The sequence below is a fragment of the Anaerostipes sp. Marseille-Q3525 genome (assembly GCF_018223505.1).
GTDB lineage: Bacteria > Bacillota > Clostridia > Lachnospirales > Lachnospiraceae > Anaerostipes > Anaerostipes amylophilus.
The window spans coordinates 1-57,671 of the sequence record NZ_JAGTTT010000012.1; the positions used below are offsets into that span (position 1 = coordinate 1).

56 protein-coding genes and 1 pseudogene are annotated in these 57,671 nt (G+C 37.8%); 54 read left to right on the forward strand and 3 right to left on the reverse strand.

What is annotated here, in order from left to right:
- Nucleotides 1-31: 31 nt before the first annotated feature.
- The gene (locus tag KE503_RS07175) at nucleotides 32-886 is read right to left on the reverse strand and encodes an AraC family transcriptional regulator (RefSeq protein WP_212384849.1); all 855 of its coding nucleotides are present in this window, start codon (nucleotides 884-886) and stop codon (nucleotides 32-34) included.
- A gap of 194 nt (nucleotides 887-1,080) precedes the next feature.
- On the opposite strand from KE503_RS07175, the gene KE503_RS07180 reads away from it, so the two are divergent.
- The 7 genes from KE503_RS07180 to KE503_RS07210 all read left to right on the forward strand — a co-directional run bounded on the left by KE503_RS07180 (nucleotide 1,081) and on the right by KE503_RS07210 (nucleotide 6,881).
- Entirely contained in the window at nucleotides 1,081-2,673 is a 1,593-nt protein-coding gene (locus tag KE503_RS07180; protein ID WP_212384850.1) for an acyl CoA:acetate/3-ketoacid CoA transferase, read from the forward strand.
- 46 nt (nucleotides 2,674-2,719) lie between these two features.
- The gene (locus KE503_RS07185; protein ID WP_117945008.1) at nucleotides 2,720-3,172 is read left to right on the forward strand and encodes a MaoC family dehydratase; all 453 of its coding nucleotides are present in this window, start codon (nucleotides 2,720-2,722) and stop codon (nucleotides 3,170-3,172) included.
- A 36-nt stretch (nucleotides 3,173-3,208) separates the two neighbouring features.
- On the forward strand, nucleotides 3,209-4,162 hold the full coding sequence (locus KE503_RS07190) for a ketopantoate reductase family protein (RefSeq protein ID WP_212384851.1): 954 nt from the start codon (nucleotides 3,209-3,211) through the stop codon (nucleotides 4,160-4,162).
- Nucleotides 4,163-4,174: 12 nt separating this feature from the next.
- Complete coding sequence (locus KE503_RS07195) at nucleotides 4,175-4,555, forward strand: VOC family protein (RefSeq protein ID WP_212384852.1); 381 nt, start codon at nucleotides 4,175-4,177, stop codon at nucleotides 4,553-4,555.
- A gap of 10 nt (nucleotides 4,556-4,565) precedes the next feature.
- Nucleotides 4,566-5,015 carry a type II 3-dehydroquinate dehydratase gene (gene aroQ / locus KE503_RS07200; RefSeq protein ID WP_212384853.1) on the forward strand — a complete coding sequence of 150 codons (450 nt, stop codon included), beginning with the start codon at nucleotides 4,566-4,568 and terminating at the stop codon, nucleotides 5,013-5,015.
- 39 nt (nucleotides 5,016-5,054) lie between these two features.
- Nucleotides 5,055-6,239, forward strand: coding sequence for an MFS transporter (locus KE503_RS07205; protein ID WP_212384854.1), 1,185 nt, complete (start codon nucleotides 5,055-5,057; stop codon nucleotides 6,237-6,239).
- Nucleotides 6,240-6,380: 141 nt separating this feature from the next.
- Nucleotides 6,381-6,881, forward strand: a complete 501-nt coding sequence (locus tag KE503_RS07210) for a YqeG family HAD IIIA-type phosphatase (protein WP_212384855.1) — start codon at nucleotides 6,381-6,383, stop codon at nucleotides 6,879-6,881.
- 87 nt (nucleotides 6,882-6,968) lie between these two features.
- Here the strand turns inward: KE503_RS07210 and KE503_RS07215 are convergent, their stop codons facing one another.
- On the reverse strand, nucleotides 6,969-8,957 hold the full coding sequence (locus KE503_RS07215) for an oxidoreductase (protein ID WP_212384856.1): 1,989 nt from the start codon (nucleotides 8,955-8,957) through the stop codon (nucleotides 6,969-6,971).
- A gap of 127 nt (nucleotides 8,958-9,084) precedes the next feature.
- On the opposite strand from KE503_RS07215, the gene KE503_RS07220 reads away from it, so the two are divergent.
- From KE503_RS07220 to KE503_RS07320, 21 genes are all read left to right on the forward strand, one after another.
- The gene (locus KE503_RS07220; protein ID WP_212384857.1) at nucleotides 9,085-9,972 is read left to right on the forward strand and encodes a LysR family transcriptional regulator; all 888 of its coding nucleotides are present in this window, start codon (nucleotides 9,085-9,087) and stop codon (nucleotides 9,970-9,972) included.
- Nucleotides 9,973-10,088: 116 nt separating this feature from the next.
- Nucleotides 10,089-10,871: a shikimate kinase gene (locus tag KE503_RS07225; RefSeq protein WP_212384858.1), complete on the forward strand. Its 783-nt coding sequence runs from the start codon at nucleotides 10,089-10,091 to the stop codon at nucleotides 10,869-10,871.
- A gap of 43 nt (nucleotides 10,872-10,914) precedes the next feature.
- The gene (locus KE503_RS07230; RefSeq protein ID WP_249183000.1) at nucleotides 10,915-12,099 is read left to right on the forward strand and encodes an iron-containing alcohol dehydrogenase; all 1,185 of its coding nucleotides are present in this window, start codon (nucleotides 10,915-10,917) and stop codon (nucleotides 12,097-12,099) included.
- 64 nt (nucleotides 12,100-12,163) lie between these two features.
- The gene (gene efp, locus KE503_RS07235; RefSeq protein WP_008391359.1) at nucleotides 12,164-12,721 is read left to right on the forward strand and encodes an elongation factor P; all 558 of its coding nucleotides are present in this window, start codon (nucleotides 12,164-12,166) and stop codon (nucleotides 12,719-12,721) included.
- A 7-nt stretch (nucleotides 12,722-12,728) separates the two neighbouring features.
- Nucleotides 12,729-13,592, forward strand: a complete 864-nt coding sequence (locus KE503_RS07240; protein WP_212384860.1) for a DMT family transporter — start codon at nucleotides 12,729-12,731, stop codon at nucleotides 13,590-13,592.
- A complete protein-coding gene (xth, locus tag KE503_RS07245; RefSeq protein WP_212384861.1) occupies nucleotides 13,593-14,345 on the forward strand; it encodes an exodeoxyribonuclease III in 753 nt (250 codons plus the stop codon).
- A gap of 91 nt (nucleotides 14,346-14,436) precedes the next feature.
- A complete protein-coding gene (locus KE503_RS07250) occupies nucleotides 14,437-15,105 on the forward strand; it encodes a hypothetical protein (RefSeq protein WP_022374830.1) in 669 nt (222 codons plus the stop codon).
- Nucleotides 15,106-15,127: 22 nt separating this feature from the next.
- Entirely contained in the window at nucleotides 15,128-16,009 is an 882-nt protein-coding gene (locus KE503_RS07255; protein WP_212384862.1) for a hypothetical protein, read from the forward strand.
- A gap of 220 nt (nucleotides 16,010-16,229) precedes the next feature.
- Nucleotides 16,230-17,273 (forward strand): sulfate ABC transporter substrate-binding protein, encoded by a 1,044-nt coding sequence (locus KE503_RS07260; RefSeq protein WP_283093050.1) that lies wholly within the window; start codon nucleotides 16,230-16,232, stop codon nucleotides 17,271-17,273.
- Nucleotides 17,274-17,283: 10 nt separating this feature from the next.
- Entirely contained in the window at nucleotides 17,284-18,156 is an 873-nt protein-coding gene (gene cysT / locus KE503_RS07265; RefSeq protein ID WP_055198319.1) for a sulfate ABC transporter permease subunit CysT, read from the forward strand.
- 11 nt (nucleotides 18,157-18,167) lie between these two features.
- Nucleotides 18,168-19,040: a sulfate ABC transporter permease gene (locus KE503_RS07270; RefSeq protein ID WP_212384863.1), complete on the forward strand. Its 873-nt coding sequence runs from the start codon at nucleotides 18,168-18,170 to the stop codon at nucleotides 19,038-19,040.
- Between the two features lies 1 nt (nucleotide 19,041).
- Nucleotides 19,042-20,103: an ABC transporter ATP-binding protein gene (locus KE503_RS07275; RefSeq protein ID WP_022374835.1), complete on the forward strand. Its 1,062-nt coding sequence runs from the start codon at nucleotides 19,042-19,044 to the stop codon at nucleotides 20,101-20,103.
- A gap of 24 nt (nucleotides 20,104-20,127) precedes the next feature.
- The gene (locus KE503_RS07280; RefSeq protein ID WP_212384864.1) at nucleotides 20,128-21,822 is read left to right on the forward strand and encodes an adenylyl-sulfate reductase subunit alpha; all 1,695 of its coding nucleotides are present in this window, start codon (nucleotides 20,128-20,130) and stop codon (nucleotides 21,820-21,822) included.
- Nucleotides 21,806-22,120, forward strand: a complete 315-nt coding sequence (locus tag KE503_RS07285; RefSeq protein WP_009264321.1) for a 4Fe-4S dicluster domain-containing protein — start codon at nucleotides 21,806-21,808, stop codon at nucleotides 22,118-22,120. Before KE503_RS07280 ends, KE503_RS07285 begins: the two co-directional genes overlap by 17 nt.
- Before the next feature lie 16 nt (nucleotides 22,121-22,136).
- Nucleotides 22,137-23,036 (forward strand): sulfate adenylyltransferase subunit CysD, encoded by a 900-nt coding sequence (cysD, locus tag KE503_RS07290; protein WP_022374837.1) that lies wholly within the window; start codon nucleotides 22,137-22,139, stop codon nucleotides 23,034-23,036.
- Between the two features lies 1 nt (nucleotide 23,037).
- Nucleotides 23,038-24,732, forward strand: coding sequence for a sulfate adenylyltransferase subunit 1 (locus tag KE503_RS07295; protein WP_212384880.1), 1,695 nt, complete (start codon nucleotides 23,038-23,040; stop codon nucleotides 24,730-24,732).
- Between the two features lie 584 nt (nucleotides 24,733-25,316).
- Entirely contained in the window at nucleotides 25,317-27,401 is a 2,085-nt protein-coding gene (locus tag KE503_RS07300; protein ID WP_212384865.1) for a BglG family transcription antiterminator, read from the forward strand.
- A 22-nt stretch (nucleotides 27,402-27,423) separates the two neighbouring features.
- Entirely contained in the window at nucleotides 27,424-29,301 is a 1,878-nt protein-coding gene (locus tag KE503_RS07305; protein WP_212384866.1) for a PTS mannitol transporter subunit IICBA, read from the forward strand.
- A 107-nt stretch (nucleotides 29,302-29,408) separates the two neighbouring features.
- Nucleotides 29,409-30,548 carry a mannitol-1-phosphate 5-dehydrogenase gene (locus KE503_RS07310; RefSeq protein WP_212384867.1) on the forward strand — a complete coding sequence of 380 codons (1,140 nt, stop codon included), beginning with the start codon at nucleotides 29,409-29,411 and terminating at the stop codon, nucleotides 30,546-30,548.
- Between the two features lie 161 nt (nucleotides 30,549-30,709).
- Entirely contained in the window at nucleotides 30,710-30,862 is a 153-nt protein-coding gene (locus KE503_RS07315; RefSeq protein ID WP_022374182.1) for a YezD family protein, read from the forward strand.
- 76 nt (nucleotides 30,863-30,938) lie between these two features.
- Entirely contained in the window at nucleotides 30,939-31,136 is a 198-nt protein-coding gene (locus tag KE503_RS07320; protein ID WP_212384868.1) for a hypothetical protein, read from the forward strand.
- 107 nt (nucleotides 31,137-31,243) lie between these two features.
- On the opposite strand, the gene KE503_RS07325 is transcribed toward KE503_RS07320, so the two are convergent.
- Nucleotides 31,244-32,986 (reverse strand): Rqc2 family fibronectin-binding protein, encoded by a 1,743-nt coding sequence (locus tag KE503_RS07325; RefSeq protein ID WP_022374180.1) that lies wholly within the window; start codon nucleotides 32,984-32,986, stop codon nucleotides 31,244-31,246.
- A 217-nt stretch (nucleotides 32,987-33,203) separates the two neighbouring features.
- On the opposite strand from KE503_RS07325, the gene KE503_RS07330 reads away from it, so the two are divergent.
- The 26 genes and pseudogenes from KE503_RS07330 to KE503_RS07450 all read left to right on the forward strand — a co-directional run bounded on the left by KE503_RS07330 (nucleotide 33,204) and on the right by KE503_RS07450 (nucleotide 57,619).
- Nucleotides 33,204-34,217, forward strand: coding sequence for a DUF7309 domain-containing protein (locus KE503_RS07330; RefSeq protein WP_249183001.1), 1,014 nt, complete (start codon nucleotides 33,204-33,206; stop codon nucleotides 34,215-34,217).
- Between the two features lie 140 nt (nucleotides 34,218-34,357).
- Nucleotides 34,358-35,539, forward strand: coding sequence for an ATP phosphoribosyltransferase regulatory subunit (gene hisZ / locus KE503_RS07335; protein ID WP_212384870.1), 1,182 nt, complete (start codon nucleotides 34,358-34,360; stop codon nucleotides 35,537-35,539).
- A gap of 37 nt (nucleotides 35,540-35,576) precedes the next feature.
- Nucleotides 35,577-36,224 (forward strand): ATP phosphoribosyltransferase, encoded by a 648-nt coding sequence (gene hisG, locus KE503_RS07340; RefSeq protein ID WP_008391334.1) that lies wholly within the window; start codon nucleotides 35,577-35,579, stop codon nucleotides 36,222-36,224.
- 16 nt (nucleotides 36,225-36,240) lie between these two features.
- Complete coding sequence (gene hisD, locus KE503_RS07345) at nucleotides 36,241-37,545, forward strand: histidinol dehydrogenase (RefSeq protein ID WP_009264306.1); 1,305 nt, start codon at nucleotides 36,241-36,243, stop codon at nucleotides 37,543-37,545.
- 4 nt (nucleotides 37,546-37,549) lie between these two features.
- Nucleotides 37,550-38,137 (forward strand): imidazoleglycerol-phosphate dehydratase HisB, encoded by a 588-nt coding sequence (gene hisB / locus KE503_RS07350; protein WP_055197867.1) that lies wholly within the window; start codon nucleotides 37,550-37,552, stop codon nucleotides 38,135-38,137.
- A 28-nt stretch (nucleotides 38,138-38,165) separates the two neighbouring features.
- Nucleotides 38,166-38,495: pseudogene (hisI, locus tag KE503_RS07355) on the forward strand (phosphoribosyl-AMP cyclohydrolase); the annotation flags it as partial.
- 87 nt (nucleotides 38,496-38,582) lie between these two features.
- Nucleotides 38,583-38,705 carry a hypothetical protein gene (locus KE503_RS14695; RefSeq protein WP_262568793.1) on the forward strand — a complete coding sequence of 41 codons (123 nt, stop codon included), beginning with the start codon at nucleotides 38,583-38,585 and terminating at the stop codon, nucleotides 38,703-38,705.
- Between the two features lie 122 nt (nucleotides 38,706-38,827).
- Nucleotides 38,828-41,467 (forward strand): alanine--tRNA ligase, encoded by a 2,640-nt coding sequence (alaS, locus tag KE503_RS07360; protein ID WP_081020103.1) that lies wholly within the window; start codon nucleotides 38,828-38,830, stop codon nucleotides 41,465-41,467.
- Between the two features lie 102 nt (nucleotides 41,468-41,569).
- The gene (rpsU, locus tag KE503_RS07365; RefSeq protein ID WP_015530429.1) at nucleotides 41,570-41,746 is read left to right on the forward strand and encodes a 30S ribosomal protein S21; all 177 of its coding nucleotides are present in this window, start codon (nucleotides 41,570-41,572) and stop codon (nucleotides 41,744-41,746) included.
- A gap of 100 nt (nucleotides 41,747-41,846) precedes the next feature.
- Nucleotides 41,847-42,113, forward strand: coding sequence for a YabP/YqfC family sporulation protein (locus tag KE503_RS07370; protein WP_022374099.1), 267 nt, complete (start codon nucleotides 41,847-41,849; stop codon nucleotides 42,111-42,113).
- A 24-nt stretch (nucleotides 42,114-42,137) separates the two neighbouring features.
- Nucleotides 42,138-43,373, forward strand: a complete 1,236-nt coding sequence (locus KE503_RS07375) for a sporulation protein YqfD (protein ID WP_212384871.1) — start codon at nucleotides 42,138-42,140, stop codon at nucleotides 43,371-43,373.
- Between the two features lie 117 nt (nucleotides 43,374-43,490).
- The gene (locus KE503_RS07380) at nucleotides 43,491-44,489 is read left to right on the forward strand and encodes a PhoH family protein (protein WP_022374097.1); all 999 of its coding nucleotides are present in this window, start codon (nucleotides 43,491-43,493) and stop codon (nucleotides 44,487-44,489) included.
- Between the two features lie 7 nt (nucleotides 44,490-44,496).
- Nucleotides 44,497-45,009 (forward strand): rRNA maturation RNase YbeY, encoded by a 513-nt coding sequence (gene ybeY / locus KE503_RS07385; RefSeq protein WP_022374096.1) that lies wholly within the window; start codon nucleotides 44,497-44,499, stop codon nucleotides 45,007-45,009.
- Nucleotides 45,006-46,652 (forward strand): putative polysaccharide biosynthesis protein, encoded by a 1,647-nt coding sequence (locus tag KE503_RS07390; protein ID WP_055197876.1) that lies wholly within the window; start codon nucleotides 45,006-45,008, stop codon nucleotides 46,650-46,652. Before ybeY ends, KE503_RS07390 begins: the two co-directional genes overlap by 4 nt.
- A gap of 94 nt (nucleotides 46,653-46,746) precedes the next feature.
- Nucleotides 46,747-47,112 carry a hypothetical protein gene (locus KE503_RS07395; protein ID WP_022374094.1) on the forward strand — a complete coding sequence of 122 codons (366 nt, stop codon included), beginning with the start codon at nucleotides 46,747-46,749 and terminating at the stop codon, nucleotides 47,110-47,112.
- Nucleotides 47,063-48,355 carry an NAD(P)/FAD-dependent oxidoreductase gene (locus KE503_RS07400; protein WP_249183002.1) on the forward strand — a complete coding sequence of 431 codons (1,293 nt, stop codon included), beginning with the start codon at nucleotides 47,063-47,065 and terminating at the stop codon, nucleotides 48,353-48,355. The genes KE503_RS07395 and KE503_RS07400 overlap by 50 nt, the downstream gene beginning before the upstream one ends.
- Nucleotides 48,352-49,929, forward strand: a complete 1,578-nt coding sequence (locus tag KE503_RS07405) for an NAD(P)/FAD-dependent oxidoreductase (protein WP_212384872.1) — start codon at nucleotides 48,352-48,354, stop codon at nucleotides 49,927-49,929. Before KE503_RS07400 ends, KE503_RS07405 begins: the two co-directional genes overlap by 4 nt.
- 25 nt (nucleotides 49,930-49,954) lie before the next feature.
- Complete coding sequence (gene proB, locus KE503_RS07410) at nucleotides 49,955-50,809, forward strand: glutamate 5-kinase (protein WP_022374091.1); 855 nt, start codon at nucleotides 49,955-49,957, stop codon at nucleotides 50,807-50,809.
- A 35-nt stretch (nucleotides 50,810-50,844) separates the two neighbouring features.
- The gene (locus tag KE503_RS07415; protein ID WP_008391314.1) at nucleotides 50,845-51,054 is read left to right on the forward strand and encodes a DUF896 domain-containing protein; all 210 of its coding nucleotides are present in this window, start codon (nucleotides 50,845-50,847) and stop codon (nucleotides 51,052-51,054) included.
- Between the two features lie 61 nt (nucleotides 51,055-51,115).
- Nucleotides 51,116-52,357 carry a glutamate-5-semialdehyde dehydrogenase gene (locus KE503_RS07420; protein ID WP_022374090.1) on the forward strand — a complete coding sequence of 414 codons (1,242 nt, stop codon included), beginning with the start codon at nucleotides 51,116-51,118 and terminating at the stop codon, nucleotides 52,355-52,357.
- Between the two features lie 222 nt (nucleotides 52,358-52,579).
- Entirely contained in the window at nucleotides 52,580-53,896 is a 1,317-nt protein-coding gene (gene rsxC, locus KE503_RS07425; RefSeq protein ID WP_055198108.1) for an electron transport complex subunit RsxC, read from the forward strand.
- Between the two features lie 13 nt (nucleotides 53,897-53,909).
- Entirely contained in the window at nucleotides 53,910-54,857 is a 948-nt protein-coding gene (locus KE503_RS07430) for an RnfABCDGE type electron transport complex subunit D (RefSeq protein WP_212384873.1), read from the forward strand.
- Nucleotides 54,850-55,461, forward strand: a complete 612-nt coding sequence (locus tag KE503_RS07435) for an RnfABCDGE type electron transport complex subunit G (RefSeq protein ID WP_055197890.1) — start codon at nucleotides 54,850-54,852, stop codon at nucleotides 55,459-55,461. The genes KE503_RS07430 and KE503_RS07435 overlap by 8 nt, the downstream gene beginning before the upstream one ends.
- A gap of 2 nt (nucleotides 55,462-55,463) precedes the next feature.
- Entirely contained in the window at nucleotides 55,464-56,168 is a 705-nt protein-coding gene (rsxE, locus tag KE503_RS07440) for an electron transport complex subunit RsxE (protein WP_055197892.1), read from the forward strand.
- Nucleotides 56,169-56,179: 11 nt separating this feature from the next.
- Complete coding sequence (gene rsxA, locus KE503_RS07445) at nucleotides 56,180-56,755, forward strand: electron transport complex subunit RsxA (protein WP_055197894.1); 576 nt, start codon at nucleotides 56,180-56,182, stop codon at nucleotides 56,753-56,755.
- 12 nt (nucleotides 56,756-56,767) lie between these two features.
- Nucleotides 56,768-57,619 (forward strand): RnfABCDGE type electron transport complex subunit B, encoded by an 852-nt coding sequence (locus KE503_RS07450; protein WP_055197896.1) that lies wholly within the window; start codon nucleotides 56,768-56,770, stop codon nucleotides 57,617-57,619.
- The last annotated feature ends 52 nt before the right edge of the window (nucleotides 57,620-57,671 follow it).

Here is a 57,671-nt window from a genome sequence, read left to right on the forward strand (position 1 = left end):
ACATGCTTCTTTTTGTATGCAAAAATATAGATTATTTTTTATATTTTTCACGAAATTCAAGGGGAGAATAATGAATCCGCTTTTCAAATAATTTAGAAAAATAACTGGTATTTTCATAACCAACTTTTTCAGAGATAGAGACAAGGGATTTGTCGGTATTGATCAGCAGCCATTTTGCATCGTTTAATCTGCGGTCGATCACATAATTGATCGGAGAGATTCCATAGATTTTACGAAATTCATGACTGATATAATCGGCACTGATATGAAAATGCTCAGAAAGCAGCTTTAAAGTTATTTTTTTGTTATAATTTTCATTGACATAGATCAAAATATTCTGTGCGAAGGAAGAATCTTTTCTTCGTTCCATCGTTGGATTCTCACGAAAAATCTCATAATAAATATTAACAAGAGCAGTTCCTAAGATATCAGAAGTAGAGATTCTTGTGTTGGATGGGAAAGTACGAAGCAGATTAAGTTCATGAAAAATAGACTGGATCAATGGCTCATGAATCCCTGCTTTCATATGTGGGCAGACATTTGCAGGCAGCATAAAGCCAACATAGATCCGGTCACAAAGTTTATAATCATATGCGGCACAAGTCCAGCAGTCAAGAGGAGCATCCTTATCTGAAATCAGAGAATGGATCGCTCCTTTTTCTACGATCAGGATATCGCCTTTGGAGACATGATAAAAGTTTGTGTTAATGCTGAACGTTCCTTTGCCGCCTGCAATATAAATAAATTCTGTTTCATTTTTGTGAAGGTGGTATTGATAACTCCAGTTTGGATTATTGTAAGTATGGGACAGACGAGTAATCTTTGCATACTGATCATTTTCAAAAACGGGTGGTTTAGTCTGCTGTGGGTATTCTTCTAAAAACATAATAATTTCTCCTATAAATACAAGATAATTTCATAATAAAACAAGATAATTTTAAAATTTAGCATTATATATGCATTTATTATATATTAACCATAAAAATAAAACAAGATAGTTATAAAGTACAACAGGATACATTCTTTCAAAAAACAAGATATTTGGTAGAATTTAAGTATAGAAAACAGGAGGTTTTAAAGATGAGAAAACCAGAAAGAAAAGGAACAAAAGTTCCTGTAATGACAGCAAAAGAGGCAGTAACATATATTAAAGATAATGACAGCGTAGCAATCTGTGGAGCTGGTGGAGGAATTGTTGATCCAGAAGTATTGATTCATGCATTAAGTGAAAGATACGAAGAAACTGGAGAACCAAAAGATCTGACACTTTGGCATGCCACTGGATTAGGAGATCGAAATGACCGAGGAATGTCACCACTTGCAAAGAAAGGACTTGTAAAACGAGTGATCGGTGGTCACTGGGGACAGTCACCTAGACTTGCAGAGATGGCAGAGCGAAATGAGATCGAAGCTTATAATTTTCCACAGGGAATCATGGCACAGCTGTTAAGAACAGCGGCAGCTGGACAGCCTGGATTATTATCTCATGTTGGATTAAACACATTTGTAGATCCAAGACAAAAGGGTGGAAAGTTAAATGATGTGACCAAAGAAGATCTGATCAAGTATACAACATTGAATGGAAAAGAATATTTATTCTATCCAACTGTTCCATTGGACGTCTGCTTTATCCGTGCAACAACGGTTGACAGCGATGGTTATGCATCCATGGAAGATGAGATCACATATGTTGATGTTCTTGCGATGGCACAGGCGGTCCATAACAATGGTGGACTTGTCATCTTACAGGCAAAACGAATGGTAAAAGCAGGAACGATTCATCCAAGACAGGTAAAAGTTCCGGGATATTTAGTAGATATCGTTGTGATCAATGAAAAACAGGAACAGTTATATAATGGTTCCGATGCATTCTTTACAGGAGATTATATTGCAGAGGAAGATGACAATGCATCCCTTCCATTAGACCAGAGAAAAGTCGTTGCAAGGCGAGCATTAATGGAAATCGGACCTGGGAATGTTGGAAATGTCGGAGTTGGAATTGCCGATGGAATTGGAACCGTTGCAAGAGAAGAAGGCGTTGGTGAAGAATTTACTTTAACGGTAGAGACAGGACCAGTTGGAGGAGCAACAGCACAGGGAATCTTCTTTGGAGCAAGTATTAATTCCAAAGCATTGATGGATATGCCGGCACAGTTTGATTTTTATGATGGTGGCGGACTGGATGTTGCCTTCTTAAGTTTTGCAGAACTTGATGCCAAAGGAAATGTAAATGTGCATAAGTTTAATGGAAAGATCATGGGAACTGGCGGATTTGTCAACATTTGCTCTGGATCTAAAAAAGTTGTTCTCTGTGGAACATTACGAGCTGGTGGTTTGAAAACTGAAGTCGGAAATGGTCAGATCAAAGTAGCACAGGAAGGAAGATTTGAAAAGATGATTCCAGAATGTGAAGAGATTACATTTAGCGGAGAACAGGCATTAAAACAAGGGCAGAAAGTTGTTTATATCACAGAACGTGCAGTTTTTGAACTAACAGAAGAAGGGGTCGTATTAACAGAACTAGCTCCAGGAATTGATGTTGAAAAAGACATCATTGCACAGATGGGATTTAAGCCGATCATTTCCAAAGAGTTAAAACAGATGGATGAGCGAATCTTTAAAGACGAAAAGATGAACATTCGTGAAGAATTCATGAATCAGTCTTTCAAATAAAATATAAAAACCTAACAAAATCAAAATATAAAGGAGAATCAAGATTATGAGTAACATTAAAAAAGTAGAAATTCCATTACATGTAGGAGACACAGCAGAATTTACAAAAACAGTCACAGAAACAGATGTATATTTATTCGGTGGCATCACAGCAGATTACAGCCAGATGCATTTTAATGAAGAATTCATGAAGAAAACAATGTATGGAACAAGAATCGTACATGGTATTTTAACATTTGCAATCGGATGTACAGCTTCAACAAAGATTCAGGAGCAGGTAAAATCTCCAGTTCCAAGTGCATCTTATGGATATGACAGATTACGTTTCATCAAACCAGTATTCTTCGGTGATACTTTAACATGTAAATACACAGTAGACCGTATCGAAGAAGAGACAAATAAGACATTCTCTAAACTGGAAGTATTCAATCAGCATGGAGATATCGTATTAGCAGCAACACATATCTTAAAATTCTTCCCATTAGAAGAGGATAAATAGTATTTCTGCAGTTTATATTGAAGGAGAAAAAGAACTATGAAGATTTGTATGTTAGGTACAGGTTCCCTTGGAAGTACGATTGGTGGAACACTTGCACAGGGTGGATCTGAAGTATACTTTGTTGATCAGTGGAAAGAACATATTGATAAGATCAATGAAAATGGTCTGAAAATGACAGACGAAAAAGAAGACTGGTATGTAAAAGTTGATGCAAGAACAACTGCAGAAGGCATTGGACCTGTGGACCTTGTCATTGTTTTAGTAAAATCATTTGCAACAAAAGAAGCAGTTTCCCAGTTAAAAGAGACAAATGTGATCGGTGAGAATACATTAGTTATGTCACTGCAGAATGGGCTTGGAAATGAAGAGACAATCGCAGAAGTTGTTGGAGAAGCCAATGTGATCAGTGGTAAAACATATGTTGGCGGAAGATTATTAAGCCCTGGATATGTAAGTGCCGGAGTCAAAGGAAAATACACATATATCGGAGAACTGACAGGAGAGATCACAGATCGAATTCAGGCCGTTTGTGATGAATTTAATAAAGCAGGCTTATTATGTGAAGTCAGTGATAACATCAAAGGACTGATCTGGGATAAACTTTTGATCAATGTGGCAGCAGGAGCACTTTGTGGTATCACGAGACTTCCTTACGGACCACTTTATGAGGAAGAATATATCAAAGAAACAGCCGTTGCTGCGATTCAGGAAGGAATCGATGTTGCCAAAGCAGCAGGAGTTAAATTAAAATCTGAGGATCCAGAATACCCTTGGTATGCAGCAAGTGAAGGACTTCCAGGAACATTCAAGACATCTATTTTACAGAGTCTTGAATTAAAACGCCCAACAGAAATTGATTTTATCAATGGTTCTGTTGTGGAATGGGGAAAGAAATTTGGAATTCCAACACCAGTCAATCAGACATTGGTTACATGTGTAAAAGGAATTGAGAAATTTTTATTAGAATATGAACCATCTCTTAAGAAATAACAGGAGGATAGTATGGCTTCTTATTTGGAACATATGGCACTTAAGGTGTCAGATATTGAATGGCATGTAAAGTTTTTTGAAGAAGTATTTGATATGCCGGTCAGAATGATTCTTGGTGAGGCTCCCAATCGAAAAATCTGGCTTCATGCAGGAATTCAGTTAAATGAAGAAACAGATTTTGAGAACGTAGAAGGAAGAGCAGATCATCTTGGAATCATGACAGATAATGTAGAAGAAGTACTTGAAAAAGCATATGCTCTTGGAGTGGAAGAACTTCCACAGGGGCATAACTGGATCAAACTTCCAAGCGGTATCCACATCGAAGTGATCGGTGCGAAAAATGATGTACTGCATGAGATTTTGGAGAAAAAACCTTGGTTAGAGAACGAATAGGAGAAAAATAATGAAAAAAGTAATGATGCTTCATAGCGTAAATCATAACATGTATGGAAAAAGAGACCCAGAACAGTATGGAACAATTACACTAGATGAAATTAATCAATTAATTGAAAAAACAGCAAAAGAAGAAGGAATTATCGTTGATAATTTCCAGACAAATCATGAAGGAGAAATGGTAGACAAGATTCATGAAGTATTTTATGAAAAATATGATGGAGTTATCATTAACCCAGGTGCATGGACACACTACAGCTATGCAATTCATGACGCATTAGAGATTCTTGAATGCCCAATTCTTGAAATTCATATGTCAAATATCTTTAACAGAGAAGATTTCAGATCTCATTCTGTAATTGCACCAGTTGCACATGGAATGATCGCTGGAATGGGTGCATCCGCATATTCATTAGCAGTGAAAGCAATGGGTGAGATCTTCAGAGGAGAAGATAAATAGGATTCATCATAACCATATAGCCAACGAGAGGAATTAAAAATGAATAAAAAATATTTACCAAGTGCTTTAATCTTGTACCTGAATTATTTCATTCATGGAATCGGGTGCTCAATCTTAAGTCAGCAGGTAGTAAAAGAAATGCTCGCAAGCCAGTGGGGATTAAAAGATGTTATGGCAGTAACGTCTATCGCAGCAGCATTAGGACTGGGACGTTTAATCTCCCTTCCATTTGCAGGACCTTTATCTGATAAATTAGGAAGACGTTTTTCCGTGATTATTGGATGCGCATCTTATGTAGTATTCTTAGTAGGAATCGCATTCTCACCAAATACAACAATTGCTTATATCGCAGCAGTTCTTGGTGGTATTGCAAACTCATTCTTAGATACAGCAACATATCCTGCAGTAGCAGAGATTATCTATGAATACACAGGAATCGCAACGATGGGAATCAAATTATTTATTTCTGTTGCACAGTTATTAATGCCGTTCTTCTTAGGTGTTGTAGCAGGAACAAGCATGTCATACTTAATGCTTCCAGTTGTAGCAGGAATTTGCATTGCTGTTCTTGGAGTATTATGTATTTTTGCACCACTTCCAGCAGCTTCTGAAAGTGGAAAATCAGAATCACTGATCAACAATTTAAAGAATGCACATTTTTCTGTTGAAAGTGTTGCATTAATCCTGATTGGATTCACAAGTACAGCTACATTCCAGTTATGGTTAAACTGTGCTCAGACATTTGGTACTGAAATTGCGAAAATTCCGTCTCAGAACGTATCTGTTATGCAGACATACTATTCTGCAGGTACAATGGTAGCATTATTCGTAACAAGTGCATTGATCACAAAATTCAAACAGGTAAGATTCCTGGTTATCTACCCAGCAATCTCTCTTGTAATGTTAGCATTAGTTTATATGATCAAGACACCTATGATCTGCTACGTTGGAGCATTCGTGATTGGATATGCAGCAGCAGGTGGTGTACTTCAGATGGCTACAGCCGTTGTAAATGACCTGTTCCCTAAAATCAAAGGAACGATCACAAGTTTGGTTATGATCGCATCAAGCTTATGTAACTACACAATCTTAACAGCAGCTGCGAAGATGACATCTACAAACGTTATTGTTATGAACATCGTAATTACAGCAATTGGTGTGTTATTAGCATTATTTGTCAATTTAAGATATGGTGTATTATTAAAAAATACAGAAAATCAGTAAAAGATACAATCTGTGCATAGATTTTTGAAAAATTATGCACAGATTCTTTGCATGCCTATAGTTTCTCTTGCCAATTGCAAAAACGTATTATAAAATGAATAGGATAATGTAAAAAAGAATATATAAAAAGGAAGATAAATTATGTTTCAGAAATTCTACCCGTCCGAAGATATCAGAAGTACTTATGATATTGATTTCGAACGATACTACAAAGAAGGATATCGAGGAGTCATCTTCGATGTCGATAATACGTTAGTACCACACAATGCACCAGCAGATGAACGTGCAAAGAAGTTATTTAAGAGACTGGATGCGATTGGGATGCAGTATTGTTTTACAAGTAACAACAAAGAACCAAGAGTGAAAGCGTTCTGCAAGGCAGTCGGTGGAAAACATTATGTATACAAAGCAAATAAACCATCGATCAAAGGATATGAGACAGCAATGAAATTGATGGGAACGGATAAGAAGAATACATTCTTCGTTGGAGATCAGTTGTTTACAGACGTTTATGGAGCAAACAGAACAGGTATACATAGTATTCTTGTAACACCGATGAATCCGAAAGAAGAGATTCAGATCGTCATAAAGCGTTATTTTGAGAAGATCGTATTATGGCAATATCGTAAGAAAAAACACTAAAAATGAATATAATAAAAATACAGGCTAGATTTTAAGTTTCTAACCTGTATTTTTATGTTAATTTATTTTATTTTAAATCAAAACTTTTTAGATAAAATCCTGACGCTCTAATGCAACTAAGATGTCACGACCTTCTTTCACGCCTTCGATGATACGACGTGTCTGAGCACTGTCACCGATGTTAAGTACTTCAACACCTTCATAAATGAAGTGGTTGTATAATTCCTGAAGAGAAGGAGTTGCAGACTGCATTCCAAGACATACAAATCCATAATCAAAGTCTAATTCAAGATCTTTATAGTCGTGTCTTACAACGAAACTGTGTTCTTTTACTTCTAATAAAGAAGCATTAGGATACTGATTTACTTTGTTCTTGTTCATGAATTCGATAGAACCAGTCTTAGTAATAAAGTCAAGGTTCTCACCAAAATGTGCTTTCTGTTCAACGATTGTTACATCAGCTTTTCTAGGAACAAAGAATTCAACAACGTCAAGTCCTACGTTACCACCACCGATCACAACAACTTTCTTACCAGATAAATCTCCTGGATAGGAATCTACGTGATCTACCAGATCAAAGATCGTAGATACATTTCCTGCTTCTAAGTTCTCCTTTAATCCAGGGATATTTGGAAGAAGAGGAACGGATCCTGTTGCGTTAACAACGATATCTGGTTTGAAACCTTCGATAAATTCGATAGAAGCTTCTGTATTCTTACAGATAAACAGGTTCTTAAGTTTCATCGCACGACGTTCTAAGTACTGTGGGAAATATCCAAGACGCTGTTTGTTAGGCATTTTTCCTACACGTCTGGCAAGTCCACCGAGTTCTCCTGACTTCTCGATCAGAACAGTTGCACATCCAACTTCAGCAGCTGTACATGCAGCTTCAAGACCAGCAGTACCACCACCGACAACGACAACGTTACATGGTTTCTTTAATTTCTTGTCTTTATATAAGGAACCTGAAACAAGAGCAGGGTTAATGCTGCATCGGATAGGTTCATCACCTAATGTTGCTGTACATCCATTGTTGCAAGAGATACAACGATTGATATCATCTGTGTTACCAAACTGAACTTTGTTTACCCATTCAGGATCAGCAATCAGTCCACGTCCGATAGCGATCAGATCTGCTTCGCCATCTTCAAGAATACGGTTTGCAACTTCTGGCTCACGGATATTACCACTTGTCTGACAAGGTTTTCCAGTCTTTTCTTTGATAGCTTTTGACATATAAGATTTCCATCCATCTGGAAGGTAATCTGCATCATACTGGTACTGGATAGAACATGTAAGTCCAGCAGAAACATCAAATACATCAACATAATCTTTGAAATATTCAACGATCTCTAATGTATCATCTAATGTGTTACCACCTTCAGCAAGTTCATCAGCACTGATTCCTAAGAAGATAGGAATATTTTCACCAACTGTCTCACGAACAGCTTTTAATACTAATGTAGTGAAACGTGCACGATTCTCTTTAGATCCACCGAATTCATCAGTACGGTCATTTGTTGTTGGAGATAAGAACTGGTTCAATAAGTAACCATGTCCAGCCTGAATCTCAACAGCATCAAATCCTGCTGTAACTGCACGTTTTGCTGCTTCGGCAAATTTGTCAACGATTGTATAAATTTCGTCTGTTGTTAAAGCTCTTGGGATATCTCCGCCAACTCTTGATGGAATATCAGATGCAGATACTGGCTGGATGTTTGTCATCTTACCATTGGCTGCAGATCCAGCATGGTTTAATAAGATGCTGACTTTAGACCCACAGTCATGAATGCTTTCACATAATCTGTAAAGACCAGGAATGTAATTGTCATGGTCAATACGAAGCTGATAAGCACCGCTTGCACCCTGTGGTGAATAAACGCTTGCTGCTTCAATAGTGATCAGACCAGTTCCACCTTTTGCACGCTGTTTATAATAATCAATGATTCTCTCATTTACTTCTCCGGTATGCTCAGCAAAATTTGTTCCAATGGGAGTCATGACAATACGATTTCTTAATGTCATAGATTTTACTGTGTACGGTTCAAATAATTTACGGAAATTCTTTGCTGCCATAATTATGATCCTCCAATATGTTTAATAGTTTTCTAAGAATAATTATAGCAAAGTGAATATATAAATGCAATGAAGAATGTGGTATACTATCTATAAATAAATTTTATGGATTGGGAGATCATAGATTATGAATTTGAATCATTTATACTATTTTCGGGCATTAGCAAAGGAAGAACACTATACGAGAACTGCTGATATGCTGTCAATTACACAGCCAAGTTTAAGTCATGCAATTTCATGTCTTGAGGGTGAATTAGGGGTAAAATTATTCGAAAAACAGGGAAGAAATGCAAAATTAACAAAATATGGAGCTTTATTTTTACGATATGTAGAACAATCTCTTGATATGCTGGATGAAGGAAGAAGAGTTTTGACAGAAACTTCAGGAATCAGCGGCGGATTTATTGATATGGGGTATATTTTTACACTGGGAAGTCACTTTATTCCGAATCTGATCAAAAGCTATCTTGAAGAAAAAGGAGAAAATCATATCAGATTCTCTTTTGGACAGGGAACAACGAAAAAAATCGTAGAAGAATTAAAGGATGGGAAATATGACCTCGCATTTTCTTCTTATGTAGAAGGAGAGGATGAACTCGAGTTTATTCCGGTAGGACAGGAAGAATTGGTTCTTATCACGCCAAAAGGACATCCATTGGCAGAGAAAGAAGAGATCGATCTTATAGATACGGTTGAGTATGATTATGTGTATTTTACAAGAAATAGTGGATTAAGACCGGTAATCGACAGTTACTTTTCAAAAATTAAAAGACAGCCGGCAATTGCATATGAAGGAGAAGAAGATTCATCGGTTGCAGGACTTGTCGCAGCAGGATTTGGAATTGCGATCGTGCCAAAGATTCCGCTGCTTGATACGATGGATGTCTGTATCCGCCCAATTATATCACCAGAAATTGAACGATACATTTATCTTGTATTAAAGAAAGATAAATATCTGACACCGGTTGTGAAAGATTTTATTTCATTTATCACAAAGCAAAGTGAATTTGCCTAAATTATGAAGGCAATGAATTGAAAAAATACAGGAATGTATGATATACTGAACAAGACCACACTTTGTTATCTGAGAAGTATGGGAACATTTAGTATAGAAAAGGAAAGAACAAGAAGATGAGTCAGTTAGAAGAGATTAGAGAGAGATTAGATCTGTGTGATAAGAAGATTGTCTCTGTATTAGAAGAGAGAATGGATATCATCAAAGAGATCATGGTCTACAAGAAAGAGAACGGATTGCCAATCCTTCAGCCAGAACAGGAAAAGAGACAGCGTAAGATGCTGCTCACACATGTGGATGAGAATACCTATAAGGATGAGATTCTTGATATATTCAATTATATTGTAGAAAATAGCAGAAGAATTCAGGCAAAGACATTATTTACACATAACATCTTATTGATCGGATTTATGGGAGCAGGTAAGAGTACTGTTTCTACATATCTAAGTAAGATCCTTGCATCCCCACAGGTAGAGATGGATGAAGAGATCGTGAAGAAAGAAGGAATGTCTATCAATAAGATTTTTGAAGAATATGGAGAGACATATTTCAGAAACTGTGAGACAAACCTGTTGATCGAACTTCAGAAGAAGAACAATCAGATCATTTCCTGCGGTGGAGGTGTCGCACTTCGTGATGAGAACGTTGCAGAAATGAAGAAGAATGGAAAGGTTGTTTTATTAACAGCATCACCAGAAGTGATCTTAGAGCGTGTCAAAGACAGTGATGACAGACCATTATTACGTGGTAATAAGAATACAGAGTTTATCTCTAATATGATGGAGCAGCGTCGTCCAAAATACGAAGCAGCTGCAGACGTTGTAGTGAATACAGATCATAAGACAGTAGAAGAGATTGCTGAAGAGATCGTCGTAAAGCTAACAAGAGACGATAACTAAGAAACATATATATCATTTTCAAGATCAGATGGAGGAAGAAGCAATGCATGGATTTACTCAGTACACACCAACAAGGATTATTTTTGGTAAAGAGACTCAGAAACAGGCAGGAGAGCTTGCTAAGAGCCTTGGAGCAACCAAAGTATTTGTTGTATATGGTGGAGGAAGTGTTGTAAGAAGCGGACTGTTAGATCAGGTTACAGCATCATTACAGGAAGCTGGGCTTGATTATATGACGATCGGAGGAGTAAAACCGAATCCGAGGCTGTCATTTGCAAGAGAGGCAGTAAAGAAATCCATTGAGTTTGGAACAGATTTTGTATTGGCAGTCGGAGGTGGAAGTGTCATTGATACTTCAAAGGCTGTTGCACATGGAACTGCCAATCCAGAGACAGATATCTGGGAATTCTGGTCTAAGAAGCAGACGGTTACGAAATCCCTTCCAGTCGGAGTTGTACTTACGCTGGCAGCAGCCGGAAGTGAGACAAGTGATTCAGCAGTTCTTACGAATGAGGATACTAAGATCAAACGAGGACTTTCTACAGATTTTAATCGTCCGGCATTTGCGATCATGAATCCTGAACTTACATACACATTACCAAAATATCAGGTTGGATGTGGGGTTGTAGACATTATGATGCATACATTGGATCGTTATTTTACTCAGACAGAGAATAATGAATTGACAGATGAGATCGCAGAAGGATTACTTCGTACCGTGATCAGGAATGGTGCTGTTGCGATCAAAGACTCTCATGATTACAATGCGATGAGTGAGATCATGTGGGCAGGAAGCCTTTCACATAACGGAATCACAGGTCTTGGAGCTGAGAAAGATTTTGCAGTTCATCAGTTAGGACATGAGTTAAGTGCGAAGTTTGACATTGCACATGGAGCAAGTTTATCTACTGTGTGGGGCGCTTGGGCAGCTTATGTATATGATGCGAAACCAGCAAGATTTGCCCAGTATGCAAGAAGAGTCTGGAATGTTGAAGAAGCAGACGATGTGAAAGCAGCTCAGGAAGGAATCAAGAAAACAGTCGCATATTTTGCATCACTTGATATGCCGACAAGTTTCAGCGAAGCAACAGAGATCGGCTTAAAAACAGACGAAGAAGTGAAGAAAATGGCGCATGGATGTTCTTATGAAGGAACCAGAACGATTGGATCATTTAAGGTTTGTAATGAGAATGATATATACGAAATCTATAAATTAGCAAATAAATAGTTGATTCAACTATGGATTTAAGATAAAATAAAAAAAGATATAATTTAAGGAGGACAATTATAATATGGTTACAGCAGGAGATTTTAAGAATGGATTAACAATTCAGTTCGAGAATAACATCTACCAGATTATCGAATTCCAGCATGTAAAACCTGGAAAAGGAGCAGCGTTCGTACGTTGTAAATTAAAAAATATCAAGAACGGTGGAGTTGTTGAAAAAACATTCCGTCCAACAGAAAAATTTGAAAACGCTCATATCGAACGTAAAGAGATGCAGTATCTGTACAATGATGGAGAATTATTCTACTTCATGGATAACGAAACATTTGATCAGATCGCATTAGGACCAGATGTTATCGGAGATTCTTTAAAATTCGTAAAAGAGAATGAGAACGTTACAATCGTTTCCCACGCAGGAAATGCATTCCAGGTTGAACCACCTATTTCTGTAGAATTACTTGTTACAGAATGTGAACCAGGAGAAAAAGGAAACACAGCACAGGGTGCTACAAAACCATGTATCGTTGAAACAGGTGCGCAGGTAATGGTACCATTATTCGTTAACGAAGGTGATACGTTAAAGATCGATACAAGAACTGGAGAATATTCTTCAAGAGTATAATCTTGTTATGAAAGATAAGAATCGAGGAATTTTATGCATCATACTGTCATCTTGTTCTTTTGCCCTAATGGCAATGTTTTTAAAGATGGCTGGGGATCTTCCATCGATTGAGAAGAGTTTTTTCCGTAATTTAGTTGCATCAGTCATCGCATTTGTGATGCTTATTCGCAGTAAGGAAAAGATTCAGATTCAGAAAAGAAATTTGCATTGGTTTATTCTAAGGTCCCTTTTTGGGACCTTAGGTATTTTCTGCAACTTTTATGCGGTAGATCACCTGATGCTTTCAGATGCTTCCAGTCTGAATAAGTTATCGCCATTTTTTGTTATCGTATTTTCTTATTTAGTACTGAAAGAGAAGATTACACCGACACAGTGTGCCTGCGTTATTGCAGCATTTGTCGGAAGCTTATTTATTGTGAAACCAAGTTTTGCGACTGGAGTAACACCAGCAGCAGTTATTGGTTTTGCCGGAGGAATGTGTGCAGGTTTTGCATACACCTGTGTAAGAAAACTAGGACTTCGAGGAGAGAAAGGTCCAATGATCGTATTTTTCTTCTCAACATTTTCCATGCTTGCATGTGTTCCATATCTGATCGTTGATTTTCATCCAATCTCTACACAGCAGATGATCTTCCTGTTATTGACAGGACTTGCGGCAGCAGGTGGACAGTTCGGTATCACAGCAGCTTATACTTATGCACCAGCAAGAGAGATTTCTGTTTATGATTACACACAGATCATGTTTTCGGCAGTTCTTGGATTTTTGTTCTTTGGACAGCTTCCAGATTTGTTGAGCTTTATCGGATATTGTGTGATCGTTGCAGCAGGAGTGATTATGTTTTTTTATAACAAGAGACGTGGAGGAAATTAGATGAAATTCATATCATGGAATGTCAATGGAATCAGAGCATGTGTGAAGAAAGGATTTTTAGATTTTTTCAATGAGGCAGATGCTGATATTTTCTGTATTCAGGAAAGTAAGATGCAGGAAGGGCAGCTTGATCTTGAGCTTCCAGGATATCATCAGTACTGGAATTATGCAGTGAAGAAGGGATATTCAGGAACAGGTATTTTTACGAAAGAAGAACCAATCAGCGTTTCTTATGGTCTTGGAATCGAAGAACATGATCAGGAAGGACGTGTGATCACACTGGAGTTTGAAGATTATTACTTTATTACAGTGTATACACCAAATTCACAAAGTGAACTGGCAAGACTGTCTTATCGAATGAAGTGGGAAGAGGATTTTCTTGCTTATCTGAAGAAGTTAGAGGAGACAAAGCCTGTGATCTTTTGTGGCGATCTTAATGTTGCCCATACAGAGATCGATCTTAAGAATCCAAAAACAAACCGCAAAAATGCTGGTTTTACAGATGAAGAACGAGAAAAGATGAGTACACTTCTTGATAATGGATTTATCGATACCTTTCGTTATTTATATCCAGACCAGACAGGAATCTATTCCTGGTGGTCTTACCGTTTCAATGCGAGAAAGAATAACGCAGGGTGGCGTATCGACTATTTCATTGTATCAGAGTGTTTAAAAGAACGGATCAGTGATGCAAAGATCTTAACAGATGTGATGGGATCAGATCACTGTCCGATTGAGTTGGATTTCAAATGATTAAGTAAGGAATCTATATGTTGTGTCGGACTCGATAAAATTACCGACCGTGGATTGAAACAAATAATAAGAACAGAAAGAGGTAAGTCAGATGGTAGAATTAACAAACAAAGAATTCTTTCAGGATTTAGATCAGACAATTGCAACAGAATTATTTGAACAGACAACTTATCCATGGGAGATTCTTCCCTTGATCAAAGATTTTGTGCTGAAAGTTGGACCAACATTATCAGCAGATGAATATGATCAGGTGGAAGAAGACGTATGGATCGCCAAAAGTGCAACAATTGCTAAGACAGCAACGATCAATGGGCCAGCGATCATCGGACCAGATACAGAAGTGCGCCCAGGAGCATTTATCAGAGGAAATGCATTGATCGGTGCAGGCTGTGTGGTAGGAAATTCTACAGAGATCAAGAATGATATTTTGTTTAATAATGTTCAGGTACCTCATTATAATTATGTTGGGGATTCTATTTTAGGATATAAATCTCATATGGGAGCAGGATCTATCACATCGAATGTAAAATCCGACAAGACAAATGTTGTGATCAAAAATGGAGAGGAAAAGATTGAAACAGGAAGAAAAAAGATTGGAGCAATCTTAAGTTCCCGCGTTGAAGTGGGATGTGGAACAATCCTGAATCCTGGGTCTATTGTTGGGCATGATACAAATATTTATCCATTGTCTATGGTACGTGGATGTATCGCACCAAACAGCATCTATAAAAAAGCAGGAGAAATTGCCGAAAAACGATAAGGCCTGTAATGGAGGAAACCATATGAAAGGTGCTAAATATATACTGACAGCAGCAGTTATCGTAATGAGCAGTGTGATGATGACAGGATGTTTTAAGCCGTCAAAAGATTCGGTTGTGGAATCCAAATATTATCAGAGTCTTAAGGATGAGAGAGATAAACTGTCTGTTCAGTTAAAAGAAGAAAAGAAAAAAACAAGTTCACTGAATAAGAAGATCAAAGCCATTCATGCAACTTCCGGAGACCAAAAGATTGCAGAGTACAAAAGCAAAGTGAAAGACAGCAGGATCATTAAAGTTGATTTTGCAACGAATACGATCAAGAATCAGAGCTTTGCAGTAACGAATATTCCTGTCTGCAAATATGTAAAGAAGATTGTGACAGGATGCAATCGAATGATCGGAATTACACCAACCGATGTAGAGAAGCAGTATAAACAAAGTTATTCTTATGCATTGATCGATGAAGATAACACAACATTCGAGTTCAAAGTATATGGCGACAGCTATATTGTGTTTGATGAGATTCCAGAGAATGTCTATGCATATAATGGTGCTTCAACCGTTGGAGATGCGCTGATCGATGCCGCAGAGCAGAAGAATTACAGCAATGTCGCAGCAAGAATTGCTGATGCACAGATCATTGTAACAGATAAAAAAATGAAATTTAATGATACAGCGATCAAAGTTTCTAAGATTGTTAGGAAAGCAAAAAAGTTATCTGGAAAAGATGCCGCGCAGGATACAACTTCATGGGATGAGTATCGTTTTTATACAAGTGGTACGTTAACAAAAGTACTTCTTGGAGATAAAACAGTGATTGGCATTGAAGATAAAGATGGAAAGCAGACTTTCTATCAGATCAGTGACAAACAAAAGAAAAATCTGCAAAAATACATGAAATAATAAGCAATAGGAGACGTTTTGGCATATAGAAGATATATGTTGAAACGTCTTTTTTTCGTGCTCTTTTTCGTAAAAATTCATGTAATAAAAAAATCTTTGAATTAGGTATTATATTTTTTTATAACAATATTTATTGACATGTATACAAAAATTCTCTATAATCCAATTCATATAAAACATACAGAAATAGTATGTAATCAAAACAAAGGAGAAAAAAACGATGAGAATACGACAACAAAGAACCAGACAAATAAATATTAGTAAGAAAATGATGCTGATCTGTCTCTGTATGATTCTCATGGTTTCCATAGCAGGATGCGGAGGTAAGAAAAAAGAAAATCTTACGATCACAAATGTATCCTATGATCCAACAAGAGAGTTTTATGAAAAATATAATAAAGATTTTATTAAATATTATAAAAACAAATATGGTAAGAAAGTAGAAGTGATACAGTCCCATGGTGGTTCTGGAAGTCAGGCAAGATCAGTCGTAGAAGGAAGTAATGGTGATGTTGTGACACTGGCCCTAGAACATGACATTTCACTGATCGAGCAGACAGGATTGATCAACAAAGGATGGCAGAAGAGATTTTCAAATGATTCTGCACCATATACATCAACAATTGTCTTTTTAGTAAGAAAAGGAAATAAGAAAAATATTAAAGACTGGAATGACCTAGTCAAAAAAGGAGTTGAAGTTATCACACCAGATCCAAAGAGCAGTGGAGGAGCCTGCTGGAATTTCTTAGCAGCTTATGGATACGCACTTGATACCTATCGCGACCAGAAAAAAGAAGAACAATTTCTGACAAAATTATATCAGAATGTATCGGTCATGGATTCGGGAGCCAGAGGTTCTACAACAACATTTGTGGAGAATAAAAAAGGAGATGTTCTGATCGCATGGGAAAATGAAGCCTTACAAACAGTGAAAAACTATCCAGGCAAGTATGAGATCATTACACCAAGTATCAGTATCTTAGCACAGCCAAGTGTCAGTCTTGTCGATGACAATGTGAACGTCAACGGCACAAAGAAGATCGCCACAGAGTATTTAAAATATCTCTACAGTGATAAGGCACAGAAACTTGCAGCCGAAGAAGGATACCGTCCATCCAATCAGACAATCTTAAAACAATATAAAGATAAATTTAATCTGAATATGAAATTATATAAGATCAGTGATTTTGGAGGATGGGATCAGGCTTATAAGAAATATTTTGAAGATGGAGCGTTGTTTGACAAGATTTACACGAACAATTAAGAAGGCAGGAATGAAGATGAGCAATACAAATAACGAGAACAATATATTAAAAAAAGCGAAAAAAGCAAGAGTCATTCCGGGATTTGGATTAACGATGGGAGTTACCGTAACGATGTTATCACTGATCGTTCTGATCCCATTAGCATCGGTATTTGCTTATGCATTAAAATTATCACCGAATGAATTCTTTACACTCATATCAAAAGAAACCGTAAGAAATGCATTTATCACAAGTATCGGAAGCTCTTTTATTGCAGCATTGATCAATGTGGTATTTGGACTGATCATCGCATGGGTGCTTGTAAAATACGAGTTTCCAGGGAAGCGGTTAATGGATGGAATGATTGAACTTCCGTTTGCATTACCAACCGCAGTTGCAGGCATCACATTATCCAAAATGTATGCCGAAGATGGAATGATTGGACGATACTTTGCACACTTTGGGATTAAGATTTCCTATACAAGGATCGGACTTTTGATCGCACTTGTATTTATCGGGATTCCATTTATCGTAAGAGCAGTTCAGCCAGTACTTGAGAAAATGGATGACCAGTACGAAGAAGCAGCTTATATGTTAGGTGCAACACCGACAAGAACCTTTTTCAAGGTTATTTTACCAGAATTAAGGCCAGCATTATTGACAGGATTTGGACTGGCATTTGCAAGAGGAATTGGAGAATACGGAAGTGTGATCTATATCTCAGGAAACAGTGCCAAAGAACATACACAGATGATTTCTTATGTGATCATGCAGAAATTAAACTATATCGATTATAAAAGTGCAACTGCAATTGCTCTTATCATGTTGATCATTTCCTTTGTGATGTTATTTGTGATCAATATCATACAGGTAAGACAGGCAAGAAGAGTGAACGCACAGTAAGGAGGAAGATCATGAATGAACAGCAGAAGTTTGAAAAAAGAAAACAACGAACAAAGATCATCCTGATTACGGTCAGTGTTTTATTTATGATCCTCATGTTAGTTTTACCATTATTTTCTGTTATTACAAATTCGCTAAATGAAGGATTTAAATTTTATGTCGATGCGATTTCAACAGATTATGTAAAAAGTGCTCTATTTGTAACGATTTTAGCAACATTAATTGCAGTTATAGTCAATACATTTTTTGGAATCATGGCAGCATTTTTATTAACAAAATTCAGTTTCAAAGGAAAACAGGTGTTAGCAACGTTGATCGATATTCCGTTTTCCATTTCACCAGTCATCGTAGGACTTGCATTCTTAATGACATTTGGAAGACTCGGATGGACATATCCAGCGATCCGTGCGATCAATTCTTTCTTTGGAACAAACATCCGAATTGCATTTGCGATTCCAGGAGTTATCTTAGCAACGATCTTTGTTACTTTTCCATTTGTGTCAAGAGAGATCATACCGATCTTAAATTCACAGGGAAAAGATGAAGAAGAGGCAGCAGCACTAATGGGAGCCAGTGGATTTACAATCTTTCGAAAAATTACGCTTCCTCAGATGAAATGGGGACTGATCTATGGAATCATCTTATGTAGTGCCAGAGCATTAGGAGAATTTGGTGCAGTCAATGCACTTTCCAAAACACGAGGTGAGACATTTACCTTACCATTGGAAATCGATGCTTTATACATGTCAGGAACATCGTCATCGATCACAGCAGCATTTGCAGTATCATCTGTCTTAGTATTAATCGCAGTCATTGTACTGATCTTAAGAAATATCGCATGGTACCGCTCACAGGATAAACAACAGGGAAAGGACGGAAGATAAAATGTATGTAGAAATGAGAAATATCTATAAACAATACGGAAACTTCCGGGCGTCAGACAATGTAAGTTTTGGGATTGAAAAAGGAAAACTTGCAGCATTGCTTGGACCAAGTGGAAGTGGAAAGACAACATTGCTTCGAATGATCGCAGGACTTGAAAATCCAAATGCAGGAGATATCTTTATTGATGGAAAGCGTGTGAACGATATTCCGGCAGCCAAACGAGGCATTGGATTTGTCTTCCAAAGTTATGCATTATTCCGTTATATGACAGTCTTTGATAACATCGCTTTTGGATTAGAAATTGCAAAAATGCCAAAGAAACAGATCAAAGAGAGAGTGTTTGAACTATTAGAACTTACGGGATTATCCGGACTTGAAAATCGTTATCCAAACCAGTTATCTGGTGGACAGCGACAAAGAGTTGCATTTGCAAGAGCATTGGCACCAAATCCACAGGTATTATTGCTTGATGAACCATTTGCAGCGATTGATGCGAAAGTAAGATCTGAACTTCGTCTCTGGTTAAAAGAAATGGTATCAAAACTTGGGATTACAAGCATTTTCGTGACTCATGATCAGGATGAAGCGGTAGAAGTAGCCGATGAGATCTTAATTACAAATCATGGAAAGATCGAACAGATGGGAAGTCCGTTAGAGATTTATAAATCACCAAAAACACCATTTGTAGCCCAGTTTGTTGGAAGATCATCCATTGTAGAAAATTATGAATCCCTAAAAGGATTTGAAAAAATAGAAAATGCTCAAAAAGCGATCGTCAGACCGGAATTCCTTGAATTAGCGAAAAAAGGTGAGCTAAAACGATACATGAGTGCGGCAGAAAAAGGAATCGTCGAAGATGTAATCTTTAGTGGAAGCCGATTGGATGTGATCGTTAATATCAACGGAATCAAAGTCACAGCAGAACGCTCTCTGGAAAAAGACAGAGTAGAAGTTGGAGAAGAAGTTGATGTTTTGATCTATCGATTATATGTATTTGACGATAAAGAAACTTATTTATTAGAGAACAAAGAAATGCAGGAAGGCGATGTCTTCTATATTTAATCAATATTTGAGAAAGGAACGATCATGGAAATTACAAAACAACAGATCATACATACCGACGTGTTGATCATCGGCGGCGGAACGGCTGGATGTTATGCGGCACTTACCATCAGAGAAAAAAGTGATGCAAAGATCGTCATCGCCGAGAAAGCCAATATTAAACGAAGCGGATGCTTAGCAGCCGGAGTTAACGCAATCAATGCTTATATCGTAAAAGGAAGAAAACCTCAGGATTACGTTGATTATGCAAGAAAAGATGCCGATGAGATCGTGCGAGGTGACTTGCTTCTTACGATGTCAGAGCGCTTAAATGAAGTGACAAAAAAGATGGAACAGCTAGGACTGGTCATCTTAAAAGATGAAAATGGTGAATATGTCGCCAGAGGTAACCGAAACATTAAGATCAATGGAGAAAATATCAAACCGATTTTAGCAGATGCAGTAAATCAGTTAAATGATGTCGAAGTGATCAATCATTTAAATATCACCGATTATATCGTGGAAGATAATACGATCAAAGGAGCCTTCGGTTTCCATATGGAAAATGGAGCAGCTTACGAGATCCGTGCGAAGAAAGTCCTTTGTGCAACTGGCGGGACAGCAGGACTTTATAAGCCAAACAATCCGGGATTCTCAAGACATAAGATGTGGTATCCACCATTTAATACAGGAGCCGGATATGCGATGGGAATTGATGCTGGAGCAGAGATGACAACTTTTGAGATGCGTTTTATTGCATTAAGATGTAAAGACACGATCGCACCAACCGGAACGATCGCTCAGGGAGTCGGGGCAAAACAGGTCAATTCTAAAGGCGAAATTTATGAAGATAAATACGGAATCACGACATCCCAGCGTGTTTATGGAACAACACAGGAGAACTTAGAAGGAAGAGGTCCTTGTTACTTAAGAACCGAAGGAATTGATAAAGAAAAAGATACCGATCTTAAAAAAGCATATTTAAATATGGCACCAAGCCAGACTCTCAAATGGATTGAGCAAGGCAAAGATCCAAGCGAACAAAATGTGGAAATCGAAGGAACTGAACCATATATCGTCGGTGGACACACTGCCAGCGGCTATTGGGTCAATACAAAGAGAGAAACAACGATCTATGGGCTGTATGCAGCAGGAGATGTTGCTGGAGGATGTCCACAGAAATATGTGACAGGAGCTTTGGTAGAAGGTGAGATAGCGGCACTGGATATCGTAGAGAAATTAAAAACCCAGACATTTGATACAACAGATGCCAAAGAAGAACAGTTATTAGATGATAAAGTAAAAGAATATAATCACATTTTATCAGACAAAGACAGCATTTTTACGATCGAGCAGATGGAAGAAGCCATGCAGAAAGTCATGGATGCCTATGCAGGTGGAATCTCAAGTCATTATCAGTTTAATGAAAACTGCTTAAACCTTGCAAAAGAAAAGATCAATAACCTGATCACATTATCCGGACAGTTAAGTGCCAAAGATTACCATGAGCTGATGTTCTACTACGAGCTAAAAGAACGATTAACAATCTGTCTGACTCTGATCGAACATCTAAAGGCAAGAAAAGAGACAAGATGGCATTCTTTTGCAGAGAATCTTGACTATCCACAAAAGAGTGATGACTGGAAAAAATATGTCAATACAAAGAAAGTGGATGGTAAGATTCAAGTAATTTTACGTGAACTTGTAAAGGAGGATGAACAATATGAGCATCAGAATTAATAAAAATAAATGCGTTGGATGCAAGCGATGCTTAGATGTCTGTCCTGGAAGTCTTATAAAAACCGATGAAACTGGAAAGGCATATATCAAATATCCAAAAGACTGCTGGGGATGCACATCCTGCTTAAAAGAATGTAAAACAGGAGCCATCGCATTTTTCCTTGGAGCCGATATCGGAGGCATGGGAAGTGAAATGACAGTCAATGAAAGTAAAGATACCATTCTCTGGAAGATTAAAAAATATACTGGAGAAGAACAAACCATAGAGATCAACAAGAAAGATTCAAATAAGTATTAGATTGGAGGACATCAAAATGAGCGAATTATCACATCTTGACCAGCTGGAGGCAGAGGCAATCTACATTATCCGAGAAGTAGCTGCTTCTTGTGAAAAACCGGTAATGTTATATTCTATCGGAAAAGACAGCTCTGTTATGTTACATTTAGCATTAAAAGCATTCTATCCGGAGAAACCACCATTTCCATTTTTACATGTAAACACAACATGGAAATTTAAAGAAATGATCAAATTCCGTGATGATACAGCAAAGAAATACGGATTAGACATGATAGAATACATTAATGAAGACGGAGTGAAACAGGGAGTCAATCCATTTGATAGTGGAGCTGCATACACAGATATCATGAAAACTCAGGCCTTAAAACAGGCGTTAACAAAATATGGATTTACCGCGGCCTTCGGTGGTGGTCGCCGTGATGAAGAAAAATCTCGTGCAAAAGAAAGAATCTTCTCTTTCAGAAATGAAAATCAGGCATGGGATCCTAAGAATCAGAGACCGGAAATGTGGAAATTGTATAATTCTAAGATCAAAAAAGGAGAAAGCATTCGAGTATTCCCTATTTCTAACTGGACAGAGACAGATATCTGGAAATATATCAAACGCGAAAAAATTGATATTGTTCCATTATATTTTGCAAAAGAACGTCCAGTCATCGAGAGAGACGGAAATATCATCATGGTCGATGATGACAGATTAAAATTAAGGCCAGGTGAGAAGATTGAACATAAGAGTGTAAGATTTAGAACCCTTGGATGTTATCCATTAACTGGAGGAGTGGAGTCAAAAGCCTCAACACTTGATGAGATCATTGATGAGACATTAAGTGCGGTTTCTTCAGAAAGAACAACCAGAGTTATTGACAATGAAGCAGCAGGAAGCATGGAAAGAAGAAAGAGAGAGGGGTATTTCTAAGATGATCGGATTATTAAAATTTATTACTTGCGGTAGTGTGGATGATGGAAAATCCACACTGATCGGACATATTTTATATGATTCCAAGTTATTATATACAGACCAAGAAGAAGCATTAGAGTTAGACAGTAAAGTCGGAAGCCGTGGCGGTAAGATTGACTATTCCCTATTACTTGATGGATTGATGGCAGAGAGAGAACAGGGAATCACAATTGACGTTGCATACCGTTACTTTACAACAGAAAAAAGAAGTTTTATCGTAGCAGATACACCGGGACATGAAGAATATACAAGAAACATGGCCGTAGGAGCATCTTTTGCAGACTTAGCAGTCATCTTAATTGATGCATCTCAGGGAGTGTTAGTACAGACAAGACGTCATGCAAGAATCTGTGCGTTAATGGGAATCAGACATTTCGTATTTGCAGTCAACAAGATGGACCTTGTAAAATACGATCAGGAAACATTTCGAAAGATTGAAGAACAGATCAAAGAATTACAGGAAGAATTATCCCTTGCAAATGTAAAGATTATTCCAGTATCAGCAACAGAAGGAGATAACGTTACAACAAAATCAGACAACATCCCATGGTATACAGGAGAACCATTACTTGAATACTTAGAGACTGTTGATGTTCGCGAGAAATCCGAAGAAGAAGGATTCTACATGCCAGTTCAGCGAGTATGCCGTCCAAACCACACATTCCGTGGATTCCAGGGACAGATCGAATCCGGACAGATTTCTGTCGGAGATGAGATCGTGACATTACCAAGCAAAGAACATGCAAAGGTTAAGAGTTTATTAATTGGTGATAAAGATGCACAGACAGCTGAAAAAGGCCGCCCAGTAACCATCCAGTTAGACCGTGAAGTGGACGTATCCAGAGGATGTGTTCTGGCAAATAAAACAGAACTTCCAGTCAGCAAATCCTTTACAGCAACAGTTCTTTGGATGGATGACGGAGAATTATTACCAGGAAAAGAATATTTCGTAAAAATCGGAACAAAAGAAATTCCGGGAATTGTGACAAATATTCAGTATAAGATCGACGTTAACACAGGAGAATACATTCCAGCAAATAACTTAAGAAAGAACGAGATCGCAGTATGTGATGTCATTTTGCAGGAAGAGATCGTATTAGACGAATTTGATGATCATAAGACATTAGGAGAATTAATCTTAATCGACCGCATCACAAATATGACATCCGCATGCGGAGTTATCAAAAACTCTGAAGTTGACGAAGAAACAGACTTAAAATGCGTCTTCGCACACGGAAAATTAAAAGCAAATGGAGACATCTTTGAAGAATTCTACTACAATATGGAAAGTATGACAGTCACAAAGATCAAACCATCCGGAAAATCCTACACGATCGGAGATGAAATTCCAGTCGAAGGAGAAAGCTATCACTATCCAGACTACTTCGATGTCATCGTATTCAGAGACAAAGTAGCCGTACAGATCAGAGACCGCAAGGTAGTAGCAATCCAGCCAATCGAAGAATACGAATACAAAGGGTTACCATTAATCAACGGACGTGGATTTGAAATACTTGTAGATTCCAAAGAAAAAGCAGATAAGTTATTTGCAGAATTAAAAGAACAAGGATACAAACCAGGAAGCGAATTCTTTAACCGCTGGTTACGATTTGAAGCATATCGTAAGATTGTGTTTAGAGATAGTATTTACTAATTAAATTGTAATTGTATAACGGAAATGTATCGAGTATTCATAAAAAAGATAGAGGTACGAAAAACGAATTTCATTGACCTTCTGTCAACGAATCCAAAACTTATCAGCCAATACCATTTAACATACACAATGTGTAGTGATTTGAATAGCGTTCCGTTGTATGAGTCAGAAAGAAGATAAGAAGAACTATTTATAAGAAAAAAGGATGACAACATGAGCACTTTTTGAATGCGTTTTTTACAAATTCGCAGCGCCCTGTGGTCGATTGTTTGAACGTAGCTGCGGGCATTTTGGCTCGCAGCAAGCGAGTTATCGAAGGAACAGGCGCGGATCAGCGATTTGTAAAAAACGCTTTCAAAAATGCGGAGTGTCATCCTTTTTTCTTATAAATAGTTCTTCTTATCTTCTTTCTGACTCATACATGCAACACTATTACAATCAAAACTTGTCATGAAATAATACTGACAAACTATAAATACTGACAACAAAATGTCACTATTGAATGTCGTCAAAACCATCATATCAATTCCTTGTTCAAACCACCCATTGTATATATAATAATACGTGAAGGGGGATGATACAGAATGTCAAAGAAATCCGGATTAACAAAAAGACAGAAACTTATCATTGAGATGTTAGCAACCTTCAATGCTGACAATCCAATTACAATACAGGCAATATCAGAAAAACTGAAATTAAGTTCAAGAACCGTATTAAGAGAAATGCCACGCATCAACGAATGGTTTGAGGAAAACGACTTTAAACTGGTCAAGAAACCAAGAATCGGGTTGTATGTGGATGAAGATTCAGAAACAAGAAAATTCATCAAGGAACTTGTTGATATGGATGAGAACAAACCAGTATATAGTAAAGCGGATCGGCAGACGATCATATTACTTGATCTGCTAACGATCAACGAACCACTCAAATATTTTTACTTTACATCCCTTTTTCATATTTCGGATGCAACATTAAGCAATGACCTGGAAGAGATTGAAAAGTGGCTTGATCACTATAATCTGGTTCTTTACCGCAGACCAGGGATGGGAATTTACTGGGAAGGAAAAGAAGAAGATTACCGTCAGGCAGTGACAATGGTATTAAGAAAGAGGCTGAGAGGACGTTCCTTACAAGTTTTGTTTGAGGAAGAAAAGAAGATCAAAGAACGAATGTTTCCAGATCTTACACCACAGATGTTAAACAACACCAGAGATATTATTGAGAGAATGCAGGAAGTTCTGGATATCCAGTATACAGATCATTCTATCAGACATTTGAGATTATATCTTCTGGTAACACAAAACAGAGTAAGATTTGGACATGAGATCAAAGAAGAAAAAGATCTGACAGCAATCATTCATTTGCCAGAATGCCAGATAGCAAACTGGATTGGTACCAAGCTAAGCAACTTTGTAGGACATCAAGTTTCCAAAGGTGAAGTATATAACATAGCGATGCAGTTGTTAGCAGCAAAGATATGGAAGAATAACAGTGAAAACAAGATCGATGAAGAAAGTTTTAAAGTCAGACAGCTGGTCATGAGGATCATTGTGGAGATGGAAAAACTTTTGGAAATGGAATTTTTTGAAAATACAGTATTGATCGATGGTTTGTGTAATCATATGAAGCCAGCGATCAATCGAATGAAACAAGGTGTATTTACAGAAAACCAGTACATCGATATGTTGGAAGAAAAATATTCCAAAATCTATAAAGCAACAATCAAAGCGTGTGATTTCTTAAAAGAAGAACTACATATTGAAAAACTCCCAGAAGGAGAGTTAGGATTTATTGCTTTATATTTCTGCGTAGCGATCGAGCAGCAAAAAGACGAAGAAGAAAAATTATCAGTCTATGTTGCCTGCCCACATGGAATGGGAACATCACATATGTTAGCAGTTCATCTGAAAAAAGAATTTCCGCAGCTGATGGTACAAAAGATCATTTCCACAGCGGATATCAAGGAAGAAGAACTTATTAAAGAAGGAATTGATTTTATCATTTCCACAGCAAAATTAAATCTGACATTTCCAAATGTCTATGTGAACTCCATTTTAACAGAGACAGATAAGAAAATGATCAGTGCCATGATCAAAAATGTTGACAAGAAGAAAAAACTGAATCCGGCAAAGGCTGTAAAGCCAGTAAAAAGAGTCGGAAGAGAAGACATCGAGTATATGACACTTCTTGGACAGGAGATCTTACAGGTTTTAGATAATATTAAAATATCAACAGGTGAAAACATTAAGAACAAGGAACAATTGATCGATTACGCCGGAGGATTATTTGCAAGAAATGATTCGATGGCAGCAGAGATCACCTTTGCATTAAACAAACGCGAGAATATCGCAAGCACATTTATTCCGAGTATGAATGTATTATTTTTACATTGTGAAACGAAAGGTGTCAGACATTGCAGATTCGGATTTGTTTATTTAAAAGATGAGATCATCGAAAATGGACAGCCGATCAAGGGAGCGATCCTGATGCTTGTTCCACAGGGAGATGTAAGTAAGGCCTACCGTGAAATTATGAGTGAAATAAGCGGGGCATTAGCCGAGAAAGACCAGATCATCACCTATTTATTCGAGAAAAACAGAAATGCAGTCGAGGCAGAACTTGAAACAAGCCTTGGCAACTATTACGAAAATAAAATGAAGAGAAGATAAAAACAAAAGGAGGATATTGTAAATGAAAAATGGATTACAAAAATTCGGTAAATTTTTAAGTGCAATGGTAATGCCTAATATCGGAGCATTCATCGCATGGGGATTCATTACAGCATTATTTATCGCAGACGGATGGATTCCAAACGCAAAATTAGCATCCATTCAGCCATACATGTTAACATTCTTATTACCAATGCTCATTGCCTACACAGGTGGTAAACAGGTCGGTGGAGACCGTGGAGGAGTTATGGGTGCAATCGCAGTCATGGGTTGTATCGCCGGAGTTGGTGGATTTGATGGACAGCCAATGTTAATGGGAGCCATGGTAATGGGACCATTTGCAGGATGGGTTATCAAAACATTTGACAAAGCAATGGACGGACATATGCCAGCTGGATTTGAGATGTTAATTAACAACTTCTCCGTTGGTATCTTAGGAATGATCGTAGCGATCATCGGATATTTCCTGATCGGACCATTCATGTCAGCAGTATTAGCAGTATTAACAGCAGGAGTTAACGTACTTGTAAAAGCAAAATTAATACCTTTAGCAGCAATCTTTATCGAACCTGCCAAAGTATTATTCTTAAATAACGCTATCAACCATGGTATCTTTACACCAATCGGTATTGAACAGGCAAAAGCAGCTGGTAAATCTATCATGTACATGTTAGAGGCAAATCCAGGACCAGGACTTGGAGTATTATTAGCATATGCAATCTTCTCCAAAGACAAAGTAACAAAATCATCTGCACCAGGTGCGATCATCATTCACTTCTTCGGTGGTATTCATGAGATTTACTTCCCATATATCCTGATGAACCCTATCGTGATCATCGCTCCGATCGTTGGTAACATTTGTGCGATCACATTCTTTACATTTACAGGATGCGGACTTGTTGGACCATCTTCACCAGGATCTATCATCGCTTACTTATCAATGTCACCAAGAGCTCAGATGCCATTGACAATCTTAGGAGTATTGATCGCAACAGCAGTATCATTCTTGATCGCATCACCAATTATCCGTATGTCAGATGGTAAGAGCCTTGAAGATGCACAGAGCGATATGGCAGCTAAAAAAGCAGAATCCAAAGGAATCACAGTTGATCCAGGAGAAAAGAAAGCAGCAGACGAAGTGAAGAAAATCGTATTTGCATGTGACGCAGGAATGGGATCTTCCGCAATGGGAGCTACAAAATTCAGAAATCGTGTGAAAGCACAGAGACCAGATCTTACAGTTATCAATACATCTGTAGATAATATTCCAGCAGATTGTGATATCGCAGTTGTTCAGGCAGTTTTAGCAGACAGAGCTAGAAAATCTGCACCACAGGCACAGTTAGTAATTATCAATAACTTCTTACAGGATCCAAACTTAGACGGATTATATGAACAGATGACAGCAAAAGTAGATCCAGCCGTTCAGACAGCAGCAGCTGTTGAAGAAAAGGCAGAAACACCAGTTGTTACACGAAATTCAAAAATCCTTGTAGAAGAAGGAATCAAAACAGGATTAAAACCAGTCGACAAATTTGAAGCGATCAAAGCAGCAGGAAAACTGTTAAATGAACTTGGATACGTTGAAGAAGGTTATATCGATGCCATGGTAAAACGTGAGCAGACAGTGACAACATACATGGGATTAGGTGTAGCAATTCCTCATGGAACAGGTGACGCTAAGAAAAATGTACAGAAAACTGGTATCGTAATGCTTCAGTATCCAGAAGGTGTAGACTTTGATGGTGAAAAAGCACAGTTAGTATTCGGTATCGCTGGAATCGGTGATGAACATCTTGGATTATTAGCTAAGATTTCAGAGATCATCGAAGATCCAGAAAGACTGGAACAGTTAAAAACAACAGAAAACGTTGACGAAATCATGGAAATGTTTAAATAAGATTTAAGCAGACAAGGTCAATTTAATAAGCGGGAAATCATTCTCGCTTATTAAATACCTAAAACATATACTTATAGATTTAGATTTTAATTTTAGGAGTGAAGAAAATGAAGAAAGCAATTCAGTTTGGAGCAGGAAATATTGGACGTGGATTTATCGGTGGACTGTTAAGTGAAGCAGGATATCATGTTGTATTTGCAGATGTAAACCAGGAAATCGTTGATAAGATCAATGAAGACAAAAAATATACAATTTATGTAAAAGATGTAGAAAGTAAAGAAATCGTGATCACAGACATCAGTGCAGTAAATTCAACAAAACCTGAACTGATCGATGAGATCAAAGAAGCTGAAATCATTACAACAGCTGTTGGAGTAAGAATTCTTCCAATTATCGCTCCATCTATTGCAGAAGGAATCAAAGCAAGAAAAGAAAATGGTTCTGAAAAGTACTTAAATATCATCGCTTGTGAAAACGCAATCAAAGCAAGTTCTCAGTTAAAAGAAGCTGTTTATGGGAACTTAAATGACGAAGAAAAAGCATACGCAGACAAATATGTTGGATTCCCAGACTGCTCCGTAGATAGAATCGTACCTCCAGTACGTTTAGATAATCCAATCGACGTAGTCGTAGAAAACTACTATGAGTGGAATGTAGAAGAAGCATCCTTTAAGGGAGTGGTTCCTCAGATCAATGGAATGAACCTTGCAGATAACTTAATGGCATACATTGAAAGAAAATTATTTACATTAAATACAGGACACTGCATCACAGCATATCTTGGAAACTACAAAGGATATAAGACGATCGATGAAAGTATCGCAGACGATGAAATCTTTAAGACAGTGAAAAAAGCAATGCAGCAGAGTGGTATGGCATTAGTCAACAAATATGGATTTGACAAAGATGCTCACTTTAAATATATCGACAAGATCTTAAATCGTTTCAAAAACCCATACCTTGTAGATGATACAGCTCGTGTAGGAAGAGAACCATTAAGAAAATTAAGTGCAACAGACCGTTTAACAAAACCAACCATGACAGCATTAGAATATGATCTTCCAGTTGATGCGTTGTTAGCAGGAATGGCAGCAGCATTAAAATATGACAATGCAGAAGATCCACAGAGCGTAGAATTACAGGATAAGATCAAAGCAAATGGAGCAAAAGCTGCATTAAAAGAAGTATCTGGAATCACAGATGAAAAGATCTTAGATGATGTCGTAGCAATTTACGAAGCAATGTAATCAAAATAATATCAATGAAAATTAACCAAAAGTTAAAGTAAACAACCTTTTCTCTTAATCATATAATTTATATATGGAAAGGCGGCCGGAAATTTACCGGCCGTCTTTTTACGTGATAAGAAAGTATCATAACGTAGTGACATAGGAAATAAGGCGGGCATATGGAACATAATACAAAAAAATCACAAGAACAACACCAATGGCAAGAAAAAATCGAAGAGTTATTACAAAATATGAAATATGGCAATATTACGATCATTGTTCAGGATGGAAAGATCATTCAGATTGATAAGACAGAGAAACATAGAATATAGATTAAGGAAAATACTGTATTATTGCGTAAAAATCCGCTACAATAGAATTAAAAAGACCGGTGCTTTTTTATTGGTTTTGATCGTGTTTTTAAAGCTGCTTCAAAAGGCAAGAATCGCAGAGGAAAACGCAAAGAAATCTCAGTTACAGGCAGAACAAGCCAATGCATTTGAGGAAGATCGTAAAATGGCATTATCAAAATGCATGAATGGACATATTGCGAAACTAATTGATGTCAAGAATATGGAAGAAGTTTTGATGTCGGTTTTACGATAGTAAAAAAGAAGAGGTTATAAATAAAAGGAATCGATCACAAGAAAATATAAGTGATCAATCCCTTTTGTTATTTTGTGATACAAATTTTATAAATTCACAGATACAACCTATTCAACAACCTCAATTCCGTCAATATTTGGAATACACATCATAGAATAGTTCGTATGGTAAATGACAAATCCAGGTTTTGCTTTCGGTGGTTTCCGAAGTTCTTTTCTCTGTACATAATCGACTTCAACCTTTGGTGCCTGACGGCCTTTAGAATAATAAGCCGCAAGACGACCAGCTTCTTCAAATGTTGCATCTGGAAGTGTTTCTGCCTGCTCTTTACGAACAATGACATGTGAACCGGGCATATTTTTCGCATGGAACCACCAGTCACCACCATTTGCAAATTTAAAGCTTAATTCATCATTCTGGTAGTTGTTTTTCCCAACATACATATGGAAACCATCGGAAGAAATAAAATGTAATGGTTTGGATTTTGCTTGTTTCTTACCCTTTTTCTTTCCATGGCTCTTAATATAACCATAATCAGAAAGCTCATCTTTGATTAACTGAAGATCTTTTTCATCTTCTGATAAAGAAAGAGCAGTAGAGATGGAATCGAGATGATCAAGATCTGCTTTTGTCTCCACGACTAGCTCAGAAAGAGCTTCATACGTACGTTTTAATTTATTATATTTTGCAAAAAATTTCTTGGAATTCTCCAAAGGAGTTTTTGTTGGATCCAGAGGGATCGTAATCTCTTCATTTGTATAATAATTCATGCAAGTCAGAGATTTTGCATTTGGTTCCAATCCATAGCCATAAGTTTGTGTAAGTTCTCCATAAACTTTGAATTTCTCGCGTTTTTCCGTATCTTTTAACTGACGAAGCTGCAGATCATATTTCTTACTCGTTCTCTCAAGGGCTGTCTGCACGATCTTACGAAGATCAGAAGATTTCTGCTTCATTCTCGTATATTTTTCTTTTTCAGAATAATACCCGATCAATACGTCGAAAATAGAATCATATGTTTTTGCGGTGCAGTCAGGATAAGAAGTTAAAGGGATACAAGAAAATTCCTTCGGTTCTTCCCCGGAATAAATGATATTTGGCTGATAAGCTTCATCTTCTACAAGAGCATTTAATTTTATAAGCTGTCCATATAAACCAGCAGCACTGTCATCGGTCAAAGAATCCGTGGAAGCATTACCGTCAAGTCCTGCACGATAACAAAGTTCATTTGCGATCAAAGGACTCATTCCCGTGATGGAAGTATAAAGTGCTTTGCAAAGATTCAATGGTTTTGTGATGATATGCTGATAAAAGTCATCTGCAGTCAGGCTTGCTAGCGGATGTTTTCCCTTAGATGGCGGGAAGGTATAAGTACGTCCCGGCAATACCTCTCTGACAGAACTGATATTTGCAGAGATATGCTTGATGCTATCTAAGATCACATCATCGCTGTTTACAAAAATGATATTGCTGTGTTTTCCCATGATCTCAATGATCAGACGCTTCTGGCAGATATCTCCAAGTTCGTCTAGATGCTCAATCTGAATCTCAATGATACGCTCAAAATCAGGCTGAGTGATCGAGATGATCCTTCCGCTGCTGATATGTTTACGAAGCAGCATGCAGAAGTTTGGTGCCTGCATAGGGTTTGCTTTTCCTTCCTTGGATAAATAGACAAGGGGAAGAGAAGCACTGGCTGAGAGATGAAGTCTTGTTGTCAGTCTCTCTTTCTTGATCACAAGTGTGATCTCGTCGGCTTCTGGCTGATAGATCTTATAGATTCTTCCGCCAATGATCTGTTTATTTAATTCTGATACAATATTTGAAATGACAAATCCGTCGAATGCCATAATGAAATACCTCCTGGTAAAAAATCGGTTATCTTATAATATAAGAAGATAAATCCGTCAAACAATTATATCAGAAATCGGGAAAAGTATAAAGAAAAAACGATCAAATCAATAAATCATAGAGAGATAGTCGGGATTTTGTTGTAATTAAAATCATTTCTTATTATAATAAATCTTAAGTATACAAAATTACGTCAAAGATATGGAGGAAAGTTCATTGAGAAAAGAAGCATCAATCAATGCATGGAAGCAGTTATATGATATTACATTAAAGTTAGACAAATTAGAACCTTGGAATGATCTTGGAGATACGCAGCTTGTGACGATTCAGTTAAAAGACAGAGAAGAACCTGTCTTTTGCAGTGTGATGGGAAAATTCAGCGGGGAAAGAGGAATCGCAGTCTTCGACGGAATGGAAGGTTTAGGGGATTTCTATATGATCCTTGGAGCAGAAGAGGGAGATCTTCCAGCACAATATCTGATGGATGAGCATTCAAGCCTTACTTGTTTCTGGGGAAGCATGATGAATGTTCCAGACGAGCAAAGAAGCGTGATCGATGAATTGGATATCCGTTTCAAAACAATCAGTGACTGGATTTATTTTGTTTCTTATAAAAAAGGATACAAACCATATCAGTTAGATGAAGATGAAGTAGCACTTCTTACAGAAACTTATGAAAATTTATATATGATATTAGAAGCAGTCAAAGATGGAAAATTAAATCCAGATATCGAACAGGCAGAAGGAATCGTACGCCGTTATAATTCTGAAAATGACACATGGGAGATGTTTGTAAAAGAAATTCCAGAAGCAGAAAAAGAATTTCCATCCGTGATGTTAGAAGATCAGGATTTAAAAGACGAATTAAAGAATAAGAAACAGATTGATCTTGAAGTGATCTTAGATTTTACTTATCTCCCAGTGATGGTAGAAGGGGAAGAAGAGGGAGAACGTCCAAAGAATCCTCTGTTATTTATAGCATATGATAATACCGATGGCGGAGTGATCACAATGGATATTTTAGAAGAAGGTGATGATGAGATCAGTAGAACTTTGGGATTTTTCATCAGTTTCGTACAGCAGAATGGAAGGATGAAGACGATCAAAGCAAGAAATCCATGGATTTTTGGAGCCTTAGAAGATATCTGTGGATACTGCAGTGTGGATCTTGTATATGACCCAGTAGAAATCATGGATCAGGTCATTGAGGAAGTAATCTCCCAGTTGTAAGATTTTCATGTAATATAGGATAAGATGAATTAGAGTGAACGAGGTTGACAAATAAGTTAATGATTGGTAAAATACAAATAATTTGACGTGCTACCTAAGTAGCACTTTAATTCGATAAAGTATCAAGGAGCGGCAAAATTATGAATAAAAAGAGAGTCCACACACCAGAAGGTGTCAGAGATGTATATGGAACCGAATATGGACAGCGAAGCAAGTTAAAAGCCAAATTAAACAAAGTCTTTGCATCTTACGGATATGAAGGGATCAGAACTCCAGGATTTGAATTCTTTGACGTATTTAATAGCGAAAAAGGAACAGTCTCTGCAAGAGAGATGTTTAAATTTTTTGACAGAGAAGGAAATACCTTAGTTCTTCGTCCAGACGTCACACCATCCATTGCACGTTGTATTGCAAAATATTTTAATGAAGAGAATATGGGAATCCGTCTTTCTTATGCAGGAAACGTGTTTTTGAATAACTCAAGTTATCAACTGAAGTTAAAAGAGACATGTCAGTTAGGTGCAGAATTAGTCAATGATGCATCTGTACAGGCAGATACAGAATCCATTGCAATGGCAATTGATTGTTTTTTAGCAGCAGGATTAACAGATTTCAGACTTTCCATTGGGGAGGTTGAATTTTTTAACGGATTAACACAGACGATCAAAGAGGAAGAAGTCAAGACACAGCTTCGTGAATTGATCTTAAATAAAAACTATTTCGGATTAATGGAATATGTGGAAGCATTAGATTTATCTGATAAGATTAAAGATGTCTTCTTACATTTCAATGAGTTAAATGGAGATGTAGAGATCTTAGATCAAGCAGAAGCTATGGTAGAGAATGAACAGTCTAAGAAAGCGATCAAAAGACTTCGTGATGTCTATGATATTTTGAAATTATACGGCAAAGAACAGTATGTAAGTTTCGATCTTGGAATGTTAAATAAACATAACTATTATACAGGAATCATTTTCAAAGGTTACACTTATGGAACTGGAGACGCAGTCCTAAAGGGTGGACGATATGATAATCTGATCGAACAGTTTGGAAAGAAAGCCCCATCTGTCGGATTTGCGATCGTATTAGATGAGCTGATGATGGCATTAAGTCGCCAGGGAATCCATATGGAAGCTGATCATATGGATACCATGATCATTTATAAAGAAGCAACGATGAAAGATGCGATCCTTCGAGCAGAAGAATTAAGAAAAGAAGGAAAGAAAGTCATTTTAGAGAGAAAAAATAATCTGTGCAGTAAAGCAGATTATGAAAAATTTGCCAAAGAACATCGCCTTGGTGGAATCCTTTATTTTATCTAATCAACAAATCTAGCACAAAGAAGGGAAACAAAAGATCATGAGATATATTACATTTGCCCTTGCAAAAGGGCGACTTGCAAAGAAAGCGATGGCTTTATTAGAAGAGATCGGTATTACATGCGAGGAAATGAAAGATGAGAAAACAAGAAAATTGATCTTCGTCAATGAAGAATTAAAATTAAAATTTTTCCTATCCAAAGCAAGTGACGTGCCAACTTATGTTGAATACGGAGCAGCCGATATCGGTGTTGTTGGAAAGGATACAATCCTTGAAGAAGGAAGAAACCTGTATGAAGTATTAGATCTGAAATTCGGAGCCTGCAAGATGTGTGTCTGTGGACCAAAAGAAGCGAAGAAATACTTAAACAGCAATGAGATCATCCGTGTAGCATCCAAATATCCACATATTGCGAAAGAATATTTCAATAATCAGAAATTACAGACAGTAGAGATCGTTAAATTAAACGGATCTGTCGAACTTGCACCGATCGTTGGATTATCTGAGGTGATCGTCGACATCGTAGAGACAGGAACAACATTAAAAGAAAACGGACTAGAGGTCTTAGAAGAGGTTTGCCCACTATCTGCAAGAATGGTAGTAAATCAGGTAAGCCAGAAGATGGAACAGGAACGTATCAGTAAGATCATCGTTGCATTAAAGAAGATCTTAGACGAAAAAGAATAGGTCGGAGGAAAGAATCATGAGAATAGTAAAAGTAAACAAAGATTCAATTGCAAATATCTTATCAGATTTATTAAAGAGAAGTCCTACAAACTATGGGGATTTTCAGGATAAAGTTGATGCGATTATCAAAAATGTCAGAGATAATGGAGATAAAGCAGTCTTTGATTATACAGCACAGTTTGACAAAGCTGAGATCAATGCAGACAATATTTTAGTTACAGAAGAAGAGATCAAAGAAGCTTATGAAGAAGTGGATGATGAATTGATCAAAGTTATTCGTAAAGCAATCAAGAACATTCGTGATTTTCATGAAAAACAGATTCAGAAGAGCTGGTTTGAGACAAGAGAAGACGGAGTGATGCTTGGACAGAAAGTTACACCAATGGAGACTTGTGGCGTTTATGTGCCAGGTGGAAAAGCCGTTTATCCATCTTCTGTATTAATGAACATTGTTCCAGCACATGTTGCAGGAGTGAAAAATATCATCATGACAACACCTCCTGGAAAAGATGGAAAAGTTACAGCAAATACATTAGTGGCAGCAAAAGAAGCTGGAGCAACAAAAGTATATAAAGTTGGTGGAGCACAGGCAATCGCAGCGATGGCATTTGGAACAGAGTCTATTCCAAAAGTAGATAAGATCGTAGGACCAGGTAACATTTTTGTTGCATTAGCGAAAAAAGCAGTTTATGGAAATGTAAGCATCGATTCCATCGCAGGACCAAGTGAGATCTTAGTTTTAGCAGATGAGACAGCAAACCCAAGATATGTGGCAGCAGACTTACTTTCACAGGCAGAACATGATGAGATGGCAAGTGCGATCCTTGTTACAACAAGTGAAGAATTAGCACATAAAGTATCTGATGAGATCGATGGATTCTTAAATCAGTTATCAAGAAAAGAAATCATGGAGAAATCTCTAGATTCTTTCGGATATATTCTTGTTGCAAGTGATATGAAAGAAGCGATCGATACAGCAAATGCCATTGCATCTGAACATATGGAGATCATGACAGCCAATCCATTTGATGTTATGACAAGAATCAAGAATGCAGGAGCAATCTTTATTGGAGCATACAGTTGTGAACCTCTAGGAGATTATTTCGCAGGACCAAATCATGTTCTTCCTACAAACGGAACAGCGAAATTCTTCTCTCCATTAAGTGTTGACGATTTTATCAAGAAATCAAGTGTCATTTACTATTCAAGAGAAGCCTTAGAGCCAGTACACAAAGACATCGAATTCTTTGCAAATCAGGAACAGCTGACTGCACATGCAAATTCCATGAAAGTAAGATTTGAAGATAACCAGGAAGGATAAAGATATGAGTAGAAGTGCATCAATTGAAAGAAATACAAGCGAGACAAAGATCAAACTTTCCATTGACCTTGATGGAAATGGAAATGGAAACATCCATACAGGAATCGGTTTTTTTGACCATATGTTAAATGCATTTGCACGCCATGGATTTTTTGATCTTGATGTGGAAGTCGAAGGAGATCTATATGTCGACTGCCACCATACAATTGAAGATGTTGGAATTGTACTTGGCGAAGCGATCAAACAGGCGGTTGGAGATAAAAAAGGGATCAAACGTTATGGATCTTTCATGCTTCCAATGGATGAGACATTAATGCTATGTGCGATCGATTTATCTGGAAGACCATATTTTGTGATGGATTGTGACTTTACCGTTGACCGTGTTGGCGAATTTGACACAGAGATGGTAAAAGAATTCTTCTATGCGGTATCTTATGGCAGTATGATGAATCTGCATTTAAAGAAATTACATGGGGAAAATAATCATCATATGATTGAAGCAGCATTTAAAGCATTTGCTAAAGCTTTAGATGAAGCAACAAGTTTAGACTCAAGGATCACAGATGTGCTTTCTACGAAAGGAGCCCTATAAGATGAGCAACGAAGCAAAGCCATTAAACAGTAAGATGAGTTTTGATGAATTCAAATTAAACAGCGATGGAATGTTAACCGTTGTTGTACAGGATTATAAGACAAATGAAGTTTTGATGGTCGCATATATGACCAAGGAAGCTTATGATAAGACGATCGAGACAGGAATCATGACATATTACAGTCGAAGCCGTAATGAATTATGGATCAAAGGAGAGACATCCGGACATTATCAATATGTCAAAGATTTATATATCGACTGTGACAGAGATACTTTACTTGCCAAAGTAAAGCAGATCGGAGCTGCCTGCCATACAGGAAATTATTCTTGTTTCTACACAGATTTATTAGAAAAAGAGGATTAAGATGTAATCTTTGTGAGAAAATATTTGTGTTTCTAAGTTCGATTTGGTATAATCGACTTTATAAGATAAGGAGGCAAGATTATGACAGCATTTTTATCAGAATTAGTCTCTTATGTATTGAAGTTTGCGATTCTCTTTGCATGCTCCGCGGCAGGAATTTATTTCGGAACTGGTCGTGCAAAGGCAAAGAAGAAAGAAGCATAAGATCATACATGATTAGGAGAAGATCATTTAGCTGCATGAGTTTATATTCTCATGCAGCTAAAAAGCCGTAAAGACAAGGTCTTCTTAATAATATAATGAAATGACACTAGGAGGATGAAACGTTGAGAGCATATGGAGTCAACGAACTCAGGAAGATGTATCTTGAGTTTTTCGAAAGTAAAGGACATTTAGCATTAAAGAGTTTTTCACTTGTGCCAAAGAATGATAACAGTTTATTACTGATCAACGCTGGTATGGCACCACTGAAACCTTACTTCACAGGACAGGAAGTACCACCAAGAACAAGAGTAACAACATGTCAGAAGTGTATCCGTACAGGAGATATTGAAAATGTTGGTAAGACAGCAAGACATGGTACATTCTTTGAGATGTTAGGTAACTTCTCTTTTGGAGATTATTTTAAACACGAAGCAATCGCATGGTCTTGGGAATTTTTAACAGAAGTGATCGGATTAGATCCAGATAGATTATATCCATCTGTATATGAAGATGATGATGAAGCATTCGAGATTTGGGAGAAAGAGATCGGAATCGCACCAGAGAGAATCTTCCGTTTTGGAAAAGAAGACAACTTCTGGGAGCATGGTGCAGGACCTTGCGGACCATGTTCAGAGATCTACTATGATCGTGGAGAGAAATACGGATGTGGAAGCCCAGACTGTACAGTAGGATGTGACTGCGATCGTTATATGGAAGTATGGAACAACGTATTTACACAGTTTGAGAATGACGGACACAACAATTATACAGAATTAGAGAACAAGAACATTGATACAGGTATGGGACTGGAACGTCTTGCTGTTGTAGTACAGGAAGTAGATTCTATCTTTGATGTAGACTCTATCAAAGCAATCCGTGATGAAGTCTGTAAGATTGCTGGTGTTACTTATGGTGTCGATCACGAGACAGATGTATCTATCCGTGTGATCACAGACCATATCCGTTCTGCTACATTTATGTTATCTGATGGTATCACACCATCCAACGAAGGACGTGGATATGTACTTCGTCGTCTGATCCGTCGTGCAGCAAGACATGGAAGATTACTAGGAATCGATCATCTGTTCTTAACAGATATCAGTAAGATTGTGATCCGTGAATCCAAAGACGGATATCCAGAATTAGAAGAAAAAGCAGAATTTATCTTCAATCATTTATCTCAGGAAGAAAAACAGTTCAACAAGACGATCGATCAGGGACTGTCTATTTTAGCAGATATGGAAAAAGATATGAACGAAAAAGGCAGCAAAGAACTTGCTGGTGCTGATGCGTTCAAATTATATGACACTTATGGATTCCCACTAGATCTGACAATCGAAATCTTAGAAGAAAAGGGATTTACTGTAGACAAAGAAGGCTTTGATAAAGAAATGCAGATTCAGAGAGAAACTGCCAGAGCTGCAAGAAAAACAACAAACTACATGGGTGCCGATGCAACTGTTTACGAACAGTTAGACCCAGCTATGACAACAAAATTTGTTGGATATGATGAGCTTACTTGTGAAGGCGAGATCACAGCCATGACAACAGAGACAGAAGTTGTTTCTACTCTGAATAAAGGAGACAAAGGAACAATCGTTGCTGACCAGACAGCATTTTATGCAACAAGTGGTGGTCAGGAAGCAGATAAAGGTGTGATCGTCAGTGGAGATGCAGCTTTTGAAGTAGAAGATGTTATTAAATTATCTGGTGGTAAGTTCGGACATGTTGGACACGTAGTTGAAGGAACATTCAACGTAGGAGACAAAGCAGTCTTTACAGTCAATGAGAAGAACCGAGCATTAGGAGCTAAGAATCATAGTGCAACTCATTTATTACAGAAAGCATTAAGAGAAGTGCTTGGAACTCACGTAGAACAGGCAGGATCTTTAAATAATGCCGAACATTTAAGATTCGACTTTACACATTTCTCACCATTATCTGATGATGAGATCGCAAGAGTTGAAAAGATCGTCAATGAAAAGATCGCCGAGGATCTTCCAGTTGTAACAAAAGTTATGTCTATGGAAGATGCTAAGAAAACAGGAGCTATGGCACTGTTTGGAGAGAAATACGGAGATGAAGTAAGAGTCGTTTCTATGGGAGATTTCTCTGTAGAATTATGTGGTGGTACTCATGTAAAGAATACCGGAGTGATCACAGCATTTAAGATTTTATCTGAAACTGGTGTTGCATCAGGAGTTCGAAGAATCGAAGCAGTGACTGACCAGGGAGTATTTAACTATTACCACAAACAGGAAGAAGAATTAAAAGAAGCAGCCAAAGCATTAAAAGCTACACCAGCAACACTGCTTACAAGAATTGAATCTCTTCTTGCAGAAGTGAAAGAATTAAAGAGTGAAAATGAATCCTTAAAGAGCAAACTTGCAAAAGATGCTCTAGGAGATGTTATGGATCAGGTAGAAGAAGTCAAAGGAGTGAAAGTTCTTGCAACTTCTCTAGAAGATGTTGATATGAACGGGCTTCGTGAACTTGGAGATAATTTAAAAGAAAAATTAGGAGAAGGTGTCATTGTCCTTGCTTCCCAGAAAGACGGAAAAGTTTTCTTAGTTGCCATGGTAACAGACGAAGCACAAAAAGCAGGGGCACACGCTGGAAACCTGATCAAAGCGATCGCCGGATGTGTTGGAGGCGGCGGTGGAGGACGTCCAAACATGGCTCAGGCCGGAGGAAAGAACCCAGCCGGAATCCCAGAAGCAGTAGCAAAAGTAAAAGAAATTTTAGAAAGTCAAATTTCATAGTTGACAAATCTCTGGAATGTGATATACTAATCTAGTGCAAAAAATTAAAACCCAAACAGTCCTATGCACAAGTACAAGACTGGAGGGGAGGTCGGGAATAGAATGTCAAACGTAATCGTTAAAGAAAATGAATCTTTAGATAGCGCTCTTCGCAGATTCAAGAGAAACTGTGCAAAAGCAGGAATTCAGCAGGAGATTCGTAAAAGAGAACATTACGAGAAGCCAAGCGTAAGACGTAAGAAAAAGTCTGAAGCAGCTCGTAAGAGAAAATCTAAATAATTTTTATCAGTTGAAAAGATAAGCATCATTTACCTGAAAACAGGTATATGATGCTTTTTTTCGGCATATATTAAACCAAATGCCACAAAAGGAGTTTTTCATGAAGAATAAACCAAAAGAAGCAATCGCCAAAGGACTTTCGCTTCCAAGAGATGTGGTGTTTGGAGATTTTATCATTAGCTTGACAGGGAACTGTGAAGCGTACATAGAAAATTATCGGGGAATTGTATCGTATGATGAGGATACGATTTCTGTTCAGGGAAATCATGTCATATTAAACATCTATGGATGTGGTTTAACGGTTGATTTTTACTCACAGGAAGCGATGAAGGTTAAAGGAAAGATCAAAAGGCTGGAATATGTATGATATTCTCTGAAAGGAGCATGGCATATGCTTAAGATCCTGCATTTTATATTTGGGCAATTATATTTTCAAGTCAAAGGATATCAGACAGAGCGTTTCCTAAATCTCTGTGCCAAAAACCATCTGGTACTGTGGGAATTGAAACCAGTATCAGACGGCTATGCCTTTTGTATTAGAAAAAGTGCTTATCAAACATTAGTAACATTAGCACAGAAAGCAAATGTTGAGCTTACGTTACAAAAACAAAGGGGGCTGCCATATTTCTTAAAAGAACATAGAAATCGTAAAATATTATTTTTCTTCATATTTTTATGTGCGATGATGATCTTTTCTTTTAGCCAGTTTTTATGGGAAATCACAGTTTCAGGAGGAGAAGTATATTCGAAAAGTGATATACTAAAATATGTCACGGATAACTACTATCATCTGGGAACATTAAAATATCAGATTGATTGTGATGCTTTGGAAGATCATCTGAGAGAAGATTATGATGAGATTGCGTGGGTATCCTGTTCTGTTCAGGGAACAAGACTACATATCGAGATCAAAGAAACTTTGGATCGCAAAACAAAGCAGAATCCAAAGAAGCCATGTGATATCGTGGCAAATAAATCAGGGATCATTACAAAAATGGCAGTAAAAAGCGGGACACCATTGGTAAGCACCGGTGACAGCGTGAAAAAAGGAACAACATTGATATCTGGATTGATCTATTACTACAGCGATGATTTTACTGTGACACAAACAGATAAGATCAAAGCAGATGGTGAAATTATTATGCGTACCAAAGAGGTATATGAAAATTCCATCCCGATGGAATATTATGAAAAAACAATCACAGATGAGAAAAAATGCATCAAAAATATATATTTGGGGCAATATCAGTTTGATTTTCCATCGAAGCAAAAACAGAATCATACAAATGTAGTGACAGAGAGAAGATCATTAAAAATAGGGACTTCTTTTTATTTGCCCATAGGAATTACGATTCAAACAACCGAAAAATACCAGCCAAAAAAGAAAATCTTAACGAAAAAAAAAGCACAGTTGAAATTAAAAAAACAGCTCGAACATTATCTTACGAAGAAAGCCAAAAAAGGGGCAAAGATTGTTCACTGTGAAGAAAATTATCAAAGGAAGAACAACCGATATGAAGTGAGGGCATCGATCATCAAAGAAGAAAGTATTGGAAAAATCCGAAATATCAAGAAATTAACAAAAAAACAAGAAGAGATGATCGCACCAACGACGGCACAGCAATAAATATTAAAAACCTATGAATCAGACCACATGTATTTTATATGTCTGTCAGGTTGAAAAACTTTGTAACAGATGGTAAAATACATAAGAATATACGCAAAGAAGGAGACTGAGAATTAGATGAATCCAGTTGAAATAGAAATGAATTTTCCAGCAGAACATGGTGGGAATGTATTTGGGCAATTTGATGCCTACATGAAGAAAATTGAAAAGACATTGCATGTAAGTCTGATCCTGCGTGGTGACCAGTTAAAATGCATTGGAACACAACAGGCAGTTAATCATGCGATTTCTGTGATCGATGAGTTACTTGAATTATCCAAACGAGGGAATGTGATCACAGAGCAGAATGTAAATTATGCTTTATCTTTATCTATGGAAGAAAAATCTACAAGTCTTGTAGAACTTGATAAAGATGTGATCTGTCACACGATTCAGGGTAAAGCTGTCAAACCAAAGACTTTAGGACAGCAAAAATACGTCGAAGCGATCAAAGATAAGATGATCACGTTTGGTGTTGGCCCAGCAGGAACTGGTAAGACTTATCTTGCGATGGCAATGGCAATTACAGCATTCAAGAATGATGAAGTCAGCCGTATTATCTTAACAAGGCCAGCGATCGAAGCAGGAGAGAAATTGGGATTCTTGCCAGGAGACTTACAAAGTAAAGTAGATCCATATTTAAGACCATTGTATGATGCTCTGTATGAGATTCTCGGAGCCGATGCATTTATGAAGAATATGGAGAAAGGCTTAATTGAAGTTGCTCCATTGGCTTATATGAGAGGCCGTACACTGGATAATGCATACATTATCTTAGATGAGGCACAGAATACAACACCAGCACAGATGAAGATGTTCTTAACACGTATTGGTTTTGGCTCTAAAGCGATCATCACTGGTGATTTGACACAGAAAGACTTGCCATTTGACAGTATTTCAGGGTTAGAAGAAGCTTTAAGAGTATTGCGAAAAGTCAAAGAGATCGGAGTCTGTGAACTTACAAATAAGGACGTTGTAAGACATCCATTAGTACAGAAGATTGTTGCAGCATATGATCAGTATGAATCAGCTAGATCTGCGAGAAAGAATAAGAACAACAAAAAGAACAGAAGATAGGAATATTATGAGTATTATAATTGAGAACGAATACGAGGGAGAGATCAATATCCCTTATGAGAAGATCGCACATGAAGTCATTGAGGCAGCAATTGATTATGTGGACTGCCCTTATGAGTGCGAAGTGAACTTAATGTTGACTGATAATGACACGATCCATGAGATCAACAAAGAACAAAGAGAGATCGACCGTCCAACTGACGTATTATCTTTCCCAATGGCAGAATATGAACAGCCAGCAGATTTTTCAAAAATCGAAGAAGATCCGATGGCGTTTGACCCGGAAAGTGGGGAATTTCTGCTTGGAGATATTGTGATCTCTATGGACAAAGTATGGGAACAGGCTGAGAATTATGGACACAGCCGCGAGAGAGAATATGCATTTTTGATCGCGCACAGTATGTTACATCTGTTTGGATATGACCATATGGAAGAGGAAGAACGAAAAGATATGGAAAAACGTCAGGAAGAGATTCTGACAAAGACGAAATATACAAGAGATGAAAGAGGTTTAGTATGAGTAAAAGCAGCAAAAACTCATTTTTAATGCAGGGAATGATTTTAGCCGCAGCGTCTATTGTCTGCCGTGTGATCGGATTATTATATCGTAGTCCACTGTTTGGGATTATTGGCGAAGAAGGAATGGGGTATTATTCTTATGCATATAATATTTACAATATTATTTTGCTGATCGCATCCTTCAGTATCCCACTTGCAGTTTCCAAGTCAATTTCTGCAAGACTTGCAAAGAGAGAATATATCAATGCACAGAGAATTTTCTATGGAGCATTAGTTTATGCGATCGTTGTTGGTGGTATCGCATCATTGATCGCATATTTTGGAGCACCAACCTTTGTTGGACATCAGAAAGGTGCCGCACTTGCTCTTCAGGTGATCTCTCCAACCATCTTTTTCTCTGGAATCCTTGGAGTATTAAGAGGATATTTTCAGGGGCATAATACGATGGTACCAACATCCATTTCCCAGATCATCGAGCAGATCTTGAATGCGATCTTTAGTATTTTGATGGCATATGTATTGATCTTACCATATCTGCCATCTAAGACGATCACATACGAGATTGCTAGACATGGAGCAGCAGGTAGTGCGATTGGTACAGGAGTCGGAGTTTTAACAGGGCTGATCTTTTGTTTTATTATTTATCGTGCATATCAGCCAAAAGTTAAGATTCAGATGAAACATGACCGTACGAAATATATCGAATCTTATGGAAATATCTTAAAGATCTTATTATTGACGATCACACCAGTGATCTTCAGTACAGCGATCTATAACTGCAGTGCAACGATCGATCAGACGATCTTTAGTAATATTTTAGTAGGAAAAGGAATCACAGCGAAAGTAGTTTCAGGATTTTATGGACTGTTCAGCAGCCAGTACAATGTTCTGATCAACGTACCAGTAGCGATGGCATCCGCACTTTCCAATGCGATCGTGCCAAATGTTTCTGCAGCTTATGCTTTGGGTAAGAAAGATGATATGAATGATAGCATTCAGATGGCAATCCGTTTTACAATGATGATCGCAATTCCATGTGCGGTCGGACTTGGCGTGTTAAACAGCTCTATTAATGGACTTATTTTCGGTGCCGTATATGCCAAAGGATTAGGAGCTGCAATGCTTCGAATCGGTGCAGTCTCTGTTATTTTCTACTGCCTGTCTACATTGACAAATGGTATTTTACAGGGAATGGGCAAGATGCGTGTGCCAGTCAAACATTCAGCAATCTCTGTTGTCGTTAATATCGTTGTTTTATGGCTGTTATTAACATATACAGATTGTAAAACCTATGGATTAGTCTTTGCAACAATGGCATTTTCGCTTGTCATGTGTCTGTTAAATGCACATTCCATCAAGAAATATACAGGATTCCATCAGGAGATCACAAAGACATTTATCAAACCTGCATTAAGTGCAGCTGTGATGGGTGTCGTATGCTTCCTGATCCAGTATGGGGTTCAAAGCGTCCTGCCATTTGGACGAGTATGCTTTGCAATCTGTGTGATCATTGCAGTACCAGTTGGAGCACTGATCTATTTTGCGGCGATCATTAAATTAAAAGTATTTACAGAAGAAGAACTTACAAAGATTCCAAAAGGAAATCTGATCGTAAAATTAGCAAAGAAATTACATTTATTGTAAAAACAATAACAAAAGTCCAAGTCGTAACAGATCTGGACTTTTTGTATAAATAATCCCATCTTTGGAAACAATATAGCCAAAGGAGGGTGATATCATGAAGAAGATCAACCGATTTTTGATCATTTATATGATCGTGATCACTGTTTTATGTGCATACATGTGCTATCTAGCCTTTACAAGAAATGAAAATATAGACAAGATTCAGGAAGTTCGCTCTCAGGTAACAACGACAGTGCTAAAGAAGCAGACAAAAGCCGAAAAGAAGGTGAAAGCAACCTACAGTCTTAAGATTTTAGATGGCAGTCTGGCAGTGATCAATAATAAGACAAAAGAAGTTTTTGAGTACACAGATATGAAGAAAGAAAACCTCCCAGCAGATATTTTAAATATGTTAAAGGAGAATTTTGTCTTTGAAAACAGAGAAGAAGTATATCATTTTCTGGAATCATACAGTAGCTAAACGAATAATTTGGAGAAAACAACAAATGAAATATGATGTGATCATCGTTGGAGCAGGGGCTTCTGGAATGATGGCAGCGATCACAGCAGCTGGCCATCATAAGAAAGTTCTTTTGCTTGAGCGAATGGATAAATTAGGAAAGAAAATATTGGCGACAGGGAATGGAAGATGCAATCTGTCAAATGCTTATATGGATGAGAATTGTTACCGCGGGCAGAGACCTTCCTTTGCCTATCCGATGATCGAAGAATTTGGTTTGGAAGAATTGATTCAATTCTTTGAATCCCTCGGAATGCTTATCACAGAGCAAAACGGGTATTATTACCCGGCATCCTTACAGGCGGTAACGGTGGTTGACACACTGACACAGAAATTAAAACATTTACATGTCGATATTTTGACAGACTTTGAAGTGATAAAGGCAGAGAAACGCAAATCGACATTTTATGTCTATGGAAATGAGAAATGTTTTCAAGCGAGAAATCTGATTCTTGCAACTGGCGGATGTGCACAGCCCAATTTAGGAAGCAATGGGAGTGGATACAAACTTGCAAAAGACTTTCATCATAAGATTACGGATACATTCCCGTCTTTGGTAGGACTGGAAGCGGAAGGGAAATATTTAAAAGAAACTTCTGGAGTCAGAAATGTCAGTGATATTAGCGTCTATGCAAACAATGAATTGATTGCAAAAGAACATGGAGAAGTCCAGTTTACCAAATACGGAATCTCTGGAATCCCAATTTTCCAGATCAGCCATTTTGCGATCGAAGCACTAAGAAGAAAGAAAAAAGTAAAAGTCTATTTAAATCTCATGCCGCAGATGGTAACCTTAGAAGAAACAACAGAAGTATTCTTAAAAAACTGTAATTACAAGACAGTGGAAGAATTCTTCCAGGGATTTTTAAATAAAAAGTTGGTTTATGCGATCTTACAGAGACTAAAGATCGATCCGAGAAAGCCAGTTGCGCAGATTTCAAAGAAGGATCTAAAAAGAATTTTAGATATGATCCAAAACTTTGAAGTCCAGATCAAAGGATACAAAGGATACGATATGGCACAGGTAACAGCTGGAGGTGTATCCACAAAAGAAATTATACAGGGAACACTAGAATCAAAATTATTAGAAGGGCTTTATGTTGTCGGTGAATTACTAGATGTCGATGGAACATGCGGAGGATACAATCTGCAATGGGCATTTACATCCGGATACATCGCAGCAAGCCAGATAGGAAGACAATGATAAGAATCAACCAGATCAAGCTGCCGATTGATCACAAAGAAGCAGCATTTGAAAAAAAGATAAAAAAAGCGTTACATAACACAGAATATAAACAATACAAGATCGTAAAACGATCCATCGATGCAAGGAAAAAAGAAGAATTATCTTATGTATATGCAGTCGATGTGACATTAAGCAAGAATCAGGAAGAGAAATTCCTGAAAAAGAATAAAAACCGCAATATCATGGCGGTTAAAGAAAAAGAATTTGAATTTTCGAAAAAACAGAGAGAATTTAAGTATCCGCCAGTTGTGATCGGAATGGGACCGGCAGGACTATTTGCAGCCTTGATGCTCGCAAGAGCCGGGTTAAATCCGATCGTCTTAGAACGAGGAAAAGACGTCACAAACCGTATGAAAGATGTCGAGCATTTCTGGGAAACTGGCGAGTTGAATTCTGAATCCAATGTCCAATTTGGAGAAGGTGGCGCAGGAACATTTTCTGATGGAAAGTTAAACACATTGGTGAAAGATAAATTCGGAAGAAATAAATTCGTCTTAGAAACTTTCGTAAAACATGGGGCACCAGAAGAAATCTTATATGAAAATAAACCTCATATTGGAACCGATCTTTTAAGAAATGTTGTTGCAGGAATCCGAGAAGAGATCAAATCACTTGGCGGAGATGTCCGTTTTGAGGCAAAAGTGACGGATTTTGTGATCAAAGATGGAAAATTAACCGGACTGATCATCAATGACGAAGAAGAACTTAAAACAGAAGCAGCAATCTTAGCACCAGGACACAGTGCCAGAGATACATTTAAGGTATTATCAGACCGGAATTTAGAGATGCATCCAAAAGCATTTGCGATCGGACTTCGTGTGGAACATCCGCGTGAGATGATCGATCATTCCCAGTACGGAGAAGGTGCAGATAAATACAATCTTCCAGCAGCATCTTACAAACTGACCTATCATGCAGACAATGGAAGAAGTGTATATTCTTTCTGCATGTGTCCAGGAGGTTTTGTTGTCAACGCATCTTCAGAACCAGAACGATTAACTGTTAATGGAATGAGTAATCATGATAGAGCAGCAAAGAATTCTAACAGCGCGATCATCGCAAGTGTTACACCCGATGATTTTGACGGAGATGATGCATTAGCAGGTGTAAGATTCCAACAAAAATGGGAAGCAAAAGCGTTTCATGAAGGGAAAGGAGAGATTCCGGTACAGATATTAAAAGATTTCAGAGAAGGAAAGATCACAGAATCTTTTGGTGAGATCATACCGAATACCAAAGGAAAGACAAGCTTTGGAAACTTGAGAAACTGCCTTCCAGAACCAGTTAGTGAAGCAATTTGTGAAGGAATGGAATATTTTGATACAAAGATCAAAGGATTTAACAGAGAAGATACCGTTCTTTGCGGAATCGAAGCAAGAACATCTTCCCCGTTAAGGATTGAAAGAGATCAAGGATTCGAGAGTAATATTAAAGGAATCTATCCATGCGGAGAGGGAGCAGGCTTTGCCGGAGGTATCACTTCTGCAGCAATGGATGGAATTAAGGTTGCACAAGCCCTCGTTACAGTGTAAAATACCTTTCAAGGAGTGAATGAAAATGAATAATCGTGAAAAACTAAAAGATAAACAGAGAATCGTCATCAAAGTAGGAACATCTTCTTTGATCCACAAAGCAACAGGAAACATTAATTTATTCCGTTTAGAGAAATTAGTCCGTGTCTTAACAGATTTACATAACAGCGGAAAAGATGTGATCTTAGTATCATCCGGAGCAATCGGTGTCGGATTTAAAGCCTTAGGATTAGAAAAACGTCCGACATCCCTTCCAATGAAACAGGCATGTTCCGCCGTAGGACAGGGACAGTTAATGATGATCTATCAGAAGTTATTTGCAGAATACAATCAAGGATCTGCACAGATCTTGATCACAAAAGAAACAATGCTCAATGATGAGAGAAGATATAATGCCAAGAATACCTTTGAAGAATTACTAAAACTTGGCGTGATCCCAATTGTAAATGAAAATGATACCGTGTCTACAGAAGAAATTGAGTTTGGTGACAACGATACTTTATCTGCAGTCGTAACTGCTGTTGTAGAAGGAGATCTTTTAATTCTCTTAACAGATATTGACGGACTTTATACCGATGATCCGCACAAGAATCCAATGGCAAAATTGATCTCTGAAGTACCAGTCTTAGATGAAAAGATTGGGAAAATGGCAAAAGGAGCTGTAACGAAAGTCGGAACCGGAGGAATGGAGACAAAGATCGCAGCAGCCAATATCGTAACAGATGCAGGAGCAGATATGGTCATTGTGAATAGTGATGATCTAAATAATGTCAATAAAGTCGTTGCAGGAGAAGAAGTTGGAACATTATTCTTAGCACACAAACGTCCAGACTTTGATTTTAAGAAATACTTAACAGAACGCCCATACTTTAAGGCGTAAGGAATCATATATTATATAGAAAGGAAACATTACAAATGAAAGAAAAAGATATTCAGAGAATTAATGAATTATACAATCTAGATAAATCCATTGGATTAACACCAGAACAGAAGGAAGAACAGAGAAAGTTAAGACACGAATATATTCAGTCTGTCCGTGCTAACTTAAGAGCACAACTTAATAATGTAAGCATCAAGAATGAAGATGGATCCATCACTCCGTTAAAACCAAAAGGATTAAACTAGAGCAGATTAGATAAAACAGATTTATAAAGATGCAAAACATACCGAAAAGGAGGCATTCATAATGTTAGAACAACTAGGAAAACAGGCAAAAGAAGCATCATTCATTCTTGGAAAAGCAGGAATTGAAGATAAGAATGAAGTATTAAGAGAAGCCGCCAAATGTTTGTTACAGAGTCAGGAATACATCTTAAGCGAAAACTATAAAGATGTAGAAGCAGCCAGAGAAAATGAGATGAGTGAAGCATTGATCGATCGCTTATCCCTAAATCCTGACCGTATCGAAGCAATGGCAGAAGGACTTCGTCAGGTAGCTGAACTTCACGATCCAATCGGTTCCGTAGAACATATGCAGAAAACACCAAACGGACTATTGATCGGAAGGAAGACAGTACCATTAGGAGTTGTTGGAATCATCTACGAATCCCGTCCAAATGTAACAGCCGATGCTTTTGCATTATGCTTTAAAACAGGAAATGCATGCCTTCTGCGCGGTGGAAGCGATGCGCTCAACTCAAATCTTGCGATCACAAACGTGATTCAGAGTGCATTAGAGTCATGTCACATGCCAAAATACAGCATTCAGCTTTTAACAGATACAAGTCATGAAACAGCAACAAAGATGATGCAGTTAAACGATTACTTAGATGTTCTGATCCCTAGAGGTGGTGCAGGACTGATCAAGAGCGTTGTAAAGAATTCCACAGTTCCAGTTATTGAGACAGGAACAGGAAACTGTCATGTATATGTTGATGAATTTGCACAAAAAGATATGGCAGTGAACATCATCATCAACGCAAAGACACAGAGACTTGGAACATGCAATACATGCGAATCTTTAGTCTTACATAAAAACATCTTAGAAAGTCATGGTCCAGCCATCATTGAAGCTTTATTAGAAAAAGGTGTCCAGATCCGTGGAGATGAGAGAGTTTGTGCCTTAAATGATCAGGTCATCCCAGCAACAGAAGAAGACTGGGGAACAGAATACTTAGATTCTATCATCTCTGTCAAAACTGTTGATAGCTTTGACGAGGCAGTGGCACATATCAATCATTATAATACAGGACATTCCGAAGCGATCATCACAGATTCCTACCAGAATGCTCAGGAATTCTTAAATCAGATCGATGCGGCAGCTGTTTACGTGAATGCATCCACAAGATTTACGGATGGATTTGAATTTGGATTTGGAGCAGAGATTGGAATCAGTACCCAGAAGATTCATGCCAGAGGACCAATGGGATTAGATGCACTGACAACAACCAAGTTTATCATTTATGGCAATGGACAGATCCGTAAATAATGTAGTAGCGTCGACAGAATTGTTAACTTATTTCAGAATTTTAAGGAATTCTGAAGAAAAAACACAGAATTTTGTATGCAATATAAAGAAAATGTTAAAAAAACATTGAAAAATAAAAAAGACTATGATATCATAAGTCTTGTGTTCAAAGGAGTTTTCATTTCATGAGAACTCTTTTTTTTCGCAATGGAAAAAAATGTAAAGAAGAAAGGAAGGCTTAAAATGGCATTGTTTACATTTAGCGGAGGTGTTCATCCAGCGGATGGTAAAGAATTTGCAAAGAATTCACCAATCACCGAATACCTGCCAAAAGGAGATGTTGTTTTACCTTTAGGTCAGCACATCGGTGCCCCTGCAAAACCAATCGTTAGCAAGGGTGACCAGGTATTAGTAGGCCAGAAGGTGGCAGAAGCTGGAGGATTTGTATCCGCAAACATTTTCAGCTCTGTTTCAGGAACTGTTAAAGCGATCGAGCCAAGAATGACTCCAGCCGGAGCAAAAGTTAACTCTATCGTAATTGAGAATGACGGAGAATTCAAAGAGGTTGCATACGAGACAAAACCTTATGACCAGATGTCTAAAGATGAAGTCTTAGCAGCGATCAAAGAAGCCGGAATCGTAGGACTTGGTGGAGCTGGATTCCCAACACATGTAAAATTAGCTCCAAAAGATCCAGATGCGATCGAGTATATCATCGTAAATGGAGCCGAGTGCGAACCTTATATCACAGGTGATTACCGCACATTAATGGAAACACCAGAACTTTTAATTGAAGGATTAAATATCGTACTTGATATGTTCCCAAAAGCAAAAGGTATCATTGGTATTGAAGATAACAAAAAAGATGCAATTGCCAAAGTAGAAGCACTGGTAAAAGGTGATGCAAGAATCAGTGTTGCAACATTAAAGACAAAATACCCACAGGGTGCAGAGCGTTCTTTAATTTATGCAACAACAGGAAGAAGTATCAACTCTAGCATGTTACCAGCAGATGCAGGATGCATCGTTGATAATGTAGCTACGATCGTAGCGATCAAAGAAGCTGTCAAAGACGGAAAACCATTATATGAACGTATTGTGACAGTGACTGGAGATGCGATCAAAAACCCAAGCAACTTTAAAGTCCGTACAGGAACAAATGTAGAAGAACTGATCGAAGCAGCTGGTGGATTTAAAACACAGCCTGAAAAGATCATTTCTGGTGGACCTATGATGGGTATGGCAATGTTTACAACAGACGTACCAGCTGTGAAAACATTCTCATGCTTCTTAGCGTTCACAAAAGATGAAGTTGCTGCAAACCAGCCAAGCAATTGTATTCGTTGTGGAAGATGTGTAAGCGTCTGTCCGCAGAAGCTGATGCCAGCAAAATTATCTGTATTAGCAGATCATAACAAGTTTGACGAGTTTGAAAAACTTTATGGAGCAGAATGCGTTGAGTGTGGATCATGTTCATTCGTATGTCCAGCAAAACGTAACCTTGCACAGTCCATGAAGACAGGTCGTAAACAGGTATTAGCTAACCGTAGAAAGAAATAAAGGAGAGATACATATGAGCGAAACATTATATCATGTGTCAGCCAATCCTCATGTAAGAGATAATGGTTCAACACAAAAGATTATGTTAGATGTTATCATCGCATTACTACCCGCTACAATTTTTGGTATCTATATCTTTGGAGCATCTGCGGCACTGACAGTTGCAATTTCTGTTGCTACCTGTGTTGTCGTTGAGTATATTTACCAGAAACTTATGAAACAGCCAATCACAGTAAGTGACTTAAGTGCGGCATTAACCGGACTGTTACTTGCATTAAACTTACCACCAGAGGCACCATTCTGGATGCCGATCTTAGGTGGAATCTTCGCGATCATCGTTGTAAAACAGGTATTCGGTGGACTAGGACAGAACTTCATGAACCCAGCCCTTGGTGCAAGATGTTTCTTAATGATCTCATTTGCAGCAAGAATGACAAGCTTTACATATGATGGTGTGACAACAGCAACACCACTTGCTGTTATGGAACAGGGAAAAAGCGTTGATGTTATGAAATCATTCTTAGGATTTATCCCAGGAACGATCGGTGAAACATCCGCATTATTACTGATCATCGGTGGAGTATATTTAGTATTTAAGAAAGTTATCTCCCCAATCATCCCATGTGTTTATGTTGCAGTTGTAGCAATCTTCGTACTGATCTTCGGTGGTCATGGATTTGATCTATCTTACATGGCAGCACAGATCTTCAGTGGAGGATTAATGTTAGGTGCGATCTTCATGGCAACAGACTATGTAACATCTCCAATTACAAAGAACGGAAAGATCATCTATGCAATCGTTCTTGGTATTTTAACTGGATTATTCCGTCTGTTCGGACCAATGGCTGAAGGTGTATCTTACTCTATCATCATTGCCAACTTATTAGTTCCACTGATCGAGAGAGTGACAGTACCAACTCCATTTGGAATCGAAAAAAAAGGAGGTAAGAGCAATGAATAAGAATCTCGTAATGGATTGTATTAAATTATGTGTGATCACATTAATTGCAGGACTCCTTTTAGGTATCGTATATAACGTAACAAAAGCACCGATCGCCGCACAGGAAGAGAAGACAAAACAGGAAGCTTACAAAGCCGTATTCGAAGATGCAGCGAAATTTGATACAGTAAAATTAGATCAGAAAGACGTAGCAGCTGTCTTAAAGAAAAATGATCTTGGACAGAACACAATTTCTGAAGTCGTAAAAGCAGTTGACAAAAACGGAAAAGAACTTGGATATGTATTCTCTGTAACAAACCCAGAAGGATACGGTGGAGATGTAACTTTATCCGTAGGTGTCAGAGATGATGGAACAGTCAATGGTTATGAAACATTATCCATCAGCGAAACAGCTGGTTTAGGTATGAAAGCCAAAGAACCAGAATTTAAGAGTAACTTTAAAAACAAAAAAGCAGACAGATTTGAAGTTGTAAAAGATGGATCTGGTAAGAACGATGATTCTAAAGTAGATGCCATCAGTGGTGCAACGATCACTAGCCGTGCTGTCACAAGTGCAGTTAACAGCTGTGTTGCATATTCAAAGAGCCTGAAGGGAGGTAATTAAACATGAAACCAAATCCAATGGAACGATTGATTAATGGTATCGTAAAAGAAAACCCTACCTTCGTATTAATGTTAGGTATGTGTCCTACATTAGCAGTAACAACATCTGCGATCAACGGTGCAGGAATGGGGCTTTCAACAACAGCCGTATTAATGTTTTCTAACATGATCATTTCCGCATTAAGAAATGTCATCCCTGATCGTGTACGTATCCCAGGATACATCGTAGTTATCGCATCTCTGGTAACGATCGTACAGTTCTTATTACAGGGATATGTTCCAGCAGTTAACGATGCATTAGGATTATATATCCCACTGATCGTAGTAAACTGTATCATCCTTGGACGTGCAGAATCCTTTGCAGCAAAGAATGGACCAATCAACTCCTTCTTTGACGGACTTGGAATGGGACTTGGATTTACAATTGCCCTGACAATTTTAGGAGCATTCCGTGAATTATTAGGAGCAGGACAGATCTTTGGAATGCAGGTAATGCCATCTGCATATGAACCAATCACAATCTTTATTCTGGCACCTGGAGCATTCTTTGTACTTGCATGCTTAGTAGCAATCCAGAATAAAGTTAAGAGCAAAAAACCTCAGAAACCAGGACAGCCACAGACAAGTGGATGTGGAGACTGTGCTCACTGTGGAAACAGTGCTTGTGGTTCCAGAAGCTTTTTTGACACAACTGTAGATGACAAATAAGGAGGATCAGAATGAAAAGTTTATTGTTAATTGCCATCGGCTCAGCCCTGGTAAATAACGTTGTATTAAGCCAGTTCCTTGGTTTATGTCCTTTCCTTGGAGTTTCTAAGAAAGTTGAGACAGCAGCCGGAATGGGTGCAGCCGTTCTCTTCGTTATTACCATCGCATCAGCAGTTACAAATTTAATTTATACATTTTTATTAGTACCAACAGATTTAACATACTTAAATACGATCGTATTTATCCTGGTAATCGCAGCATTAGTACAGTTCGTAGAAATGGTATTAAAGAAATCTATGCCAGCATTATATGAATCTCTGGGAGTATTCCTTCCACTGATCACAACAAACTGTGCAGTTCTTGGTACAGCATTAACAAACGTACAGAACGACTATAGTTTCATCGCCAGCATAGTCAATGGTATTGGTATCTCTGTAGGATTCTTAATTGCCATCGTGATCCTTGCTGGTATCCGTGAAAAGATGGAATACAACAACATCCCAGAATCTTTCAAAGGAATGCCTATCACACTGTTAACAGCAGGATTAATGGCGATCGCATTCTTCGGATTCTCAGGACTTATTTAGGAGGTAAAGAAGATGAATATATCAGCAATTTTACTTGCCATGGTTGTTGTCGGAGGAACCGGTCTGCTTATCGCAATCTTACTGGGAATTGCCTCAGAGAAATTTAAAGTTCCTGTAGACGAGAAGGAAGTGGCTATCCGTGCAGAACTTCCAGGAAATAACTGTGGTGGTTGTGGATACGCAGGTTGTGATGGACTTGCAAAAGCAATCGCAAATGGAGAAGCACCAGTCAATGGCTGTCCAGTTGGTGGAGCAGCAGCCGCTGAAAAGATCAGTGCGATCATGGGTGTTGAAGCCGGAGAATTCGTAAAGAAAGTCGCATTCGTTAAATGTGCCGGAACTTGCGAAAAAGCATCTGACAAATACCAGTATTCTGGAGTTCAGAGCTGTATCGAAGCTATGAACGTACCAGGTGCAGGACCAAAAGGATGCGAATTTGGATGTATGGGATTTGGAAGCTGTGCAGCAGTATGTCCAGAAAATGCGATCTCTATCGTGAACGGAATCGCTCACATCGATGAAGAAGCATGTGTAGGATGTGGAAAATGTGCAGAAACATGTCCAAAATCCTTAATCGACCTTGTACCAGAAAATAAGAAAACAAGAGTACAGTGCAGCTCTAAAGAATTCGGTAAACAGGTAATGTCTGTATGTAAAGCAGGATGTATCGGATGTAAAGCATGTGAAAAAGTATGTAAACTTGGAGCAATTAAGGTTGAAAACAACATTGCACAGATCGATTATGAAAAATGTGTAGGTTGTGGATTATGTGCAGGTAAATGTCCAAAAGGAATCATTACAGGAAAGAAATTAGTTCCTAAGAAACCAGCACCTAAAAAACCGGTAGAAAAGAAAGAAGCTTAATCTTTCTTCATAATGATAATAATAAAGAAGCAGAAGATTCTAGAGATTGGAT

Coding starts and splice junctions, on each gene's coding strand:
- KE503_RS07175 (WP_212384849.1), bottom strand. CDS start 886: ATGTTTTTAGAAGAATACCCACAGCAGACTAAACCACCCGTTTTTGAA.
- KE503_RS07180 (WP_212384850.1), top strand. CDS start 1,081: ATGAGAAAACCAGAAAGAAAAGGAACAAAAGTTCCTGTAATGACAGCA.
- KE503_RS07185 (WP_117945008.1), top strand. CDS start 2,720: ATGAGTAACATTAAAAAAGTAGAAATTCCATTACATGTAGGAGACACA.
- KE503_RS07190 (WP_212384851.1), top strand. CDS start 3,209: ATGAAGATTTGTATGTTAGGTACAGGTTCCCTTGGAAGTACGATTGGT.
- KE503_RS07195 (WP_212384852.1), top strand. CDS start 4,175: ATGGCTTCTTATTTGGAACATATGGCACTTAAGGTGTCAGATATTGAA.
- aroQ (WP_212384853.1), top strand. CDS start 4,566: ATGAAAAAAGTAATGATGCTTCATAGCGTAAATCATAACATGTATGGA.
- KE503_RS07205 (WP_212384854.1), top strand. CDS start 5,055: ATGAATAAAAAATATTTACCAAGTGCTTTAATCTTGTACCTGAATTAT.
- KE503_RS07210 (WP_212384855.1), top strand. CDS start 6,381: ATGTTTCAGAAATTCTACCCGTCCGAAGATATCAGAAGTACTTATGAT.
- KE503_RS07215 (WP_212384856.1), bottom strand. CDS start 8,957: ATGGCAGCAAAGAATTTCCGTAAATTATTTGAACCGTACACAGTAAAA.
- KE503_RS07220 (WP_212384857.1), top strand. CDS start 9,085: ATGAATTTGAATCATTTATACTATTTTCGGGCATTAGCAAAGGAAGAA.
- KE503_RS07225 (WP_212384858.1), top strand. CDS start 10,089: ATGAGTCAGTTAGAAGAGATTAGAGAGAGATTAGATCTGTGTGATAAG.
- KE503_RS07230 (WP_249183000.1), top strand. CDS start 10,915: ATGCATGGATTTACTCAGTACACACCAACAAGGATTATTTTTGGTAAA.
- efp (WP_008391359.1), top strand. CDS start 12,164: ATGGTTACAGCAGGAGATTTTAAGAATGGATTAACAATTCAGTTCGAG.
- KE503_RS07240 (WP_212384860.1), top strand. CDS start 12,729: ATGAAAGATAAGAATCGAGGAATTTTATGCATCATACTGTCATCTTGT.
- xth (WP_212384861.1), top strand. CDS start 13,593: ATGAAATTCATATCATGGAATGTCAATGGAATCAGAGCATGTGTGAAG.
- KE503_RS07250 (WP_022374830.1), top strand. CDS start 14,437: ATGGTAGAATTAACAAACAAAGAATTCTTTCAGGATTTAGATCAGACA.
- KE503_RS07255 (WP_212384862.1), top strand. CDS start 15,128: ATGAAAGGTGCTAAATATATACTGACAGCAGCAGTTATCGTAATGAGC.
- KE503_RS07260 (WP_283093050.1), top strand. CDS start 16,230: ATGAGAATACGACAACAAAGAACCAGACAAATAAATATTAGTAAGAAA.
- cysT (WP_055198319.1), top strand. CDS start 17,284: ATGAAGATGAGCAATACAAATAACGAGAACAATATATTAAAAAAAGCG.
- KE503_RS07270 (WP_212384863.1), top strand. CDS start 18,168: ATGAATGAACAGCAGAAGTTTGAAAAAAGAAAACAACGAACAAAGATC.
- KE503_RS07275 (WP_022374835.1), top strand. CDS start 19,042: ATGTATGTAGAAATGAGAAATATCTATAAACAATACGGAAACTTCCGG.
- KE503_RS07280 (WP_212384864.1), top strand. CDS start 20,128: ATGGAAATTACAAAACAACAGATCATACATACCGACGTGTTGATCATC.
- KE503_RS07285 (WP_009264321.1), top strand. CDS start 21,806: ATGAGCATCAGAATTAATAAAAATAAATGCGTTGGATGCAAGCGATGC.
- cysD (WP_022374837.1), top strand. CDS start 22,137: ATGAGCGAATTATCACATCTTGACCAGCTGGAGGCAGAGGCAATCTAC.
- KE503_RS07295 (WP_212384880.1), top strand. CDS start 23,038: ATGATCGGATTATTAAAATTTATTACTTGCGGTAGTGTGGATGATGGA.
- KE503_RS07300 (WP_212384865.1), top strand. CDS start 25,317: ATGTCAAAGAAATCCGGATTAACAAAAAGACAGAAACTTATCATTGAG.
- KE503_RS07305 (WP_212384866.1), top strand. CDS start 27,424: ATGAAAAATGGATTACAAAAATTCGGTAAATTTTTAAGTGCAATGGTA.
- KE503_RS07310 (WP_212384867.1), top strand. CDS start 29,409: ATGAAGAAAGCAATTCAGTTTGGAGCAGGAAATATTGGACGTGGATTT.
- KE503_RS07315 (WP_022374182.1), top strand. CDS start 30,710: ATGGAACATAATACAAAAAAATCACAAGAACAACACCAATGGCAAGAA.
- KE503_RS07325 (WP_022374180.1), bottom strand. CDS start 32,986: ATGGCATTCGACGGATTTGTCATTTCAAATATTGTATCAGAATTAAAT.
- hisZ (WP_212384870.1), top strand. CDS start 34,358: ATGAATAAAAAGAGAGTCCACACACCAGAAGGTGTCAGAGATGTATAT.
- hisG (WP_008391334.1), top strand. CDS start 35,577: ATGAGATATATTACATTTGCCCTTGCAAAAGGGCGACTTGCAAAGAAA.
- hisD (WP_009264306.1), top strand. CDS start 36,241: ATGAGAATAGTAAAAGTAAACAAAGATTCAATTGCAAATATCTTATCA.
- hisB (WP_055197867.1), top strand. CDS start 37,550: ATGAGTAGAAGTGCATCAATTGAAAGAAATACAAGCGAGACAAAGATC.
- KE503_RS14695 (WP_262568793.1), top strand. CDS start 38,583: ATGACAGCATTTTTATCAGAATTAGTCTCTTATGTATTGAAGTTTGCG.
- rpsU (WP_015530429.1), top strand. CDS start 41,570: ATGTCAAACGTAATCGTTAAAGAAAATGAATCTTTAGATAGCGCTCTT.
- KE503_RS07370 (WP_022374099.1), top strand. CDS start 41,847: ATGAAGAATAAACCAAAAGAAGCAATCGCCAAAGGACTTTCGCTTCCA.
- KE503_RS07375 (WP_212384871.1), top strand. CDS start 42,138: ATGCTTAAGATCCTGCATTTTATATTTGGGCAATTATATTTTCAAGTC.
- KE503_RS07380 (WP_022374097.1), top strand. CDS start 43,491: ATGAATCCAGTTGAAATAGAAATGAATTTTCCAGCAGAACATGGTGGG.
- ybeY (WP_022374096.1), top strand. CDS start 44,497: ATGAGTATTATAATTGAGAACGAATACGAGGGAGAGATCAATATCCCT.
- KE503_RS07390 (WP_055197876.1), top strand. CDS start 45,006: ATGAGTAAAAGCAGCAAAAACTCATTTTTAATGCAGGGAATGATTTTA.
- KE503_RS07395 (WP_022374094.1), top strand. CDS start 46,747: ATGAAGAAGATCAACCGATTTTTGATCATTTATATGATCGTGATCACT.
- KE503_RS07405 (WP_212384872.1), top strand. CDS start 48,352: ATGATAAGAATCAACCAGATCAAGCTGCCGATTGATCACAAAGAAGCA.
- proB (WP_022374091.1), top strand. CDS start 49,955: ATGAATAATCGTGAAAAACTAAAAGATAAACAGAGAATCGTCATCAAA.
- KE503_RS07415 (WP_008391314.1), top strand. CDS start 50,845: ATGAAAGAAAAAGATATTCAGAGAATTAATGAATTATACAATCTAGAT.
- KE503_RS07420 (WP_022374090.1), top strand. CDS start 51,116: ATGTTAGAACAACTAGGAAAACAGGCAAAAGAAGCATCATTCATTCTT.
- rsxC (WP_055198108.1), top strand. CDS start 52,580: ATGGCATTGTTTACATTTAGCGGAGGTGTTCATCCAGCGGATGGTAAA.
- KE503_RS07430 (WP_212384873.1), top strand. CDS start 53,910: ATGAGCGAAACATTATATCATGTGTCAGCCAATCCTCATGTAAGAGAT.
- KE503_RS07435 (WP_055197890.1), top strand. CDS start 54,850: ATGAATAAGAATCTCGTAATGGATTGTATTAAATTATGTGTGATCACA.
- rsxE (WP_055197892.1), top strand. CDS start 55,464: ATGAAACCAAATCCAATGGAACGATTGATTAATGGTATCGTAAAAGAA.
- rsxA (WP_055197894.1), top strand. CDS start 56,180: ATGAAAAGTTTATTGTTAATTGCCATCGGCTCAGCCCTGGTAAATAAC.
- KE503_RS07450 (WP_055197896.1), top strand. CDS start 56,768: ATGAATATATCAGCAATTTTACTTGCCATGGTTGTTGTCGGAGGAACC.